At 56.6% G+C, this 57,447-nt stretch carries 46 protein-coding genes, 16 pseudogenes and 1 other annotated feature; of the genes and pseudogenes, 29 read left to right on the plus strand and 33 right to left on the minus strand.

Annotation, left to right across the window (positions count from 1 at the left end):
* The first annotated feature begins 240 nt into the window (after window positions 1–240).
* On the plus strand, window positions 241–1,353 hold the full coding sequence (tnpC, locus tag SIAM614_RS27300; RefSeq protein ID WP_324294006.1) for an IS66 family transposase: 1,113 nt from the start codon (window positions 241–243) through the stop codon (window positions 1,351–1,353).
* A 49-nt stretch (window positions 1,354–1,402) separates the two neighbouring features.
* On the opposite strand, the gene SIAM614_RS32275 is transcribed toward tnpC, so the two are convergent.
* Window positions 1,403–1,762 carry a hypothetical protein gene (locus SIAM614_RS32275; protein WP_157140127.1) on the minus strand — a complete coding sequence of 120 codons (360 nt, stop codon included), beginning with the start codon at window positions 1,760–1,762 and terminating at the stop codon, window positions 1,403–1,405.
* A 458-nt stretch (window positions 1,763–2,220) separates the two neighbouring features.
* A pseudogene (locus SIAM614_RS32280) lies at window positions 2,221–2,388 on the minus strand (IS21 family transposase); the annotation flags it as partial.
* Window positions 2,389–2,473: 85 nt separating this feature from the next.
* Between SIAM614_RS32280 and SIAM614_RS27310 the strand changes: the two are divergent.
* Window positions 2,474–3,226 (plus strand): IS6 family transposase, encoded by a 753-nt coding sequence (locus tag SIAM614_RS27310; RefSeq protein ID WP_006939578.1) that lies wholly within the window; start codon window positions 2,474–2,476, stop codon window positions 3,224–3,226.
* A gap of 304 nt (window positions 3,227–3,530) precedes the next feature.
* On the opposite strand, the gene SIAM614_RS27315 is transcribed toward SIAM614_RS27310, so the two are convergent.
* The 6 genes and pseudogenes from SIAM614_RS27315 to SIAM614_RS27340 form a co-directional block, all read right to left on the minus strand.
* A complete protein-coding gene (locus SIAM614_RS27315) occupies window positions 3,531–4,556 on the minus strand; it encodes an IS110 family RNA-guided transposase (protein ID WP_040440254.1) in 1,026 nt (341 codons plus the stop codon).
* Between the two features lie 120 nt (window positions 4,557–4,676).
* Window positions 4,677–4,835: pseudogene (locus tag SIAM614_RS31500) on the minus strand (transposase domain-containing protein); the annotation flags it as partial.
* Window positions 4,836–4,964: 129 nt separating this feature from the next.
* Entirely contained in the window at window positions 4,965–5,231 is a 267-nt protein-coding gene (locus tag SIAM614_RS27320; protein WP_006939580.1) for a hypothetical protein, read from the minus strand.
* Window positions 5,232–5,395: 164 nt separating this feature from the next.
* Window positions 5,396–5,899, minus strand: coding sequence for a GrpB family protein (locus SIAM614_RS27325; protein ID WP_006939581.1), 504 nt, complete (start codon window positions 5,897–5,899; stop codon window positions 5,396–5,398).
* Between the two features lie 718 nt (window positions 5,900–6,617).
* Window positions 6,618–8,282 (minus strand): type IV secretory system conjugative DNA transfer family protein, encoded by a 1,665-nt coding sequence (locus SIAM614_RS27330; RefSeq protein WP_006939584.1) that lies wholly within the window; start codon window positions 8,280–8,282, stop codon window positions 6,618–6,620.
* A gap of 550 nt (window positions 8,283–8,832) precedes the next feature.
* Entirely contained in the window at window positions 8,833–9,699 is an 867-nt protein-coding gene (locus tag SIAM614_RS27340) for a hypothetical protein (RefSeq protein ID WP_040441306.1), read from the minus strand.
* Between the two features lie 852 nt (window positions 9,700–10,551).
* Here SIAM614_RS27340 and SIAM614_RS27345 point away from each other — a divergent pair.
* From SIAM614_RS27345 to SIAM614_RS27360, 5 genes and pseudogenes are all read left to right on the plus strand, one after another.
* A complete protein-coding gene (locus SIAM614_RS27345) occupies window positions 10,552–11,001 on the plus strand; it encodes a hypothetical protein (RefSeq protein ID WP_006939593.1) in 450 nt (149 codons plus the stop codon).
* Between the two features lie 6 nt (window positions 11,002–11,007).
* Window positions 11,008–11,197 (plus strand): annotated as a pseudogene (locus tag SIAM614_RS31785) (DDE-type integrase/transposase/recombinase); the annotation flags it as partial.
* Between the two features lie 644 nt (window positions 11,198–11,841).
* Window positions 11,842–12,315, plus strand: coding sequence for a CesT family type III secretion system chaperone (locus SIAM614_RS27350; RefSeq protein WP_006939594.1), 474 nt, complete (start codon window positions 11,842–11,844; stop codon window positions 12,313–12,315).
* Window positions 12,312–13,859 carry a Rho GTPase-activating protein gene (locus SIAM614_RS27355; protein WP_006939595.1) on the plus strand — a complete coding sequence of 516 codons (1,548 nt, stop codon included), beginning with the start codon at window positions 12,312–12,314 and terminating at the stop codon, window positions 13,857–13,859. Before SIAM614_RS27350 ends, SIAM614_RS27355 begins: the two co-directional genes overlap by 4 nt.
* Before the next feature lie 269 nt (window positions 13,860–14,128).
* The gene (locus SIAM614_RS27360; protein WP_006939596.1) at window positions 14,129–14,839 is read left to right on the plus strand and encodes an IS6 family transposase; all 711 of its coding nucleotides are present in this window, start codon (window positions 14,129–14,131) and stop codon (window positions 14,837–14,839) included.
* A 49-nt stretch (window positions 14,840–14,888) separates the two neighbouring features.
* Here the strand turns inward: SIAM614_RS27360 and SIAM614_RS27365 are convergent, their stop codons facing one another.
* Window positions 14,889–15,323: a MucR family transcriptional regulator gene (locus SIAM614_RS27365; protein ID WP_006939597.1), complete on the minus strand. Its 435-nt coding sequence runs from the start codon at window positions 15,321–15,323 to the stop codon at window positions 14,889–14,891.
* A 650-nt stretch (window positions 15,324–15,973) separates the two neighbouring features.
* Between SIAM614_RS27365 and SIAM614_RS27370 the strand changes: the two genes are divergently transcribed.
* Window positions 15,974–16,288, plus strand: coding sequence for a helix-turn-helix transcriptional regulator (locus SIAM614_RS27370; protein ID WP_157140128.1), 315 nt, complete (start codon window positions 15,974–15,976; stop codon window positions 16,286–16,288).
* A gap of 363 nt (window positions 16,289–16,651) precedes the next feature.
* Complete coding sequence (locus tag SIAM614_RS27375; protein WP_040441309.1) at window positions 16,652–17,518, plus strand: delta-class carbonic anhydrase; 867 nt, start codon at window positions 16,652–16,654, stop codon at window positions 17,516–17,518.
* A 40-nt stretch (window positions 17,519–17,558) separates the two neighbouring features.
* On the opposite strand, the pseudogene SIAM614_RS27380 reads toward SIAM614_RS27375, so the two are convergent.
* A pseudogene (locus SIAM614_RS27380) lies at window positions 17,559–17,876 on the minus strand (integrase core domain-containing protein); the annotation flags it as partial.
* 302 nt (window positions 17,877–18,178) lie between these two features.
* On the opposite strand from SIAM614_RS27380, the gene SIAM614_RS33150 reads away from it, so the two are divergent.
* From SIAM614_RS33150 to SIAM614_RS27400, 5 genes are all read left to right on the plus strand, one after another.
* Window positions 18,179–18,331 (plus strand): transposase, encoded by a 153-nt coding sequence (locus SIAM614_RS33150; protein ID WP_229598010.1) that lies wholly within the window; start codon window positions 18,179–18,181, stop codon window positions 18,329–18,331.
* Between the two features lie 7 nt (window positions 18,332–18,338).
* The gene (locus SIAM614_RS33155; protein ID WP_229598022.1) at window positions 18,339–18,761 is read left to right on the plus strand and encodes a transposase; all 423 of its coding nucleotides are present in this window, start codon (window positions 18,339–18,341) and stop codon (window positions 18,759–18,761) included.
* Between the two features lie 521 nt (window positions 18,762–19,282).
* The gene (locus SIAM614_RS27390) at window positions 19,283–20,479 is read left to right on the plus strand and encodes a hypothetical protein (RefSeq protein ID WP_006939623.1); all 1,197 of its coding nucleotides are present in this window, start codon (window positions 19,283–19,285) and stop codon (window positions 20,477–20,479) included.
* A 605-nt stretch (window positions 20,480–21,084) separates the two neighbouring features.
* Window positions 21,085–22,554: a hypothetical protein gene (locus SIAM614_RS27395; RefSeq protein ID WP_040441310.1), complete on the plus strand. Its 1,470-nt coding sequence runs from the start codon at window positions 21,085–21,087 to the stop codon at window positions 22,552–22,554.
* Between the two features lie 323 nt (window positions 22,555–22,877).
* Window positions 22,878–23,420 (plus strand): DDE-type integrase/transposase/recombinase, encoded by a 543-nt coding sequence (locus SIAM614_RS27400; RefSeq protein WP_081455367.1) that lies wholly within the window; start codon window positions 22,878–22,880, stop codon window positions 23,418–23,420.
* 200 nt (window positions 23,421–23,620) lie between these two features.
* Here SIAM614_RS27400 and SIAM614_RS27405 read toward each other — a convergent pair.
* The 7 genes and pseudogenes from SIAM614_RS27405 to SIAM614_RS27425 form a co-directional block, all read right to left on the minus strand.
* Window positions 23,621–24,274: pseudogene (locus tag SIAM614_RS27405) on the minus strand (IS256 family transposase); the annotation flags it as partial.
* A gap of 182 nt (window positions 24,275–24,456) precedes the next feature.
* Window positions 24,457–25,038, minus strand: a complete 582-nt coding sequence (locus SIAM614_RS33160) for an IS5 family transposase (RefSeq protein ID WP_229598023.1) — start codon at window positions 25,036–25,038, stop codon at window positions 24,457–24,459.
* Between the two features lie 7 nt (window positions 25,039–25,045).
* Entirely contained in the window at window positions 25,046–25,198 is a 153-nt protein-coding gene (locus SIAM614_RS33165; RefSeq protein ID WP_229598010.1) for a transposase, read from the minus strand.
* Between the two features lie 286 nt (window positions 25,199–25,484).
* Complete coding sequence (locus tag SIAM614_RS30915; protein ID WP_267871955.1) at window positions 25,485–25,718, minus strand: helix-turn-helix domain-containing protein; 234 nt, start codon at window positions 25,716–25,718, stop codon at window positions 25,485–25,487.
* A gap of 18 nt (window positions 25,719–25,736) precedes the next feature.
* A complete protein-coding gene (locus tag SIAM614_RS30920) occupies window positions 25,737–26,051 on the minus strand; it encodes a helix-turn-helix domain-containing protein (RefSeq protein ID WP_006939634.1) in 315 nt (104 codons plus the stop codon).
* Between the two features lie 248 nt (window positions 26,052–26,299).
* A complete protein-coding gene (locus tag SIAM614_RS27420) occupies window positions 26,300–27,808 on the minus strand; it encodes an alanine/glycine:cation symporter family protein (RefSeq protein ID WP_006939635.1) in 1,509 nt (502 codons plus the stop codon).
* A 46-nt stretch (window positions 27,809–27,854) separates the two neighbouring features.
* A complete protein-coding gene (locus SIAM614_RS27425) occupies window positions 27,855–28,286 on the minus strand; it encodes a universal stress protein (RefSeq protein ID WP_006939641.1) in 432 nt (143 codons plus the stop codon).
* Between the two features lie 543 nt (window positions 28,287–28,829).
* Here SIAM614_RS27425 and SIAM614_RS33170 point away from each other — a divergent pair.
* The 5 genes from SIAM614_RS33170 to SIAM614_RS27445 all read left to right on the plus strand — a co-directional run bounded on the left by SIAM614_RS33170 (window position 28,830) and on the right by SIAM614_RS27445 (window position 33,543).
* Window positions 28,830–28,982: a transposase gene (locus SIAM614_RS33170; RefSeq protein ID WP_229598024.1), complete on the plus strand. Its 153-nt coding sequence runs from the start codon at window positions 28,830–28,832 to the stop codon at window positions 28,980–28,982.
* A gap of 7 nt (window positions 28,983–28,989) precedes the next feature.
* Window positions 28,990–29,412, plus strand: a complete 423-nt coding sequence (locus tag SIAM614_RS33175; protein ID WP_229598025.1) for a transposase — start codon at window positions 28,990–28,992, stop codon at window positions 29,410–29,412.
* Between the two features lie 566 nt (window positions 29,413–29,978).
* Complete coding sequence (locus SIAM614_RS27435; RefSeq protein WP_040441311.1) at window positions 29,979–30,416, plus strand: MucR family transcriptional regulator; 438 nt, start codon at window positions 29,979–29,981, stop codon at window positions 30,414–30,416.
* A gap of 598 nt (window positions 30,417–31,014) precedes the next feature.
* Entirely contained in the window at window positions 31,015–31,734 is a 720-nt protein-coding gene (locus tag SIAM614_RS27440) for a response regulator transcription factor (RefSeq protein ID WP_006939644.1), read from the plus strand.
* A gap of 417 nt (window positions 31,735–32,151) precedes the next feature.
* Complete coding sequence (locus tag SIAM614_RS27445) at window positions 32,152–33,543, plus strand: autotransporter outer membrane beta-barrel domain-containing protein (RefSeq protein WP_081455368.1); 1,392 nt, start codon at window positions 32,152–32,154, stop codon at window positions 33,541–33,543.
* Here SIAM614_RS27445 and SIAM614_RS32285 read toward each other — a convergent pair.
* Both SIAM614_RS32285 and SIAM614_RS33180 read right to left on the minus strand, forming a co-directional pair.
* Complete coding sequence (locus SIAM614_RS32285) at window positions 33,540–33,863, minus strand: hypothetical protein (protein ID WP_006939649.1); 324 nt, start codon at window positions 33,861–33,863, stop codon at window positions 33,540–33,542. The genes SIAM614_RS27445 and SIAM614_RS32285 overlap by 4 nt on opposite strands.
* A 73-nt stretch (window positions 33,864–33,936) precedes the next feature.
* Window positions 33,937–34,298 (minus strand): annotated as a pseudogene (locus tag SIAM614_RS33180) (IS256 family transposase); the annotation flags it as partial.
* A gap of 105 nt (window positions 34,299–34,403) precedes the next feature.
* On the opposite strand from SIAM614_RS33180, the pseudogene SIAM614_RS32290 reads away from it, so the two are divergent.
* Window positions 34,404–34,640, plus strand: a pseudogene (locus tag SIAM614_RS32290) (integrase core domain-containing protein); the annotation flags it as partial.
* Window positions 34,641–34,741: 101 nt separating this feature from the next.
* On the opposite strand, the gene SIAM614_RS30925 reads toward SIAM614_RS32290, so the two are convergent.
* On the minus strand, window positions 34,742–35,683 hold the full coding sequence (locus SIAM614_RS30925) for a pentapeptide repeat-containing protein (protein WP_006939658.1): 942 nt from the start codon (window positions 35,681–35,683) through the stop codon (window positions 34,742–34,744).
* Between the two features lie 218 nt (window positions 35,684–35,901).
* Between SIAM614_RS30925 and SIAM614_RS27470 the strand changes: the two are divergent.
* The 3 genes and pseudogenes from SIAM614_RS27470 to SIAM614_RS33610 form a co-directional block, all read left to right on the plus strand.
* Window positions 35,902–36,687: pseudogene (locus tag SIAM614_RS27470) on the plus strand (IS1380 family transposase); the annotation flags it as partial.
* 49 nt (window positions 36,688–36,736) lie between these two features.
* A pseudogene (locus SIAM614_RS31515) lies at window positions 36,737–37,350 on the plus strand (IS3 family transposase); the annotation flags it as partial.
* A gap of 432 nt (window positions 37,351–37,782) precedes the next feature.
* Window positions 37,783–37,932: an excalibur calcium-binding domain-containing protein gene (locus tag SIAM614_RS33610; protein ID WP_081455370.1), complete on the plus strand. Its 150-nt coding sequence runs from the start codon at window positions 37,783–37,785 to the stop codon at window positions 37,930–37,932.
* 225 nt (window positions 37,933–38,157) lie between these two features.
* On the opposite strand, the gene SIAM614_RS30930 is transcribed toward SIAM614_RS33610, so the two are convergent.
* Together SIAM614_RS30930 and SIAM614_RS33185 are read right to left on the minus strand one after the other, a co-directional pair.
* Window positions 38,158–38,364 carry a HigA family addiction module antitoxin gene (locus tag SIAM614_RS30930; RefSeq protein ID WP_006939663.1) on the minus strand — a complete coding sequence of 69 codons (207 nt, stop codon included), beginning with the start codon at window positions 38,362–38,364 and terminating at the stop codon, window positions 38,158–38,160.
* 14 nt (window positions 38,365–38,378) lie between these two features.
* Entirely contained in the window at window positions 38,379–38,489 is a 111-nt protein-coding gene (locus tag SIAM614_RS33185; RefSeq protein WP_324294007.1) for a hypothetical protein, read from the minus strand.
* 738 nt (window positions 38,490–39,227) lie between these two features.
* Here SIAM614_RS33185 and SIAM614_RS27485 point away from each other — a divergent pair.
* Window positions 39,228–42,764, plus strand: a complete 3,537-nt coding sequence (locus SIAM614_RS27485; RefSeq protein WP_198137419.1) for a pentapeptide repeat-containing protein — start codon at window positions 39,228–39,230, stop codon at window positions 42,762–42,764.
* A complete protein-coding gene (locus tag SIAM614_RS33615) occupies window positions 42,712–42,969 on the plus strand; it encodes a pentapeptide repeat-containing protein (protein WP_157140129.1) in 258 nt (85 codons plus the stop codon). Before SIAM614_RS27485 ends, SIAM614_RS33615 begins: the two co-directional genes overlap by 53 nt.
* Here SIAM614_RS33615 and SIAM614_RS31535 read toward each other — a convergent pair.
* The 4 genes and pseudogenes from SIAM614_RS31535 to SIAM614_RS27515 form a co-directional block, all read right to left on the minus strand.
* Window positions 42,857–43,825 (minus strand): annotated as a pseudogene (locus SIAM614_RS31535) (IS3 family transposase); the annotation flags it as partial. The gene SIAM614_RS33615 and the pseudogene SIAM614_RS31535 sit on opposite strands and share 113 nt — an antisense overlap.
* Window positions 43,390–43,499: a sequence feature (AL1L pseudoknot), on the minus strand. (Overlaps the previous pseudogene by 110 nt.)
* An 85-nt stretch (window positions 43,826–43,910) precedes the next feature.
* On the minus strand, window positions 43,911–44,399 hold the full coding sequence (locus SIAM614_RS27500) for a hypothetical protein (protein ID WP_006939669.1): 489 nt from the start codon (window positions 44,397–44,399) through the stop codon (window positions 43,911–43,913).
* A gap of 1,092 nt (window positions 44,400–45,491) precedes the next feature.
* Window positions 45,492–45,689: a hypothetical protein gene (locus SIAM614_RS27510; RefSeq protein WP_006939674.1), complete on the minus strand. Its 198-nt coding sequence runs from the start codon at window positions 45,687–45,689 to the stop codon at window positions 45,492–45,494.
* Between the two features lie 72 nt (window positions 45,690–45,761).
* Window positions 45,762–46,687, minus strand: a pseudogene (locus SIAM614_RS27515) (IS3 family transposase); the annotation flags it as partial.
* Window positions 46,688–46,718: 31 nt separating this feature from the next.
* On the opposite strand from SIAM614_RS27515, the gene SIAM614_RS27520 reads away from it, so the two are divergent.
* Window positions 46,719–47,045: a transposase gene (locus tag SIAM614_RS27520; RefSeq protein ID WP_006931134.1), complete on the plus strand. Its 327-nt coding sequence runs from the start codon at window positions 46,719–46,721 to the stop codon at window positions 47,043–47,045.
* 226 nt (window positions 47,046–47,271) lie between these two features.
* Here SIAM614_RS27520 and SIAM614_RS27525 read toward each other — a convergent pair whose 3' ends face one another.
* Window positions 47,272–48,384, minus strand: a complete 1,113-nt coding sequence (locus SIAM614_RS27525) for an IS110 family RNA-guided transposase (RefSeq protein WP_006931135.1) — start codon at window positions 48,382–48,384, stop codon at window positions 47,272–47,274.
* Window positions 48,385–48,474: 90 nt separating this feature from the next.
* Here SIAM614_RS27525 and SIAM614_RS27530 point away from each other — a divergent pair, with 90 nt between their 5' ends.
* Window positions 48,475–49,329 carry an IS3 family transposase gene (locus SIAM614_RS27530; RefSeq protein WP_006939681.1) on the plus strand — a complete coding sequence of 285 codons (855 nt, stop codon included), beginning with the start codon at window positions 48,475–48,477 and terminating at the stop codon, window positions 49,327–49,329.
* A 58-nt stretch (window positions 49,330–49,387) separates the two neighbouring features.
* Here the strand turns inward: SIAM614_RS27530 and SIAM614_RS27535 are convergent.
* Window positions 49,388–49,642: pseudogene (locus SIAM614_RS27535) on the minus strand (transposase); the annotation flags it as partial.
* Between the two features lie 1,303 nt (window positions 49,643–50,945).
* On the opposite strand from SIAM614_RS27535, the pseudogene SIAM614_RS27540 reads away from it, so the two are divergent.
* Window positions 50,946–51,286, plus strand: a pseudogene (locus SIAM614_RS27540) (hypothetical protein); the annotation flags it as partial.
* Here SIAM614_RS27540 and SIAM614_RS33190 read toward each other — a convergent pair.
* The 5 genes and pseudogenes from SIAM614_RS33190 to SIAM614_RS27565 form a co-directional block, all read right to left on the minus strand.
* Window positions 51,272–51,839: pseudogene (locus SIAM614_RS33190) on the minus strand (ATP-binding protein); the annotation flags it as partial. The pseudogenes SIAM614_RS27540 and SIAM614_RS33190 overlap by 15 nt on opposite strands.
* A pseudogene (gene istA, locus SIAM614_RS27550) lies at window positions 51,823–53,387 on the minus strand (IS21 family transposase). The pseudogenes SIAM614_RS33190 and istA, both read right to left, overlap by 17 nt.
* 104 nt (window positions 53,388–53,491) lie before the next feature.
* Window positions 53,492–53,728 (minus strand): annotated as a pseudogene (locus tag SIAM614_RS27555) (helix-turn-helix domain-containing protein); the annotation flags it as partial.
* A gap of 369 nt (window positions 53,729–54,097) precedes the next feature.
* Entirely contained in the window at window positions 54,098–55,279 is a 1,182-nt protein-coding gene (locus SIAM614_RS27560; protein WP_006938755.1) for an IS91 family transposase, read from the minus strand.
* 9 nt (window positions 55,280–55,288) lie between these two features.
* On the minus strand, window positions 55,289–56,152 hold the full coding sequence (locus SIAM614_RS27565) for a tyrosine-type recombinase/integrase (protein WP_006938653.1): 864 nt from the start codon (window positions 56,150–56,152) through the stop codon (window positions 55,289–55,291).
* A 308-nt stretch (window positions 56,153–56,460) separates the two neighbouring features.
* Here SIAM614_RS27565 and SIAM614_RS27570 point away from each other — a divergent pair, with 308 nt between their 5' ends.
* Window positions 56,461–57,087 (plus strand): outer membrane protein, encoded by a 627-nt coding sequence (locus SIAM614_RS27570; protein ID WP_006939702.1) that lies wholly within the window; start codon window positions 56,461–56,463, stop codon window positions 57,085–57,087.
* Window positions 57,088–57,447 lie beyond the last annotated feature (360 nt).

A 57,447-nucleotide genomic window follows, 5' to 3' on the forward strand; every position in this document is an offset into this window, starting at 1 on the left:
GCGCTGTTGTTGATCTGCCGGACACCGGGTTGCCGCCCGCGGACAAACCTGCGGCCAAGAAACGTGGACGCAAGCCGCTGCCGGAAAACCTGCCGCGCGAGCGCGTCGAATATGACCTTCCCGACGATCAGAAGGCCTGCCCCTGCTGTCATGGCCGGATGCATCGCATGGGCGAGACCGTTACCGAACAGCTTCACATTGAGGTGAAGGCGAAGGTCTTGCAGAATGTGCGGTTCAAATATGCTTGCCGTCATTGCGACCGCACCGGCATCAACACGCCGGTGCGTGACCGCACCGATGCCCGTGCAACCGTTGCCGGGCGGCATCGCCACGGCCTCGACGCTGGCCTTCGCCCTGGTTCACAAATATGTCGACGGCACGCCGCTCTACCGCTTGGCGCAAACATTCGAGCGCGCCGGCGTTCCCGTCAGCCGTGGCGCTCTGGGGCATTGGGTGATCGGCTCGAGCGAGAGGCATCTCGCCCGCATCTATGATGCGCTGAAGCTGCGGCTGAGATTACAGCCCCTCATCCATGGCAACGAGACGACGGTCCAGGTGCTGAAGGAAAAGGACAAGCAAGCCACCAGCACATCGTTTATGTGGGCTTATCGCAGCGGCGAGGACAGCGACGAGCCGATCATGCTGCTCGATTATCAGCCGGGCCGCGGCCAGATCTACCCGCAGGCCTTTCTCGGCGACTATCGCGGCCTGTTGATGAGCGATGGCTATTCCGCCTGGCGCACGCTGGAGGGCGCCACCCACTTTGGATGCATGGCCCATTCAAGACGGCGCTTTGTCAATGCGCTCAAGACGAGAAACAAACCCGGCGGGCCGCCCGAGCAGGCGCTCAAGTTCTTCGAGCAGCTCTACCGGGTTGAAGGCCAGGCGCGAAACGAAAAGCCGGACAAGGGTGAAACGCGAGATCACTGCATGCGCCGCTTTCGTCAGCAACACAGCGTCCCTGTCCTGAACGCCCTCAAGGAATGGCTCGACGCGATTGCCCCCAAGGTCTTGCCGGACAGCAAGCTCGGCGATGCCGTCTCCTATACCCTGAACCAATGGGAATATCTGACGCGCTACACCGAGGACGGCAGGATGCCGATAGACAACAACCTTCTCGAACGCGATATCAGAATCTTTGCCACCGGCCGGAAGAGTTGGCTGTTCAGCGACACTGTCGAGGGAGCCAGGGCCAGCGCCGTCGTCTACAGTCTGATGTTGACCTGCCGGGCTTGCGGCGTCGAGCCGTTGGCCTGGTTGCGCCATGTCCTCGCCGAATTACCGCAGCGCGCCGGTGACGCCGACAGCAACGATCTGCTGCCCTTCAACTTCCCGAAAACAACCACAGCCTGATCGAACCGGACGCTCTCCCATTCGAACACGTCCGGCCAAAGCGCTGGCGTCAACGTGCACGGAAATGAGCGCTTACCATTCTAAAGGCAATTTCCTGGTGCGTTGAGCTCCAACTCTCCCAATTAACAGGATCCAGCGCCTGCTTTTCGTCCAATTCGGATAGCGAAGCGGTATAAGCCAGACCATGGTGACGAGACAAAACTTCACAGAATGACTGGACAACCAAATGGTCATCTTTCAGCAATTTATTCCAATCGGCACCACTCGGAACCTTTTCGGGATTGTAGAGAACGCCCCTATAAAATCCGGCGAACCGATATCCAAGTTGGTCCATGGTTCCTAAACCATAGTAAACAACCTCTGCGCCCGGAATTTCTGGTTTATAGGATACCCTGGATTTCTCGGGCATGTTGCCGGGAGCATACCGAGATTCTCGGAGTACTGCTACGTTGTTTGGCATCTCTCTAACACGCCGGGGGCCTTGGTACAGGTAACTGAACATCCCCCTAAACAGTCTTTTGGAGATGTTTTGCACGGAACTACTGACACGACCAAGGCCATCGAATAGACAAGAAGGATAACTGACTATATTAACCATTTTGATACCTCGATATTTTCTTGCTATAAGTTTTTTACCGTGAAGGTTTGTGGCACGGTATGCAAATCAGTATAATTCATGAAGAGTAAATGGCCGTACTATTTGACATAGGGATGTCCCGATTGATGTTGAAACTTTGAGAGAGGGTGGTGTCAACGGCGACGGCAAGCGGGAACAAGCCAACTGTTAATTGAATTTTGCATGCCAAAAAGGCACTTTTTGTCCCATTTGACACAGGTAGTGCCGAAAGCTTTTGTCTCAGCCGTCGTCATCCGGTAATGGGCGCACAAGGCATCATAGCGCGTCGTGAGATCCGCCCGCGCGCCGCCATCGAGGTTGCCGAAAGCTGCAGACAGACTGTCACTGCGATGAGACGCCGGCGCTCCGCCCACCGACCAGAGCGCATTCTGAAGACCTTCGGCCAGGGCGGCAAAACTCGGGCGTGTCGCAAAGTTTTTCGCGTTAACCACGCCTTGAGACTTGGCTGTTGAAAGAGCGCTCCAGAAATTGGAGTGCCGCGTCATGATTCTGAGTGCCATCGTTGAAAAACTGAAACGCCAGTCGAAGGATGACTTCAAAGGCAGACAGTTCGAGGCCTGGCTGATCATCCAGGCAGTCTCCTGGTACTTGCGTTATCCGCTGAGCTATCGGGACTTGGAAGAAATGTTTCTGGAACGCGGCTTTGAAGTCGATCACAGCACCATCAACCGGTGGGTTCTGACCTACGCTCCTCTGATGGAGAAACGGTTGCGGCGTTTCCGCAGACCGCTTTGCGGCTCGGTCCGCGTAGATGAGACCTATGTCCGCATCAAGGGCCAATGGCGCTATCTGTATCGGGCCATCGACAAGCATGGAAATCCGGTCGATTTCTTGCTCACGGCAAAGCGCGATCTGAATGCGGCTAAGCGGTTCTTTCGAAAAATGTTGAAGGGTGCCCCGCTGCTGTCACCGGGCAAAATCGGCACAGATGGTGCCAGCACTTTTCCTCCGGCTATCGGGGATGCGGTTGACGGCGGCCTGCTTGCTCCGGATCCGGTGCACTATGTGACCAAGCATTTGCAACAGGGTATCGAGAGCGATCATTTCAGGGTGAAGAAGAACATGCCGAAGGTCGGTGGGTTCCGGTCGTTCAACTCAGCCAGAAAATCCATCGCCGGTTTTGAAGCCATGCTGTGGCTGAAGAAGGGCTTCGACTTTACCGGTCAGTGGAGCGTTCGCGAACAGAACGATCTGCTTGCGGTGCTCTTCGGATTTGAAAAAGTTAACGAAACCTGAAAATCGCTCCCGAAACGGGAGAAAGCTGCCCGTCGGCGAAAGTTGCGACATGTGTAGACGCCCGAATTGCAAGAGAAAATTTTGGATTTTTCTGGCACAGTCGGGTTCTGACATGTGTCCGGCCTGTAATGCGGCCTTTCAACTGCCGCTGGCCCGTATGGTGTTCGAAGGTCGAGTCCAAATCAAGCCCACGTGCTCAAAGGCACTGTGTCGCAAACTGGTTTCCCCGACCCCATCCCATGATTGTTGTGCCAAACTTCCAAAGACCTCTCTTGCGCCGCCGTCTCCGCAGTCGCTTGCTTTATTATGCTTGAGCGACCGGAGCCTGGTATGTCTGATTGCCTGACATGATCGCCCAGACAATACGTGCCATCTTGTTCGCCTGCGCCACTCTCACCAGCATGGCTGGCTTGCGCGCAAGCATCCCCTCAAGCCATGTTCCCGGCGCAGCTCCTTTCTTTGAGCGCCACATGACCACACTGTTTGCACCAATAATCAGGAGACGACGCAGGGAGCGCTCTCCCATCTTTGTCGTGGCCCCCAGCCTCTGTTTCCCACCTGTCGAATTTTGCCTCGGAGTCAGTCCTAACCAAGCTGCAAAGTCTCGTCCGCGCCGGAAAGTTTCTGGCGGAGGAGCCAGGGCCACCATGGCAACGGCAATCAAAGGGCCAATTCCAGGAATTGTCATCAACCGCCGCGCCGTTTCATTCGCCCTGGCGAGACCGGCAATCTCACGATCCAGTTCCCGCACCTGATCTTCCAATCGCAACAAGCTGTCTGTTAAATAACTCAGGGCTGCTCGTGCCACCTCGGGAAGAGAGATTTCAGGAGAGGCAATACGCTCAATCAACTTTGCAACATTGCTTGCGCCTTTTGGAACAATCACGCCAAACTCCGCCAAATGACCGCGCAATGCATTGATGGTCTGTGTGCGCTGTCGGATCAGTATTTCTCGCGTGCGTAACAAAACCGCAATGCCCTGACGTTCTTCACTCTTCACCGGCACAAAGCGCATTGTCGGGCGGTTGGCAGCTTCACAGATCGCTTCGGCATCCGCAGCATCGTTCTTTTGGCGCTTTACGAACGGCTTTACGTAGATTGGTGGTATCAACTTCACTTTATGGCCGAGCCGAGCAAGCTCACGCCCCCAGTAATGGGCGCTACCGCAAGCCTCCATCGCAACCAAACAGCGCGGCTGATCAGCGAAAAAAGCCAAAACCTGTTTCCGACGCAGTCGCTTGCGAAAAACAACCTCACCTGATCCATCAGCTCCGTGGGCCTGGAAAACAGACTTCGCAAGATCAAGACCGATTGTGTGAACTTCAGACATTGACGCCTCCTGTAGGATCGAGAAAATCCCACCTTCCCACATCAGAGCCAGCGGTGGGCGTCTACATCATCAAGCCCGGATTCGTATAGGTCAGCCCATCTGGGGTCGTGTTCGACAAGACTAAGGGTTGCCTCCCGGAGACCCAAGGCTGGGATCTCTGACGTCACTTGTCGTCTCTCTTATTTTCCACGGTAACAGATCACCAATTTGATTGATGGGATGATCGGCGATGCGGGTCAGCACGTCCCGCAAATAGGCTTCCGGATTGAGCCCGTTGAGCGTCACCGGACGCTTACGACCCGGTGCGTGCAGCACTTAGTTCAATGTCCATAGTGTCTCAAAATTAAGCAACGGCTTTGACCGGTTAGGGCCTACAGAGTTCAACGTCGCGCTGGCCACGAATGGCGGCTATCGACCTTTGGCGCTCGTCAGCTTTTGAGCTACGAGACAATAGCTCATCGGAATCTGTGCGGCGCGACCCTCGTAACAATCGTACTCCGGTTCACGAATGGTGTGCCCGTATTCCCTCAGTTCGACTACAGCAAGCCCTGCCTGGGCACATGCGGTAACGATGTCGCCGAGTGGATGAATGAACCAGTATCCCTTCTCGCCTTCACCGTGGTCCTTGCCGTCATAGGAGATAGCTTCGGTAACCTCTTGGGGGATTGAAGCCATATAGAACGCCTAGATTGAAGGATTTATCTTGCGATATCCCATATAGACCTTCCTCCGGTCAGGTTGAAGATCCGCTTCGGTGAGGGTTTTCCAACCCGGGCTGTGGCCCCACAAAGACGATCCCTCTCGCTCCGGCCCGCATCGGACAACCTTCACCATTGCGGTCATTTGCGACGGCAATAGCCAGCGAGTGCTTTTTCGATGAATGCGTCCTTGGCCCGCCGATATGTGGTCTTATCGCGACCGGCAAATTCCATTTTCAACTCGTTGTACGCTTGCAGAAGTTCGGGTGACATCTTGAGTGCCTCAGCGAATTGGTGGAAGAAATCGTGGGGGCCATCTATCGCAACCAGCTGCACGCCGAGATGCGGTGCCTTTGCCGAATCTTCGAAAGCAGAGAAGGTGGATGTTCTGATTGAACCAAAGTTTCGCGGGAACAAAAGACTCAACGCTTGATCAGCCTGTTCGAATTTATCAGCCAGCACGCGAACGACGATATCTAAATCTCCCTTGGTGAGGCAGCCTGGAACCGCAGTCGCTCCAATGTGACGAATGTCGGCGATCGGCACGGCGGCAGCGACCAGCAACCGCACCTCATTGAACAAACGCTCCGCTCTAAGACTCGCGTCTTGGGTATCGACCAGGTTGAATGCCGGTTCATCCTTCATCTGAGACAGCCAATTCCTGCATAAAATCCCCTCCTTGATGTACGCGGTTTACGTCCATTCGGTGCTACGCGAAGGACCGTTTTGTCCGCAATGCCGGCGTCGGGCGGCAACTCGTCTTCGCAGATGCGATGAGTCTGTCGCAAAGTGGTTTCGCGCGCGATTGGCTGGCGTCACCGTCGTTCCTGGATTGGTTTGTCGGAGAGTACTTTGAAGGGCCTTCAGTGCCGTGCTGAAGGCGGCGGCGCTCGCGTTTTGTTGAGAGCGCTCTCTGGCCACCGGTTGCAGGGGGGGCCGCGGGCAATGTGCGTCCCCTGCTTTGGATGGCCTGGCGGCCAGAGAGCTTACTGTCTTTGTTCACAGGGGTGGGTAATTGTGGGGTCCTGTGAAGACAGCACTCCCTAAACTTGGTGATGGTGTGTTATAGACACGCCGTGCGGGTACCAAGCTACGGTTGGTTACTCGTTAGGGGTGGGTGGTCGCTGCCGCAAAACAATGGCCACTCGCCCCGATAGCGAGTTTTTTGGTTGTATCAGCCAAAGTTGCGATCGCGAAGCCTCTTTTTTCCTTTTCCGACCAACTTGTTGTGGCTGCTCAGAGGATTGGCCCGATGCCGGCACGCTTGCCTGTCGCCGGGCAGGGAACAGACGCGCTGCCTCCAGCGTCGTCGTCAGATTTCGGATTGCCGGGATGCTCATGCCAGGCGGGGGCTCCATTGCCATCAGCCCTGGTCGAATTTGCCCTTGAACTCGGGGTCCGTGAAGTAGGCCAGCTTTGCGGCGATGACGGGCCTTTGGCCGGCCAGGAAGAGAAGCTCTGACTGGCCGGGCAGATTGCGGACCTCGTCGGGGGTAAGCAGGGGCCGCGCGACATGGTGCGTGGACCATGTGATGCCGGTTGCCTCTGCATCGAGGGCGCGGGCCATGGTCTGGAAGACAGCGGTCTCCTGTCCGAGCAGATCGGAGACGAGGCGGGCGCTGTCATGATCGTTGACACCAAAGACCTGAAGAACGCCGGCATTGGAGAGGAAGGTGCCGGCCTTTTGTCCGTAGGTCGCCCGCAGCTGGTGGATATCCTGAAGGATCGGCCAGAGCTGAACGCCATAGCCGGCCATGAGGCCCATGGCGCGCTCGATGGCGGCCAGGTGACCGAGGGCGGCGAACTCATCGAGCAGGTAGAGAATGGGGGAGGCGGGCTGTACCGGATTACGGACCATGTCGAGCAGGCTTTGTGTGATTATGAGGCGCAGCCAGCGGGAATAGGTTGACAGGCGATCGGGGGGCAGGACGAGGAAGACGGTTGCGTTTTTGCGCTTCAGATCCGTGAAGGAGAAGGAACTGTCATCGAGGACGCGATGCATGCGCGGTGAATCGAGAAAGTGGGTGTGGCGCTGCGCGGCGGACAGGACGCCGGCCGCTTCCCGGTCTGATTTGCCGAGATGTCGATTGGCGGCGCGGGCGACCAGTCCATTTGCCGCGGTTGAGGCCTGCATCTGTTTGAGAAGGGCGGCAAAGGCGTCCGGGGCGAGGGTGAGGTTCTCCCGGAGGGTCATGAGGGTGCGCCGGGTGGCGGGCTCATGGGAGACGATCTGGAGAATCAGGCCGGCGACCAGGGCTTTGGCCTCCTCGTTCCAGTGAGCGTCACCGCACATGCCCGGTTCGTCGAAGACGAGGGCATCGGCGAGCGTTCCGGCGTCCTCGGCAAGGTCGAGGCCATCCGGGTCAAGACTGTCCATGGGATTGAAGGTGGCGGTCCGGGTGTCGGTCGCGCCGAAGGGATCGAGCACATGGACTGGTCCGAACTGTTCTCGGGCGCGGCCGGCGATCTTTGCGTTTTCTCCCTTGGGATCGATACAGATGATGGAGCGATCGGCGGTCAGCAGATTTGGAATGAGGGTGCCGACGCCTTTTCCGGTCCTGGTCGGCGCCATAGTGATGAGGTGGGACGGGCCGTCATAGCGCAGGAGCCTTTTCGACTTGGGGTCCCGGCCGATGAGGAGGCCGGAAGACTTTTGCGAAAAGGGCGCCATCTCTTTCGTGGTCGCGAAGCGGGCGGAGCCGTGGGTTGCTCCACCGGTGGTTCCAAAATGATGGATCATGGGATTGGTGATGAGACGGAACGTGATGGTCAGCAGCAGGATGACTGACGCTATGTCGAGCAAGAGGACCGGAATGGTGCCGGCAGCAAAGCCCAATTTGCCCAACCCATAATGCCCGCCGCCAACAACGACGAGAGCAACGAGCGAGAGCAGGACAACCGCGTAGAAGAGTGGTTTGATCGCCCGAATGGGCGCAAGCACGATTGCGGTTACCGCCCATACGGGATCGCGTGCGGCCGCTCTTGCCATGTTCTTGAACGCGGCCCATGCCCTGATTGCTTGGCTCATGAATTCTCCGGTTTTGATTTTGTGTTCGAATGAACCGACCCGATCAGGAGCCTGCGGGACAAAGAGAAGTGGGGAGGGGGAGGGGCGCGCGCAATCATTTGGAGAATGCCGTGCATGGCTGTCGCCATATCCGGACATTTGCTGTCATGCAACACAACACGATCCGTCCTTGCGACAGCAGCGCGTCGATCCGCTATCCGGAGTGCCGATCCATTTGAAATGATGGCCGTCATAGCGAGAGCCGAAGGTGGCGTCGATCGCTTGGCCGGTGGCAAATGCGTGGGTTCCGGTCTGGACCGGAAGACAGACTATCGCCGGGACGGGGCTCAGGACATCAGATTCAGGACGCCTGGCCTGTTCGATGAAATGCTCCGGGACAAGCAGGGCCAAAAGAAAGGCGTCCACACGGGCCCTGTGAAGACCAGAGAACCGAGATGCAAGTCGGCATCTCGGTTCCGGGCAAGATGATTACCCGCACACGCCCCACGTTCGAGTGCATCGCATGATGCCTAAAGTTCGGAGAAGGGGCGACTGGGGGCAAAGACCGGATTTATGTACGGTCTTTATAGCGCTTATATTGACCGACAGCATACCAAGAGTTTCCCTCGCCGTCGCCACGAGATATTGTTCCACTTTTGATAAGTTTTACAAATTCGTCGACGCTGGCATTCTCAATCGTCGCGAATTCACCGCACGCATCATCATTGATTTCTGGGGTAGAAGAGGGGAACAATTTTTGCAATGCGGCTATCAGGCTGTTGTTTGCGTTATTGTTGCCCGCGGCAGGATCAAGTACCAGATCGTTGGTATTGTTGGCGTTATTGTTCTCACTGGCCTGCCGGATATGCTCAATGTAGCTCCTAACCGCCGTGACCATATTGGGTACGTCATCCGTCACGTTGTGTTCATTCAGATATTGAACAAAACCATCAACGCTTGCCAACGGCTCCTGGTTGATTTCCATCAACGTCAGATTGGCTGTAATTGTTTTGCCTACAAAGTCTGATTCTCGATCATCGAGGGATCCCCAAATTCGGGTTTGCTCAGTGATCAGCTCGTTCGGCACCTGTTCAGAATTCATGAGCTGCCGTGCTTCACCAGGGGAGAACCGCTGCCGACGAAGATTGTTTTCCACGGCTCCGTCAACATTCACCGCCGTGGGGTTTGTGCCGCCCGCGTTGTTCCGGTCGTCGCGTAAGTGCTCTATTCGCTGTTGTTGTTCATTAGGCGCGCCGTTAACTCGAGCAGGCGCATCTTGAGCAGGCGCGGGGTTGAAGCGGACATTTCGGTTACCCGGAGCAGGAGCCCTCTGAGCACCCACTTGGCCGTTATCAACCGCAGGCTGATTGTTATTGTTGTTGGCATTGATGGCATTGTTATTGCCGCCACCACCTAATCTTGGTTTGGGAATACTCATGATGTTACCTTATTCTTTGCATTAAGCCGTAAGGCTGGGAAGGTTTGCATTAAAGGAGGTATAGGCGCGCGCCAGGCACGTGGCAGTGCTAATTGGGACAGGGAGCCGCACAACAAACCGGGCGGGCGCTTACGGTTATGACCGCCCGGGCTTGCCCTTTGTGGCCCCTGACATGGGTCTGAATAGCAACCCCCTTGAAGGGTTTCGGGGTCCTTCCTGTGCCAGAAGCACTGTTCGATGAGTAGGATGGGTTCCCTTTCAATCCAGACGCACAATCGCTTCAGACGCGGCCACTACCCTCGGCCAAAGTTCAACCCCGCACAGCGCGCCGAAATTCCCCCCAGTCCTCGGCCAGTCCCCATCGGTTCGGTGCATTCGCCAAATCGAACTCCCTTTCCCGCTTGCCGACAAACCCGATGCTTGGCGTCAGACTTGTTGCGCATCTTGTCGCGATCGCGGCGGAGAAAAAAACGCCCGCTCACGAGGAACGGGCGCTCTAAGTTCAAACCAAGAGAGAACAGCAGCGGGACGGCCTTGGGAGGAAACTTTCGGCTCACACGAGCCTCGCCCCGCTGCTGATCCTCATATAGCGCGTCAGGATAGGAGCCACCTGTGACGAATGACACCGGGGAAGGTGATGGGGGCGCAAGAGCTGGCCTATGGACAGCTGGAAGCCCGTTTGTCGCGTGCCAGCGTGAAGGAAACGACGCTGGATTATTCCGCCGCTTTTGCAGAGCGTCGCGGCATAGCAAACTCCCTGGGTATAAACAGCGAGATTGAGATCAAGGGGCTAGGGGCGCGCTTGGGGGCCGGCTTGGGGCCTGAGATTGGGCCTGAGGCTGCTCGGGACCGGTGGAAACACCGCAGGTCGGCAAGCTGCGGCGCAGCATGTTCGACGGTCTCAAGCTCAATGCCCGGCCGCACCCTGAGCGCCCGCCGGAAACCCAGGATATCGGCCAGGACAGGCTTGCTGAGCGGCTGCGCCGGCACTCCCCGTTTGAAGCGGCTGTCGATCGTTATGCGCGGGCGTTTTGCGCCGGACAAAAGCAGCGTGAGCAGAGCTTGCCACTTCTGGAAAGTCAGAAACGGGAAATGCAGGAGGCCGGCCGTCAGCTCGACCAGGCGTGGCCCGGTTCCCTGGAGCTGATCAAATCGGCGGTGCAGCGCGATCCGCAGACCACGCGGGCGATAGGGGAGCGGTCCGGCCGGGGCCGTGTCGATCATCTTGTTGCCGGCATGGAGCGTGAGCGGGCGGCGGTTGCGGACCCGGCTGTTCGCGCCGATCGCTTTGTCGAGCGCTAGCAGGCGTTGAACAACATCATCGAACAGGACCACCGGTTTATCAAGAAGCTGACAAGGCCGATGATGGGCTTCAAGGCCTTTCATTCAGCAAGTGCGACGCTGGACGACGGCATTGAAACGGCGCACATGATCCGAAAGGGACAACTACAAGCCGGGTGTGCCTGCTTACCGCCAGTTCAGGCAACTCGCAGGATAACTGTGTCAAGACAAAGCCAGAGCTCCGACTACGACAAAAGTTTGCGACACTACCATCATGAAGAAGGTCCGGCGGCGTACGCGTGTCGCCTGCGCCTTTGCAGACGGTAGGCCATGCCTGAACACGGCTGCGACCAGGCTCAGGCATGAGGCATATCCCCGCTGGCAAACGGCTCAGCCGAAATTACATGAACATGACCCCGCCCCACGCGGAGCGGAACCAGACCCGCGGCGCCGCCGCCTGAAAACGAAAGCGCGAAAGACCTTTGACCGTACGGGCAAATTTGGCGATGCCGTGTCAATTGGTACAGCGTGAAGTCCGGAATTAGACTTTAATCGGAAAACTGAAGCTGGGCCGTGTGGTTGGATTGGCGCGGGGATTGGGCGATTGAGGCCCGGCCCATCGGGTGAGACAAGAAGCTTCGGCTTGGGCAAATGTCCAGGGCAACACAGCGCAAAAGGACACTGGGCGAATGTCGAGTTCAGCCGGTGCCCGCGCGGGAGCGTGTCGCGGTTACGCGGTTCAGGAGGCCGTCCGAGGCAGCGTTCGCATCGCGAATGTGTCGGGGCGATTTCCTCAATTCAATTTAACGCAACACGCTCCAATCTCGATTAGGTGAATGGATTCGGAGCTGCGGAGAAATTATGCGCGAAATACTTGATTCTCTTCTTCTTGAGATTGGCAAAAGGATAGGGTTTGACGGTCTTTGCCTGGATGAAGAAAACATCATCCTTCTGGACCTGGAAAATGAGCTCTACATGATGATGCGGTGGCGGGACGACACCCAGACTCTGCTCTTCAATGCCATCCTGTGCACGCGGCCTTGCGATGATTTGGAGCGGCTCAAGTCTCTCATGCATGCGAACGCTGAGCTTACGGATGGACATGGCATGAGCTTTAACATTGATGCCGAATCAAACCTTGTCAATCTGTCGCAGGTGGTGAGTATTGCCGACAATTCGTCTTTCGCGCTTCAAGAAAAAATAGAACTATTCATCAATATATCCACCCTTTGGCATGAGCGTTTGAATAGTTCAGAGACGCTTCATCTGAATTCACGTCACCCGGAGCCGGGTGACGTGGGTGTACCCAACGAATATTTGGAGATTAAATTATGACTGACAGCCCCTTGAAAAGTCTGAATACGGGCCCGTTACTCGATTTTACAAATGCGAGTCTTGCACGGAACCGCGGTGAGAAGACCTCCGGTGGCAAGCTCGTTTCTGGCAACGTTTATGTAAAAAAGGGCGAAGTTCTTGCTCAAATGCCGAAAGCAACTCTTGCCGGGCGGATTGTCCGCTGGATTAGAGACGTGTTCACGAATAACTCCAACATTAAAGCCCAAACAGCATTTCGTAAGGCTCTCGTTGATAAATTCGGCGATGCGGGTCGAGAGGCTTACAATGGTTCCTGCGCGTCGATGGGTCCACGTAAGCGTCTGACGGCTCAACAGATTAAGATAGGTATTTCCCAAGCAAGCAAAACCCGTCCAATTACACGTGAGGCTGCCATTGAGCAGAACAGGAAATTTTGCGAATTTATTCTGGCTAATCCAGAGATATTGGGAAAGAAAGGTATGTTCCGTATGCCTGGCCAAAAGGAACATGTGAGGCTTTTACAGGAATTTTCTGAAGTTGTTAAGTTCGACAAAATGGTGAAACGAGGATCGACAAGAAGTGAGGAAGTAAAAGACTATACTTTTGAAGGGCCTAATCTTAAAGGCGTGAACTTTCAAGACATTTCCAGCGCTTTCAAGGAGAACATAAGGCTTGGTGTTACTGTGGAGGAAAGCGAAAAGTATGCCAAAAATGTTGTTGATTTTGAATTAGGCAATCAAGAATTAATGAATGCACTTAAAAAGGAAGACGCTAAGGCTACAAAAGATAGAGCTAAAGGGGTGATTTCGAAAGTAAGTCCGGAGGAACGTCCGAAGGTACGTCCGGAGACGCTTCCGGCGATAAAAGAATTGCCGACGGCTTTTAGGGAGACTTTGGAAGTGATCTCACGCTTCCGCCAAGCTCAAGGAAACGCCGATTTAATACCAAGCAATAGTGTCGGAATGCTTTTCAGCCTTTCATGCGATGAGACAGGCGACTATTATGCTTCCGCGCTTAGTGCTGATGATCGGTTCTCGAATGAGGACAAGAAAAACGGCCCAGGCAATTTTCAGTTCGCTTCGGCAGCATTTGTGAATGCTATGCTGGATAAATACGACGAGGAGAAGGCGGGCGCGGGATCTTCTGGGGGCAAGTCCGAAGTTAACCTTGCCATCCTCCCTGCCAAGCAAGTTGATGTTGAAACTGGGACGAAGAGATGGGCTGCTCCGCGCGGTAAGTTTGCAAGTCCGGTCGCTGTTTCCCCGAAGAAAAGTGAACAATTAGACCTGGACAACGACGTTAGTAGATGGGCCGCTCCGCGCGGTAAGTTTGCAAGTCCGGTCGCTGTTTCTTCGAAGAAAAGTGAACAATCAGACCTGGACAACGACGCAGGTCGCTCATCGGGAGCGGGATCTTCTGTGGGCGTGCCCAACCATGTTTTTAACGTTCTCACTTCGAAAGCATATCGTGATGAACGTGAAGAACAATTAGAGATAGCAAAGGAATCACCGCTGCTGAAGGTCGTTGACGAACCGTCGCGGACCGGAACGACATCGGACGTGTGAATCCGGAATGTGAACGGGGCTGTCCCTTTCCCGGTATTGGGCGTCATGAGATACGCCCGGATGCGGGAATGTCCGAGGGACGTCATCTTGTTGAGAACCGGGGCCCCGATTGGGCCCCGGTTTTCTGGTTTTCCAGGGGGGGGCAGCCTGTCCCCCATGGCGTGTCGCGTTCATGGGTAGTGTCACAAATTTTTTGTCGAGGTCAGAGCGATGTCTAGGACTGGCCTCGCCAACTTGTTGATTGGGTTTTGGTTTGGTAGGTCACCGTGATGTTTCAGAATTCAGATTTGCCGCGCCTGAAGGGCTTCCGTTTTCCCAGGTCGATCATTTCTTATGCGGTTTGGGCCTATCATCGGTTTGCGCTGAGTACGGCAGACGTTGAAGATCTCCTCGCGGAGCGGGGTATTGGTGTCAGCCGGGAAACGATCCGCCAATGGGTGAACCGATTTGGCCGACATTATGCGCGTTGCCTTCGCCGGGACCGACCAAAGCCCAACAACAAATGGCATCTGGATGAAGCCGTGATCGTCATTGGCGGTGTGAAACACTGGCTCTGGCGGGCAATTGACGGCGATGGAGATGTGCTCGACATCCTGGTCCAATCTCGCCGAAATGCCAAGGCGGCCAAGCGTTTCTTCGGTGCGCTGGTCGCGCAATACGGCGAGCCCAGGGTCGTGGTGACTGACAAACTGCGCAGCTACATCAAACCGGTTCAGGCTCTTGCTCCGGATGCCGATCATCGTGCTCACAAGGGGTTGAACAACAGGATTGAGAATTCCCATCGCCCGACACACAAGCGGGAGAAAATCATGGGCGGGTTCAAATCGCCCCGCCAAGCTCAACGCTTCTTGTCCGCGCACGATCAGATCAACAGCATCTTCCGGCCGCGTCGATACAAACTGTCCGCAGCCTCATACCAGCATGCAAGGAAAGATGCGTTCGGCCTATGGAACAATTACACCAGCGAGATGAACGCCTGAAATCCGACCAATAAAGGGCACCCTGCTCGCTGGGAAAGATACCGTTCCATCATGTCCGCGTTTGTGGGTGCTTTAAGCGCTTGTACTTGCGACCCAGGCCTAATTCTATCGCGAGTTCCGAACGAGCGGCCGCATAGTTGGGCGCAACCATCGGGTAGTCCTCCTTTAGCCCCCACTTGCCCCGGTATTCCTCTGGAGTCAGGTTATAGGCGGCACGCAGATGGCGCTTGAGGGATTTGAACCTTTTGCCGTCTTCCAGGCAGACGATATAATCCGGCTGCACGGATTTTTTGATCGGAACGGCCGGAATCAGTCTTTCCTCTTCCGGCTCCTCTGCCACAGCAGCTGCTGCATGCAACGCCTGATGAACGGAGCCGATCAAATCCGTCAGTTCGGTCGTTGTGACCATGTTGTTGCTGACATAGGCGGTCACAATGTCTGAGGTTAGATTGATAAGGCTGGTCTCGACCGGACTGTCGCTCATGAAGGTTCCCGTATTTCTGCCGAAGAGTGGAGAGAGTGCGTCGACAAGACACGCCCATAAGTAGAACGCTCTTAACCTTCCACGTTCAGCCGAGCAACCTATTGAGGCAAAAAAGAAAGGCCGGCAGTGTCAAATGACACTGCCGGCCTGTTAGCAATCGAAGCGGGGGGAGGTGGGAACTACTCCACTTCGATCGCAACCGATTTTCAGAAACAAATAATTGAGCAGGATTTGCTCTTCAAACCAGGTTTCGTCGGCCGACTTCCTGTCAGCAAAAAGAGTATGATTGATATTGACCGTGAATACCTGTGCCGTTCGGCACAGGGGGTTACGGAAATTAGTTATTTTCGAGGTGATTGCCGATATCGAAAGTTTTGTGTTTCTTCTTGCTATTTCTGGCAGGGCTTCTCCCGTGGCGTGAGACCCAATTGCATTGCGAGATTTCAGAACCACACAGTCCAGTCAGGCATTGGCGACACGAAGAACATACCCGCGGCGCTGCTTGCGAGCGGCAATCCTCACAAAAGCCTTCAGGTCAGGGACACAGGCTGTTCCGATTATGTGCCTTGCTGAGTGTTAATTGTCACAGGTCAAGGCAGCATCTGTCCTTTAGATATCGGTCATCGGCAACATATCGTGGCGAGGGCAAGATGAACCACCCAGTGAAACTCCACCAGCGAATCAAGGCAGCGTCGGATGCATTTGCCATGATGCTGGAAACCCATTTCACAGCCTGGAACCTGACGGATGAAGAAAGCGCAATCGCACGGCTCGGCCTGCAGGGCTATGACGTTCATGACTGTGCCGACATTCTTCAGATCCGTCCGGAGAGTGCCGAACTCCTTCAGAACAACGCCTTCTCGAAGGTCGGCGTTTCCCGTTGGTCCGACCTGATGCGCTTTTTGACAGACCAGCTTTACAGCAGCGCGAAACGCGAGATCCCATGCCCCTTCGTGTGGAACTGAACACTCGAACGGATTACCCCAAGCGCAAGCCAATCGACGATACCGACATAAGATTCCTGTCGCCGACTGGGTTGGGGATCGTCGCAGCAAGTGAATTTGCTCCGTCGCATGCCCGTCCGGCATCGCGCCACGCCGCATTTGCACTTGCTGGTGGGATCGTGCGGTTAAGCCGAGCCAGATGATCTTCGCTCTGTTGCTACCGGCACGACAATACCGCATTGCCGGTTGCCGCGGCGGTGAGGCATTTATCGATGACATCGGTAGGGCTTGAGCCAGCCGGCTGGTTGTGCCTATGAGCGCGCGCGCTGGCAGGATTATTGGCGCTCATCATGGCGAAGAGAACCAAATTGAACGAGGACCAAGATGCGCCGGAATTTCATAGCGTTCTCAACTTTCCTGTTGGTTGCGGGCGCCCTCGACTTTTACCTGGAAGCAGCCCCCGAAAACGGCGCGGCCGTTGCGGACGAAACAATCCTCAAGCAACGCACCGTTCTGGCGGCCACGACCGTCGGGAGAGGGTTCGGTCCGCAATCGCCGCGCGACATTGACAACCGCTGGGGCAACAATCGTCGCGTTTTCAGCACGGTGCCGGACAGAAGCCGCATGACGCTTTGCGACATTCATTTCCACAAGAACGCGGAACACAGGGGTGGAGACTTTACTACTTTCGCCGGCAACGGCGACGGTCGCGGCTACGGCACCGGTTTTCTTTATGACGGGCGTCTGAGCGCGGCGGAGCTGGCACCGAGGCAACGCCCTGTCGGTTCAAACACGGGGGATGAATTGATTCCCGGCGACACCATCGAGATCCATTTCGTCTTTTCTACCATCAAGGCAACGCTTGGCAACGGACTTGGCACCTGCCTCAGCGAAACGATCGGCAATCCACAGCTGCGTGTCGAGGCGGTGGTGGCCGTTTTGGTCAACGATCCTGGCGCTGCAGACCTAGTTAAAATGGCACGGGTCGAAAATCACGGCGGCCTGAACCAAGTGCCAAACCTGCCCATGGATCTCGGCGTGCCGGTCGTTTATGCCGGGTCAACGACGGGGCCGGCCTATAACGAAAAGGGCTCGCCCTTCCAAGTCACCTGGAGCGTTCGCCCGCGGGTCGTGAAGCTGGACATTGCCTCACTCGATGCCTGGCTCGCGAACAATCCGTTCAAGGAGACACGTGCCCATGGCGTACGCAACTTGGTGAGGAACCCGGACCTCTTATCCGAAATCGACTAACTGAACCGCGCCGGGTTTGCCGGAGGCTATTTGGTTTAAGTTATACAGCCACAGCCGTTTGATCCAGTGTGGCGCAACATTGTTCCTCCGCTTCAGCCGGAGGGATGTTTCCAATGGGCTCCAGCAAGCGGCGGTGATTGAACCAGTCGCCCCATTCGAGTGTCGCGAACTCGAAAGCTTCGCAGCTTCGCCACGGCCCGCGCCGATGAATGACCTCGACCTTGAAGAGACCGTTGATCGTTTCGGCGAGGGCATTGTTATAAGAGTCACCTGCGCTCCCGACAGACGGTTCGATGCCTGCTTCTGGCAGCCGCTCCGAATAGCGAATGGACACGTATTGAACGCCACTGGCGGAGTGACCTTATCGCATTAATCGGGTTCCGTGCTTACCTGCTCGGCGTTTCCTTGCTTCTGAAGTTTTGTGAATGCCGTTCAAACACCACGCATCTCGTCGCCACAAGTTTGCGAAATCCAAGCATCGTGTAACGAACTGTCCCGAGTATAATGAAAGCCTGCGACGGCGTAGGGACATCACGGTCTGGGTTGATGAAAGCGTGGCGCATCACTGGGGTGTTGTGCGCACCGGAAAGCGTGGTCGGTCGGGGGTAATACACTGATCTTGCCGTCACGGTTTGCCCGGAGATCCGGACCGTTTTCCATTTGGCCCTGCGGCAAACCCAAGGGTTTCTTCGTTCGGTGTTCCAGCTGATAAAGCTGGAACTGTCCGTTCCTGACTTTTTCACACTCTCGCGCCGAGCCGGCGGGCTTGAGCCTTTGCCGCGGGAACGATCCGAGGCGCCCGGGTTCCCTTGAGCTTGTGGTGAACAGCACCGGCCTGAAGGTCTTTGGGGCCGGAGAATGGCAGGAAACCAAACACGGCAAGGCGTCCAGGCGCCGCTCGTGGCGCAAGCTCCACTTGGGGCTGGATCTGGAGACAGGTCAGATCGAATGCAGTGAACTGACGACAGACGACATCGGCGATCCGTCGGCCGTGCCGGGTCTTTTGGACCAGACTGAAGAACCCGTGCGCCGCTTTCTTGCAGACGGTGCCTATGATGGCACCGCCACCCGGAACGAAATCACGCAGCGCTTTGCCGATGTGGAGATCATCATCCGGCCGCCGAAGACGGCTGTTGCCGGCCCTGAGGCCGAGATCAACCCCACCGCGCGGGATCTGGATGTTCTGGCGATCAAGGCCCATGGCCGCATGGCCTGGCAAAAGAGCACCGGATATGACCAGTAAGCGCGAGTGGAAACGCTCATGGGCCGCTGGAAGTCGGTCATCGGGGAAAGGCTGAAATCACGTACCCTGGACAATCAGAGAACCGAGAGCCGGATCGGCGTCTCGGTCCTCAACAAGATGACTTCCCTCGGACACCCCACGTTCAAGCGTATCTCATGGTGCCAAAATCCGGGTAAGAGACCACTGCGGCCCGGCTCGTGATTTGCGCAACACGGTGGAGACGCTGCACGAAAGCGGCGGACAACTTCCTTGACAAATACCGGTAACCGGAAAGTCCCTCCATGTTTTAGCGCCAAGTCGAGTTTTCGGTAGATGGCCCGATCCGGTGAGAGTGAAGTGTCACCGACGGGTGATGCGGTTCACGACTTCAGGGAATACCGCCCAACCCGAAAAATCAAAAAATCTCCAAAGTGTCGAATATGCGTATCAAATAGCACAATCAAAGGAGGCAGAGCACGGTTGAATACACTCCTACCGAAACTTGTTCAGTCCACACGGACCGGAAAATTGGGAAAAGTAAGATGCTTACAGAAGCCGCAGTCCTTAATAGGCTCACGTCTGAGTTCTTGGACCCAGCAAACGATCAAAATAAGTTGAAAGAAAATCTTAAAAATAGTGTCTTCAAAACATTCGATAAAATTGAAGTAATAGAAAATGATCCCAGCAACAATGATGTTAGGCATCAGGCACTCATTACGAAGCAGATAGCCGTGAATAAATACATTAGTGATACAAACGAATGTATTGAGGCGGAACTTGACAATCTCGACAATTTTAGGGCGGTGTGGGAAAGTCTTAGTGCCGAAGAAAAAACGAAGGTTGTCCCGGAATTTGGGGCCGCCCTCGCAAAGGTTTTTGAAAAATTCGATGCGTGGCGCGAGCAAAATGAGATAAATAGGCAGGAATGGGAAGGCCTACTATCAGCTGGCAAAGCAAGCCTGTATGATTTCGACAAAGCGCAAACTGAGTTGATCAAAAAATACGCGGAATATCAAGCCGCTATTAATGCACTGAAATTGGTAATTAACGGTCAGCCCGCGGCCAAAGGCTCTGAGGCGGATGACCGGACTGCCGAAACAAATAAACAGCCTGAGCTGCATCTGGTTGATAAACAGCCTGAGCCGCAGCTGGTTGATAAACAGCCTGAGCCGCAGCTGGTTGATAAACAGCCTGAGCCGCAGCTGGTTGATAAACAGCCTGAGCCGCAGCTGGTTGATAAACAGCCTGAGCCGCAGCTGGTTGATAAACAGCCTGAGCCGCAGCTGGTTGATAAACAGCCTGAGCCGCAGCTGGCTGATAAACAGCCTGAGCCGCAGCTGGCTGATAAACAGCCTGAGCCGAAGCTGGCTGATAAACAGCCTGAGACGAAGTATGCTGGTGTGGATTGGCTTCGCGACTCGAAAAAATCGACTGTTGAAATGCTTGAGCCGGTTCATAAGCAGGCTGATGTAGAAGCTGAGCCCGAACAAGTGGTCGGCACTTTGGATCAGCTAAAGCAGGCGATTGAGTTGCTTGGTAAAGACCAGCCTGTCTCTCGGGGCATACCCAAAGCGGTGCGAAGAGACAATGCAGATTTACAAAAAAGTCTCGAAGACGATGAGAATTCAGATGCAGGCAGTAGCGAATTTAGCGAAATGAATGGTCCAGTCGAAATGGGCATGTATGTTAAGCCCAACAAGACCCGTTGGTTCCCCTCTTTTGGACGGAAGAATGGCTGAAAATTGAGCAGGATCAGCTTGCACGGAAATTCCATATGCGCAAGCGACGTGCCGTAGCGTCTTGGACGTTCATTAATTCGGTTACGGTCGCGGGTGTAAAAGTGCAGGCTTGGTTCGGAAGTCTGGAGGGGGTCAGGCGCGCTGGCATTCAGGTCGCGAGACACTGGTAACGATTGGTCAGTTGCTTCTGATTTCCCTCCGGTCTTTGCTGTTTTTATCCCCTCTATTGATGGCACGGTAGGCGCCTTGAAGGCGCCGCCACCCGGGGCTTTGATCCCTGATACAATCACAGTCGGCGACTTTTCGGAATCGGCAGCAAGGCGGTGATGGAATGAAACGCTTTGCTCAGGGGTGGGGTCAACATGGCGGCGGGATCTGGAATTGGGGGGGCGGGTCTGGTGTCATGATAAGACAAGGCAAGGCAAGAAAGATCAGCCAGGCGAGACGAGAGCGGACCGCGCGGCGCGAGACAGGATCTCGAGCCTTGAGATCCTGTCTCGCATTAAGTGCCTTGCCCGGTATGGCTGATTCCGATCACCCCGTCGGTATGACCTGGTGGGAACGATTGTGAGGTTTCCGGAAACTTAAGGTTCGGGTGGACAATCATGAGCAAAGTTGAACAGAGTGTTGTTTCCTCGGACGGTGGCTCTGGATATCAATGGGTCCGAATGTCCTGTGGTCAGAACATCACAATCTTCAGCAAATTCAAGGTTTGCAAACTGGCGGACTATGAGATCAGTAACGATCGATCATACAAAGAACAAGTGGCTTGCGACAACGGACCAAACGACGCATCCGAATATAATCGGTTGCTTAAACGCAGAATATCGAAAATTAACAAGATAGTTGAAAACAAGAATGAAAAGATATCTTCTTATGAAGAACGTATTCAAGAGCTTGGAAAGCAATTACCCGATTTAAACATTTCCGAAGAGGCCGGACATCCGATGGGAGAAGGATCCGATCTCGCTGTTAGCTTTGATAAAGTGATAGAGACATTCAATGACTATTTCGAATTGACAAAGAATAATCTTGCTGACTGGTGCGAGCTGTTTGAAGAGAAAACATTTTACAGATACGAGCCCTCCAGAGATTCTTCTCCTCTGAAGAGTAAATTCAAGAAATTCGAAGAAAGCTTCGAAGAACTTGAAGAAAAAATTGTATCACTTTCTCGAAATGGACCCGAAGCCGAAGAAGAAGTCGGTCCGGTTTATTTGGCAGGTCCCATGCGCGGAAATCGCATTCCGAACAAATCTGGTAACTCTGCTGCGACAGAGACGAATTCTAGTATCGAAAATAAACTGAAGGGATTTCTTCATCAATACCCGGAGTCAATAGAGAGTCTTGAAAAACACTACGGACCACAATATCGAAACGACCCCGAACATATTGAGCGGGAAAGAACCACTCATTTAAGTTTAATACAGCAGAATCAAGTGAGGAGATCTGGCAGTAGATATCTCCAGGTAAATGCGGTTAAGACAGAAAGATTAAAGGCTGCCCTTCTGCATAACCTTCTTCAAGACTCAATTATGTTCATTGTCAGCGGTGTTGTGGAGAAAGCAAACAAGCACAATCGCGATCTTATCGACAATAACTTAAAGATCCCTACGGAGTTCGATCTGGAGGAAGTCGGAGATTGCTCGCAACAAGATCTAAAGGACTTAAGCTTATTGCTGAATCTTAAACTTTATGATCAAATTAAAAAGAAGATTCTTGAGAAAAAAAATGATGTTATATTCGACGATATTATAGACGAGATGTCAGAAAACATATGCAACGTAATAAGCGGCGCCGCAGATTGCATAGTAAAAAATCCGCAATTATTTCTTTACAATAATATACATGGGCTGAATAAGCAGTTGATTTATCTGTATATCCAACATTTCGCAGATAGCGAGACAAACAATAAACAAGATCGAACCGAATTTGTGAAAAAAATCAAAGAGGATTGTATCGAATGGTTGACAGAGGGCGGAAAAGATCACCGTAGAGAGAAGCTTACATTTACAGACGACACTTTTGATGAAGTTAAAAGTGAAGATGATAAGTTTGATTATCAAATGTTATTCTAAATTCTGGTTCTGATGACTGATGCCAGCCTCAACAAATAAGAACCTGATTGACTGTACTGAAACAATATTGACCTGACAGTCGCCGCTCGTTGGGGCGGGTTGCGCAGTTGGGCACCTCGAAAAACCTGCTCAATTGGCTGATTTCGTGATTCACACGCCGTACTGATTTGCGCGGAGGCGCTGAATGCGGGGACAGGGTTCTGTCGCAAAACCGTGCGCAAATATCTGGAGCGCGGTCTTGAAGGGCCCAGTTATGGTCCGCGCGCACCGCGGCCGCGCTTGCTCGAGGCCTATGAGGGTTATCTAACGGAGCGCGTCGTGGCCTGTTCCAGCCTTTCCAGCCGCCGACTTCTGCGGGAGGTTCGCGCCCTTGGGTTTTCCGGTGGCTATACTATCTTGACGGATTTTCTGCCACCCTCCGGCCGCGTCCGCCCCGTCCGTTCGAACGGCGTTTTGAGACAGCTCCGGGAGAACAGGCACAGGTGGACTTTGCGGAATTTGTGACCGAATTCACTGACGAGCCTAGTGTTTACCGGAAGGTGTGGCTGTTCTCCTTTGTCCTGGGCAACAGCCGGTGGCTTTGGGGCTGGTTCTGTTCAAACCAGAGCCTGGAGAGGGTGCTGCGTTGCCATGTGATGGTCTTTGATGCCTGTGGCGGCACCACGCAGCAAAACCTTTTTGATCGGATGAAGACGGCTGTTCTGGGCGACGCCGAAGATGGCACAGTCACCTGCAATCCCGCTCTCGTGGCCGTTCTGGACCATTACGGGTCGGCTCCGGAAGCCGTAACAGGTCAGCGTCTCCCCGACGCGCCCTTCAATCAGTATAAAGGGATCCGTCTCAAGCAGAAATATGCGAAAGGGTGACGTCCCATGTTGTGGTGTAGCTCTTTTCAGGCCTCGGTCTTTTAGCGGGCCGAGCTGATCAGTCGCTCTGGGCTGCAGGCAAGCTGAAGGTGAGATCATCGCAGACCGGGGCAAGCGTTTCCAGTGTCATGTATCGGCCGCGCTGCACGGTCCATTCCTCGGTTTGTTCCTTCAGGATCGCGCCGACTGGTCGGCGGATTGAGGCCCCGGCGCATGAGATCTCGCAGAAACTTGGTCCAGAAGGGCTCAGCCTCAGAGGCGCCGATCGCCATGCCCAGCACCTCGCGGCGCCCGTCCGTGTTCACCCCCACCGCCAGTGTGACTGCGACGCTCACGATGCGCCCTCCCTGGCGGACCTTCAGGTAGGTGGCGTCGATCCACAGGTAGGGCCAGTCGCCCTCGATGGGTCAGGTCAGGAAAGCATCAACACGTTCATCGATGTCTTCGCACAAACGGCTGACCTGGCTTTTCGAGATCCCGGTCCCGCCCATTGCCTGCACCAGATCGTCCATCGATCGCGTAGACACGCCATGAACATAGGCCTCCTGGATCACAGCCGTCAGGGCCTTCTCCACGGATCGCCTCGGCTCAAGGAAAGACGGGAAGTAGGACCCCGTGCGAAGCCGGGGAATGCGCAACTCAACGCTGCCCGCACGGGTCTGCCAGTCCCGGTCACGGTATCCGTTGCGCTGCGCCTGACGGTCTGTGCTCTTCTCGCCATAATCAGCACCGGTCCTGGCGCCGACTTCGAGCTCCATAAGCCGCTCCGCCGCAAATCCGATCTTTTCTCGAAGCAGGTCAGCATCGGCGATCTTTTCCACGAGCGCGCGCAGGGCCATCATGGGGTTGGTCATCGGGTGTCGTACCTGGGGAAGGTTGGTGGTCGCAACCCGACCTTACCGAAAAAACCGATGACCACCCAAAGCTAAACCACGTCCGGGGACGTCACCGAAAATACCTCTTGCGCATGGGGCGGTTACACATGTTGCGCAAATCACGAGCCGGGCCGCAGTGGTCTCTTACCCGGATTTTGGCATCATGAGATACGCTCGAACGTAGGGTGTCCGAGGGAAGTCATCTTGTTGAGGACCGAGACGCCGATCCGGCTCTCGGTTCTCTGATTGTCCAGGGTACGTGATTTCAGCCTTTCCCCGATGACCGACTTCCAGCAGCCCATCTGCGTTTCCACTCGCGCTCTCTGGTCATATCCGGTGCTCTTTTGCCAGGCCATGCGGCCATGGGCCTTGATCGCCAGAACATCCAGATCCCGCGCGGTGGGGTTGATCTCGGCCTCAGGGCCGGCAACAGCCGTCTTCGGCGGCCGGATGATGATCTCCACATCGGCAAAGCGCTGCGTGATTTCGTTCCGGGTGGCGGTGCCATCATAGGCACCGTCTGCAAGAAAGCGGCGCACGGGTTCTTCAGTCTGGTCCAAAAGACCCGGCACGGCCGACGGATCGCCGATGTCGTCTGTCGTCAGTTCACTGCATTCGATCTGACCTGTCTCCAGATCCAGCCCCAAGTGGAGCTTGCGCCACGAGCGGCGCCTGGACGCCTTGCCGTGTTTGGTTTCCTGCCATTCTCCGGCCCCAAAGACCTTCAGGCCGGTGCTGTTCACCACAAGCTCAAGGGAACCCGGGCGCCTCGGATCGTTCCCGCGGCAAAGGCTCAAGCCCGCCGGCTCGGCGCGAGAGTGTGAAAAAGTCAGGAACGGACAGTTCCAGCTTTATCAGCTGGAACACCGAACGAAGAAACCCTTGGGTTTGCCGCAGGGCCAAATGGAAAACGGTCCGGATCTCCGGGCAAACCGTGACGGCAAGATCAGTGTATTACCCCCGACCGACCACGCTTTCCGGTGCGCACAACACCCCAGTGATGCGCCACGCTTTCATCAACCCAGACCGTGATGTCCCTACGCCGTCGCAGGCTTTCATTATACTCGGGACAGTTCGTTACACGATGCTTGGATTTCGCAAACTTGTGGCGACGGGATGCGTGGTGTTTGAACGGCATTCACAAAACTTCAGAAGCAAGGAACGCCGAGCAGGTAGGCACGGAACTGCGTTAATGCGATAAGGTCCAGACGGGTTCTGAGAGCTTCGAGATCTGCGGGGAAGTTTTTTTAAAAGCCTCCAGCGCATGCTCGATCTGCCCGTGATGGGCGCGGCGGGCGCTCAGCTTGATAAAGCCCATGTCCTTCAAAGCTCCGCTTACCGTGTTCTCGTAAACGCTGACGCCAAACGCTTCATGTAGCCAGGCAACCATATCCTTGACCCGCCAGCGGACGTCGCCATGCACAGCAGGAATTGGCCCAGCCTAGACGATCCGTGCCAGAGCTGCGCGGTGGTCTGCCGTCAGCTTGAGCACGGCGCCGGGGGCTTTGCGGTCAACCAGACCCTCCGGGCCTTCAGCGTTGAAGCGCAGCACCCAGTCCCGAACAATTTGCTGGGTCACACCGCCGATCCGGGCCGCTTCAAGGCGCTTGCCGCCATCATAGATTGACGCAAGTGCTAGCAACCGCCGCGTTTGATCGGCATCGCCTGACTGTTTCGCAAGACACCGCAGCGTCCCTGCATCAAAATCATCGCGAAGTGAAATCCGGCCACCCATGGCAGCCCCTCTGTTTGCCATCGTGAATCATGATTTGCCCCGAATTGGGAAGCCCAAATATGGGTCACCCATAAATACGCGTGGTATTACCCGATGCTTCGACTTCGGGATCTGGTAACGGCGGGCAGCGTGGTATTTGAACGGCATTCAGGAAACGTCAAGGCCGCGAAAAGCCAAGCCCTCAAGCCTGAAAGCCGATCTGTGGAACAACACCACTTAAACAAGATCCAGTCCGGGCGCCTGAGCGCCCGGACTGGTCTTTGCGGAGCTTAAGCGGTTGCCGCCACTTTCCGGATCTCACCGGATTTCAGTTTGGCAAAATACCGTTCCACCTCCTGTTTCACCACCGGCATCAGGATGTAGAGGCCAACGATGTTGGCGAGCGCCATTGCGAAGATCATGGCGTCGGAGAAATCAATCACCGGACCAAGGTTCATGGAAGCGCCTATGACGACGAAGATGCAGAAGATCAGCTTGAACAGGTTTGCAGCCACCTGTCCTTCACCAAACATATAGCTCCACGCTTTCAGGCCATAGTACGACCATGACAACATGGTGGAAAAGGCAAAGAGCAGGACTGCCAGTGCCAGGATGTAAGGAAAGAAAGAAACCTGGGCGCCGAATGCGGCGGAGGTCAGTTCCACACCTGTGAGGCCATTGTCTAGCACGCCAGTGAAAATGATAACCAACGCGGTCATGGTGCAGATGACAACCGTATCGATAAAGGGTTCAAGGAGGGAAACGACACCCTCGGTCGTGGGTTCGTTTGTGATGACTGCCGAATGAGCGATGGCTGCGGAGCCAACGCCGGCTTCATTGGAAAAGGCGGCGCGTTTGAAACCCTGAATCAGCGCACCGACAGCGCCACCTGCAATTCCTTCCGGAGAAAATGCCCCGCCGATGATCTGGCCGAAGGCCCAGCCGATATTGCTGAAATTCTGCGCGATAATGAAAAAGGCAATGCCAACATAGAGAATGGCCATGAAGGGCACGATCTTTTCCGTCACCCGGGCGATGGACTTGATGCCGCCGATGATAACGAACCCGACCAGCATCGCCATAACAAGCCCAAAGAGCCAGCCGAAGCCCGTAAGCGGGCTCGCATCTCCACCGGTCACATTGACAACTTGCTGAAAGGCCTGGTTGGCTTGGAACATGTTGCCGCCGCCGAGCGCGCCCCCGACACAGCAAATCGAGAAGAAAAGTGCCAGGAACTGGCCGAGACGGGCCTTGCCTTTTTCCGCCAGACCTATGGAAAGATAGTACATCGGACCGCCGGAGATTGTTCCGTCAGGCAACTCCTTGCGGTATTTTACCCCTAAGGTGCATTCGATGAATTTGGAAGCCATACCGAGCAGGCCTGCAAGGATCATCCATAAGGTGGCTCCGGCTCCGCCGATGGAGAGGGCAACCGCGACGCCGGCAATATTGCCGAGGCCGACCGTTCCCGAAAGGGCCGTCGCGAGAGCCTGGAAATGAGATACCTCTCCGGCATCCTCCGGGTGGGAATAGTCGCCCTTGACCAGCGATATCGCGTGACCGAAGGCCCGGAACTGGATGAAACCGAAATAGACTGTGAAAATGGCGGCCGCTCCCACCAGCCAGCCGACAATCAGCGGAAACTGCGTGCCAGCAATGGGCACCGAATAGAAGATGGCGGAAGCAACGGCATTGGAAAAAGGCGCAATGGCGTTATTGATGGTATCGTCGATGCCGGCAAAGGCAGGAGCGGGTGTGAACGGCAAGCCCAAGGCTGCCGCGCAGAGCATTTTTTTCATGGATTGGTACCTTTTCGGGGAATTGTTTTGAAGCGGAGAAATCCCCTTAAGGCACAACCGTTACCGGTACGGGGGAGACCTGAACCAGCGTGATCGCCAGTCCGCCCAAAAGTCGTTCCGCCAATGTCCGTGAGCCTTTGCGGCCGATGAAGATCTGGCAGTTGCCAAGCTTTTCCGCGATTTCACAGAAGATCTCTCCCGCGTGCCCGTAACGGATTTCGCTTGTCGCCTGAACGCCGTTGGCGGCAAGCGCCTCCGCAACGGGGGCCACGACGCTCTCCGCCCTTTTTAATTCCTCTTCACGCCGTTTGTGGCGCTCAGCAAGTTCATCTTGCGTCAGGAAGCTGTAGGCGGACCATTCCAGGACATGCACGAGATGGACGCGTGCCCCCGTGGTTCTCGCCAAGCCGGCGGCAAGCGTAGCTGCTCGGTGCGAGGCGTCGGTCTCGTCAAAACCGACAATGTAAGTATCAGACATTCAAATTATCCCTCTGTCGCCGGATGCGCTCGAGCGGAAGGTTTCACGCCGAAATCGCCGTCGTTCGGGGTGACAGCTATTTTGGCTGGATTCGCCTCAAGTATTGGTCCTTCCGCCCACAGCAGTATTCTTCTTGGGAAGATGCTTCAAAATTGGTTATTCAAGGCGATACTATGGCCTAATCACGCATGTATGAATGCCCCCGAATGTGCCAAATGCTTTATTAATTGCGCAAGAAAGTAGCCTTATCGCATTAATCGGGTTTCGTGCTTACCTGCTCGGCGTTCCTTGCTTCTGAAGTTTTGTGAATGCCGTTCAAACACCACGCATCCCGTCGCCACAAGTTTGCGAAATCCAAGCATCGTGTAACGAACTGTCCCGAGTATAATGAAAGCCTGCGACGGCGTAGGGACATCACGGTCTGGGTTGATGAAAGCGTGGCGCATCACTGGGGTGTTGTGCGCACCGGAAAGCGTGGTCGGTCGGGGGTAATACACTGATCTTGCCGTCACGGTTTGCCCGGAGATCCGGACCGTTTTCCATTTGGCCCTGCGGCAAACCCAAGGGTTTCTTCGTTCGGTGTTCCAGCTGATAAAGCTGGAACTGGCCGTTCCTGACTTTTTCACACTCTCGCGCCGAGCTGGCGGGCTTGAGCCTTTGCCGCGGGAACGATCCGAGGCGCCCGGGTTCCCTTGAGCTTGTGGTGAACAGCACCGGCCTGAAGGTCTTTGGGGCCGGAGAATGGCAGGAAACCAAACACGGCAAGGCGTCCAGGCGCCGCTCGTGGCGCAAGCTCCACTTGGGGCTGGATCTGGAGACAGGTCAGATCGAATGCAGTGAACTGACGACAGACGACATCGGCGATCCGTCGGCCGTGCCGGGTCTTTTGGACCAGACTGAAGAACCCGTGCGCAGCTTTCTTGCAGACGGTGCCTATGATGGCACCGCCACCCGGAACGAAATCACGCAGCGCTTTGCCGATGTGGAGATCCTCATCCGGCCGCCGAAGACGGCTGTTGCCGGCCCTGAGGCCGAGATCAACCCCACCGCGCGGGATCTGGATGTTCTGGCGATCAAGGCCCATGGCCGCATGGCCTGGCAAAAGAGCACCGGATATGACCAGTAAGCGCGAGTGGAAACGCTCATGGGCCGCTGGAAGTCGGTCATCGGGGAAAGGTTGAAATCACGTACCCTGGACAATCAGAGAACCGAGAGCCGGATCGGCGTCTCGGTCCTCAACAAGATGACTTCCCTCGGACACCCCACGTTCAAGCGTATCTCATGGTGCCAAAATCCGGGTAAGAGACCACTGCGGCCCGGCTCGTGATTTGCGCAACACGGTGGAGCTGCCCCCCGAACCAATCCGCTATGAGCGGGCGGCTCTGACCAGTTGAGCTACAGGCCGATACCGGTGCGGACCGTAAACAGGTCCGGTTCGCTACGCCTGACAGAACGCTTTCGCGCAGTTTACCTGATATCGCAGACAACTGACTGTAACAAAGAATACATTAAAGATGTTTTGTGTGGGAACTGGTTGAAAAGTTCCGTAAAGCTCGTCCGTTTTTGGTCTGTTCATTTTAATCCCAAATTGTTGGCGTTAAAGAAGGACGTTCCGGCAAGTATTTACTTGACGTCAAGGCCGGTTCTGAAATATTACCGTCAAATTGTTCCGAAATATACATGAAGAGAGCCATGAATCAAACTGCACCGGACGCTACCGCTCCCGAAACCATCCTGGTGGACCTAACGGCCGAAGTCGTCTCCGCCTATGTGAGCAACAACACCGTTGTATCGAGTGACCTGCCTGATCTGATCAAGGGTGTGCACGCAGCGTTGTCGTCGATCAATCAACTGTCGCAGGAGCCGGAAGTCGAAGAACTGGTTCCCGCCGTTCCGGTCAGGAAATCCGTGACGGGCGACTTCCTGATCTGTCTTGAGGACGGCAAAAAGTTCAAATCCCTCAAGCGGCACCTGCGCACGCACTACGATCTGACGCCCGAGGAATACCGGGCTAAATGGGGGTTGCCGTCGGACTACCCGATGGTCGCACCGAACTATGCGGCCGCGCGATCGCAACTTGCCAAGGATATGGGCCTCGGGCAGACGCGGACGAAAAAACGCAAGAAATAGGGTCGGGAGACCCACGCTTTTCGCGGCTTCGCCGGTGCTGGCGCGAAGCGCTCCGGCATACTCTCGCGAACCACGCGAGGCCGGGACACGGCACCTTGTTCTGGTGGTCCATACCGCTCCACGGCTCATTTGCCGCGGAGCTGTCCCGACGCTCTTCGGGATAAGTTTTTTCCGGTCGTTCCGGCGTCCCGGGCACGCTGATTGCCGCGGCCCGCGGGCAACCGCTTGCCGGTGGCGGTCCGGCTCCTCACGCCGCGGCGGTTTCACCGCGCGTCCTTCGCTTTCCCTTCCGGGCCGCATCGCGCGAATCGCTGTGCCGAGCGTCACAGCTCCCGCCAGGAAATCCACCCTATATCAAAGCCGGTACCCGGGACGGGGTTGCGAACAGCCCGGTGCTGTCGCAACAAGGTACCGCGTACGCGCCGCGATTTCATCCAGGCGCCGGGACACGCCTGGGGACGTTGTCATCTATTGCCGGGTTTGGGTATGTCACAGTCGATGGATCCCGCGGGCTCGCGGCGCCCGTTCCCGGATCGATGCAAGGATCGGGAAACGCCGCATTTTCGAATTCAAGAAATCAGGGCGAACGGAAATCGATATGGACAATGAAAAGCATACAATCCTGATCGTTGACGACGATCCGGAAATCCGAAGACTCGTCGGCGACGTCCTGCGCAAGGAAGGGTTCGGCATCGAGCAGGCCATGAGCGGGCGCGATATGGATGCGGTTCTGGAAAGGGTGAAACCCGATGCCGTCGTGCTGGATCTGATGCTGCCCGGAGAAGACGGCTTGTCGATCTGTCGGCGCTTGCGGGCGGACGACACTCTCCCGATCCTGTTTCTGTCGGCCAGGGGCGACGAGGTGGATCGTGTCGTCGGGCTGGAGATCGGCGCCGATGACTATATCGTCAAGCCGTTCGCCCCACGCGAGTTCGTGGCGCGCGTCCGGGCGCTCCTGAGACGTTCCGGGCAGGGGCGTCAGCCCGTCTATTCGCGCCGGTTCTCGTTTGAAGGTTTCTTGGCCGATCTCGATGCCCGTCAGCTCTACACGGACGACGATCAGGTCGTTGCGCTCACCAGCGCAGAATTCGACCTGTTCTCCTGTTTCATTCTGCGTCCCCGGCGGGTGCTTTCAAGAGAGCAGATACTGGATTGGACGAACCGCGATGCCGCCAATCCCCTGCAGGATCGCAGAGTTGACATTCTGATCGGCCGCCTGCGAAAAAAGCTCGCGGCGGCGCACCCTCAAGGAAACTTCATCACCACAGTGCGCAACAGTGGCTATCTGTTCACGGCACGGGTCAAGCAGATCAGCTAAACCCTTTTGCATTTCATGTGAGCCTTCTGATGGCTTGAACTGGCTCATTCGGCCCGGAGCACACCGCGTTCTGGCGAATGCGGTGTGCTCTTAAACCTCGTTGCCGGCGCATGTCGAGCGGCGGGACGCCGCGGGAATGTCAGTCTTTCATGACGCACCGAACACTTGCCCAGGCGCGCGCGTCTTCCAGGACCTCGTTCGCAACGGGTTCAAACCGGAACATTCCGGTTGCGGATGCGCCGAATCGTGCCCGCCGCCCCATCTCCGCGAATGTCAATTCAGGCCGTTGTTTTACGCCTGTGTGCAGATCCGTCCGACCCCGGGGCTGAATTTAGTACTGGTTAACAAACATGGTTAACCGATGCATTCAGACGTGAAGCGCGGTCGAGGACGGCGCCAGGGATCAGGAGGCGTCAGATGAAACGTAATCAAAGACTTTCCACATGCGGCGAGGGCCGGAAAAGCAGGAACCGACGTCGTGCCCTTCCGGGCGGACGAATACATGCCGGGCAACGAGGCACCATGCGCTTGGGCGCGGTCATCGCGTCCTTGGTCATCGCCGTTTCCTCACCGGCGATGACCAGGGCAGACAATCTCGACTTCGACACGGATTTCTGCGGATCGGTCGCGGTCGTGGACTGCGGGAGCGGAACCGCGCAGCGCGACAGCACGGGTTTTGCCAGCCTGTCGCGGACCGCGAACCGAAGGGCGACGGCCGGAGTCAGGGAATCGCTCGCGCGGCGCAATACGTTCCACAATAGTTTCGCGGCGCCGCGGGCCTTCGAGGCTGGCAATGTCTTTGCCTACCTGGATCAGCTGCCCGGCGAGGTCCATGCGTCCGTTCAGGGGGTGATTCTGCGCGACGCGGGTCATGTCCGCGACATCATCAGCCAGCACGCGGCCGGTCTTTCCGAGGCCCCTGACGGCCGGCAGCGCTCTGGGGCCTCGGGCAACAGAAAGCCGATGACGCTCGCTCCGGGCTGGAGGGTCTGGACGAGGGGGTACGGCTCCCTGGTGCGGGTGGACGGCGACGGGAACGGCGCTTCGCTCGAAACGCGCGGCGGCGGGGTGCTGACCGGGACGGAAGCCTATACGCCCGGCGGCGTCCTGGCCGGCATTCTGGCGGGCTACGAGCTGGCTGGCGTTGCGATCGATGAACATCGTTCCGACACGGATATCGAGAGTTTCCTGGTCGGCACCTATATCAGCCGGACGTTCGGTCCCGTGCAGGTGATGGCCGGGAGCGTCCTTGCAAAAAATGAAATCGGCACGACGCGCGAAGTCGCCTTCAACGGTTTCTCCGATACGCTGACGGCGGATTACAGGTCCTCGACGTTCCAGCTTTTCGGTGAAGCGGGATATGCAGTGGAGTCCGGCTTCGTCCAGCTCACTCCCTATGCCGGACTGGCCCTGGCGTATCTCGACACGGACGCCTTTGGCGAACAGGGGGGCGATGCGGCGCTTGATGTGGCGGCCTCGTCTCAGGCCCTGGGCGTCAGCACCCTCGGGCTGCGGGCACGTCGGTACATCGCGGGCCCGTGGCTGGGAGAGGCGGGGCTCACCCTGGACGGCACCGTTGCGTGGCGGCACAGCTTCGGAGATGTCACACCCGGGGTGACGTCTTCCTTCGCCGGCGGCGATCCGTTCGACATCCAGGGCGCGCCACTGGACGAGAACACTCTGCTCCTGCATGCCGGCGCCATATTCGATCTGTCCGGCCGGCTTGCCGTCTCGGCGACCTATCACGGGGAATTCGGCGCCGCCACGTCCGGCAATGCCTTTCAAGCCGGACTTAACCTGAAATTTTAGAGCGCGTCGCGGTTGATCGGATTCGGGATTAAACGAAGCCGCTGACGCGGGCATTTGGTGTGAGCGTTGGGGATGGTGCCCTGTCTGCAAGGATTACGTTTGTTGAAGCCAGATCCTTGAGACAGGAGCACCCCGATGACCGACTTCCAGCGGCCCATCTGCGTTTCCACTCGCGCTCTCTGGTCATATCCGGTGATCTTTTGCCAGGCCATGCGGCCATGGGCCTTGATCGCCAGAACATCCAGATCCCGTGCGGTGGGGTTGATCTCGGCCTCAGGGCCGGCAACGGCCGTCTTCGGCGGCCGGATGAGGATCTCCACACCGGCAAAGCGCTGCGTGATTTCGTTCCGGGTGGCGGTGCCATCATAGGCACCGTCCGCGATAAACAGCCTAGAGGACCGGCAACAGGGCGTCGAGGCTCTTAGTGCGCCGTGCCCATTTCGGCACGATCGCCGAGGTGAACGTGATGCGGTCCTGGCCGGAAGCTTCCAGCCCTCGATCGCGCAGCTTGGCGCGCTTGACCGGCACCGGATCTATCCCGGTCTGGATCATGCGCTCCGGCCCATGGCCGTGGCGCACCACTCGGACACGCCCATCGGTCAGGCGCTCCTCGGCCATGCGGCTAGAAACGCCTCGGCTTCCGCTTCGACTGCCTGCGCCAGAGGCCGCCGCGCGCCTTCGCGCAGAACCGATGTCAGGGGATCACCGAAAGCGTCGGGATGCGCAAAGGGCACAACGGTGGTATCTGTCTTCATGGCGTATCGCTCTTTCGTGAGGGTCTGGCAGGCTTCCTAACCCGCCTCGATACGCCGCCTTCTTCAATCCGTCATCACCCAAGTTCCGCCATAGCTCGGTGTTATGGGCCGGAGTTCGTTGCTCATGCCGTGCGGAACTGGATCACGGCCGTCGGCGCCAGGACGGCCTACATCGAGCCAGGCTCCCCTTGGGAGAATGGATACTGCGAAAGCTTCAACGCCAGGTTCCGCGACGAACTGCTCGACGGGGAAATCTTCTACGGGCTGCGTGAAGCGCAAATCCTGATCGAACAATGGAGGAAGCATTACAACACCAAGAGACCGCACAGCGCATTGGGCTAGCGTCCACCGGCTCCCGAAACCAGCATCCAGATGGACCAGAGGCCGGTCATGCACTAACAATCAAACTGGACCACTCAGGTGGGGCGGTTCAGTAGATCGAATCAAAGCATTGGAGATGTATTTTCAATATCAACACTAGCTAATTGACGAATTTGAGGGGCTTTAGGGCTTTGACGTGATCCACCGACGTCAGAGTATTCACGATCACTTGTTTTTTCGGAAAAATCTGTTTGAATGAAACTATCACTGTCACCTGACTTACGCGTACCAAAGCTCATTTGGTCATCGCTGTTACGTTTCGCTTTGTGCTCATGTTCATAATTGCCTCTCTCACGTTTGGGCTGCACTCTTGGAACATAGACATCGTTCAGAAGGTTCTTTAGAAAAGCTTCATCATCTGGATTCATTATTGCTCCTTCAAAGGCATTTCGGAAATTGCCAAATACATAGATATTTTCAATATTAGCTCCTTCGATGTTAAATCCTTTCATGTAACCATCACCAATCTCGGTGCCATCAAAGTTTGCATCACGTGCGTCGGCCTTACCAAGGTCAGCCTCTCTGAAAGTAGCCTTGGAAAAATTCGTGCGCTGCATTTTTGCTTTGGTAAAATCGGAGTTGCGGAAATCGCCTTCAGACAGATCCGCATCGTTCATTTTAGCCTCAATGAACGATGCTCCAATGGCAGTCACTTCCTTGAAGCTGGCCCCTTCCAAGAGAGCCCCATCGAACATTGCATCTGTTAGATCGCAGTTATCGAAGATGGCTCCTCTAAGGTCTTTCCCTCTGTAATCCGCTCCCTGAAGATCTTTACCACTGAAATCTTCTGATTTTTTATATGAGATTTTTGACAACTCTACTTTCCGAAAAGCGATTTTGTTGCCGCTAGAAGCCCTAATATCTTCTATTGCTTTCGACGCACTACTGCTACTCGGACGAGTTTTATCGGTCTTATCAACCGTCTTGGTCAAATTTGCCTTATTTTCGATTTGATCAATAAAGTGCTGAACGCTGAATTCGGCATCTGTGGCGTGTATTTTCATGTCATATTACCTATCTGTTTTACTATATCACCAGTACAGATAGAAGTAGGCAGACCTCGTGCTATTTAGCACTCGTTTCGGTTGGAACCATTGACTGGCTCGGAGTATTAACCCGGAAAATTCATGGCGGTTTGGTGGATGTGGCACAAGCCGTTGTACTGACGTAGGATTTGGTTGCCAAGGCCGATCCGCGCCGGTTCCCGGAGACCACACCCGTCATGAATGATCCTACTGTGCCGCTGAGCGGTTTGTCATCTGTTTGCGACAAGGCCGTCGTCGCCCGTTTCGACGGCGGCATGCTGTCGTCCAATGGTGGTGTTCTGGCTCTGGGGGAGGTGGAGAAGCGGCTGCGTGTGGCTGATCGTCTGGCGGCGTGCATCGGCGACCTGCGCCGCGCGGATCAGGTCGTCCACAGTGTGGCTGACATGATCGGTTTCCGCATGAAGATGATCGCCGCCGGCAACGAGGATGGCACCGACGCCACCCGGCTGCGTTCCGATCCGGCCTTCAAGATGGCCCAGGACGCTCTGCCTTCGGATCGCGATCTGGCGTCGCAGTCAACGATGTACCGATTGGAGAACCTGCCCGGCGCGCGGGAGCTGGTGGCGATGGGCCGGGCTTTGGTCGAGCTCTACTGCGCCTCCTTGCGTCAGGTTCCCAAGCGGATCGTGCTCGACATCGATGACACCTTCGACGCCTTGCATGGCGGCCAGCAGCTTCGTCTCTTCAATGCCCCTCATGACGAATACGGCTTTCAGCCGATTGTCGTGTTCGACGGCGTGGGCCGGTTTGTCGGTGCGGTTCTGCGTCCGGCCAAGCGGCCGAGCGGGACTGAAATCCACGCCCACCTGCGCCGCCTGGTGCGGGCGATCCGGAGCAATTGGCCCAACTCCAGGATCCTGATCCGCGCCGACAGCCACTATTGCAGCTAGAAGGTCATCGACTGGTGCCGTACCAACGATATCGACTTCATATTCGGCGCGGCCCCAACTACGATGATCCTCCCCCAATGAAGTGGTCCGCCGTTATGTTTAGGAAAACGGAGGATCATAGATGGGAAACAAGCGACACAAGCCGGAAGAGATTGTCACGAAGCTGCGGCAGGTTGAGGTTCTTGTCGGCCAGGGAATGGCGCGGATTGATGCGATCCGGGAAGTTCGCATAACCGAGCAGACCTACTACCGCTGGCGCAAGCAGTATGGCGGCATGGGAACCGACCAACTGAAAGAGCTCAAACGGCTTCAAAAGGAAAATGAGCGTCTCCGCAAGGCGGTCTCCGATCTGACACTGGACAAGCTGATCCTTGCCGAGGCCGCACGGGGAAACTTCTGAGCCCCGCCCGTCGGCGTGCCTGCATCGATCATGTGCGCAGCCAAATGAAGCTCTCCGAGCGTCGTGTCTGCCTTGTGTTGGGCCGGCATCGCTCTACCCAGAGGCGGCGACCACGAGGGCGTGCCGATGAAGAGCGCCTGGTCGAGGATATGATCGCGCTTGCCCGACAGTATGGCCGCTATGGCTATCGCCGGATTGCGGCTCTGTTGAGGGATGCTGGCTGGCAGGTGAACGACAAGCGTGTCGAACGGCTATGGCGGCGGGAGGGGCTGAAGGTGCCGGCGAAACAGCCGAAGAAGGGACGGCTCTGGTTGAACGACAGATCATGTGTCCGTCAGTTCGCAAGTGCAGGGCTGCTACGAACTGACCGTGGTTGCCAGTCCGAAAACAGCTCCCCTTGCAGAAAGGCTTTTCCAAAAAAGACGGGCCGTCGGCACCTATCGACACTGACGGCCCGTACGCGATCGATGACACCTCGGGGAGGAGGACGTTTCCACATCGGCCGCAACTTATTTTCAGAAACAAATAGAGAGCAAAGGCTGCCAAAAGGTATTTTTGTTCATCAATTGAACCGGCCAATCTCTTGCCGGCAGAAACAAACTAACAAGTATAGATTGCCAATACATGTGACGGGAGACACACGCGCGAAACGTGCCTCGCCCGAATAACTCACGATAAGTTGGTCGATGTGCAAAAGGTGTTGAACTGACGTAGGATTTGGCTTCTCAGGCTGATCCTGCCGTTTCCGAAAATCCGATCCCCTATGAATGAACCCACGCCACCGCTTAACAGAGGCGGTCTCGGGTTTTCGGACCAGTTGCAAAGCTGTAGCGACTGCCGATCGCGGCGAACCTGGGTATTGGTCAAAGCTTGATGCGGATCGCGATGGGATAGCTTGTGAGCCTTTTCCACGTTAGCCCGCATCGCCTCCATCAAGGCGCGCGCAGCTCAATCGCACGAATAACGAACGGAAAAGAATAGCTCGGAAATTTCCCGAGCTCCCATGTCATTGGTAACATAGATTGAAAGCCTTATGCCGCGACAGCGTTTTCCATGTCGATAGGCTCGATCTTATCAAGCTCGTTCTGTTTCTTGGAGTCCTTGGTGAACTCCTGTAGATCCCAAGCTATCTGCATGTCCATCTAATACTGCGGAGTCGTGCTGAAGGCGCGCCCCAGACGGTTCGTAGTGTCTACTGTCATGGAGGTCTCGCCCTTTACCAGGCGCTGGATTCGCTGCCGGTCCAGACCAAGAATCTTTGCCAACCGGCCCGGCGTGTAGCCGAGAGGTTTCATGTAGAATTCAGCCAGGATCTCTCCCGGGTGGAAAGCAGGTACTTTAACGCTCATACTGAGCCTCCTACTTAGTGATAGTCAACGATCTCCACTTCGTCGGTCCACTTGAAGCAGATTCGCCACTTGTCATTGAACCAGACAGATTGCTGCCCTTCGCGCAACCCTTTTAAGGCGTGCAATTTATTACCGGGGCGGCATATTCAGGTCTCTTAGGATCTTTGCGTTGTTCAAGAAGAACAGCATCTTCTGGGCTCGTTTGACGAGGCTCGTAGTTAACCCTTCTTAACGCTGCCATCAGCAATCTGTTCCGTTAACTCGTTCTTGAAGCCTTTGATCATCGGCGGCGTTCATATTGTGTATCATTTGGAGATACACCCCCTGTTGAAAATAGTAAATTACGCTTGTGGTCGGGTTTGGTGGGTATATGGTACGCGTTCTTGTCTGCACCCTAGCCTGCCTTTCGTAGTTCCCTCAAGATGTTAGTCTGTTGACGTGCTCCCCGTCTTGGGATCGCACCGGGCTGGAATTTCCGGGGTGTCGGGCTCAGGAGGCGAATGCCGCCGATGAGCCTTCATGAGCGATATCTCGGCTTGTAGCCGATGGCCAGTTAGAGAAATGACCCCCTAGTTGCGTTTAGAATTTCTGATCGAATTCCAAACTTTATGGTGCCGGTGATAGACCCGCTCACCTTCGCTGCTGCTTGCAAAAAACCATCCGATCACAAAACCAATCGAGCCGAAAATACGTGTCAACCAGTGCTGCCCATGATCCCGGGAATCACTGCCTACGATCAACTGAAATCAGTGCCCGCGATCATGCGAAACGCGCGCTCCCTGTTACAATCAACACACCAGAAGCACGGGATTGATTTTACTGCTGGGCAGAACTCAACGAACTCTCATCGAAGAAGTCCAGCCGTGAACAAGCCCATCAAATCGACCAACCGGTCGCAGCAAACTCTGCCTGATATCCGCTTTAACCAAGAAAGGGCGGCAGATGAAGCCAATAACACGGCCGTCGCTCCCCGCGCTTTTCAGGGAAGGGCCGTCAGGCGAAGCCAAGGCCCACTGACTGGAGGGGGAGGCGACCAAGGCGACAGGACTGCAGGCGGCCGCATTCGTTCATCAATTTTGATCGACGGCTTTTTGAATGACCGGCCCCAGGCAATCGAGCCGGGGGCTGCCCGTGAGGCGGTCTTGGAGAAAATTCGTCAGTACACAAAATTGTCAGATGAAGGTATGATCGAAGAGGCCCGCGAGCAGTTGCGGACCTGTTTGATTCCCCAACGAGTGGTGAGCCGCGATGAACTCGAGCGCGAAATTGCGGAGAAGCAAACGCTACTGATAAATCAAGCAAAGAAGGGCTGGTACGAGCAGGAGCAAGCTGCTGATGATGAAGGCTTTGGTGATTGGTGCACTCAAGTGGACGTGACCGAACGTCCTCCTTGTGAGAGCACAGCAGCAGACTGCGGTGAAGCCAACGGCTGGAGGCTCATTGCCAATTCCAATATTGACTTCAGCAAGTTTGATCTCTCCGGCACAGACCTCTCGAACTTGGATCTTCGTGGAGCCGTTCTATGCGGTTGTTTCCAGCCATTAAGTGAGAAATTGTCAGGGCAGGAGAAGGAGAATCTAAAGGGAGTAAAGTTATCGGGGGCCAGGCTCGATCGGGCTGGGCTCGAGCGACTGATCGCGGCGCGCAAGGCGGCAACGCCCGAGGGGGAATTGGTCGATCTGACGAACCTGGACCTGTCCTATGAAGACCTGAGGGGTATCGATTTCAGCCATTGTGATCTGACGGGAACGGACTTCAGCGCGTCCAAACTCGATCGCGCTGGCCTCGAGCGACTGATCGCAGTGCGCAAGGCGGTGGCACACGAGGGGGAATTGGTCGATCTGACTAACCTGGACCTGTCCGATCAAGACCTGAGCGATATCGATTTCAGCAATTGCGATCTGCGGGGAACGGACTTCACAGGCGCGACCATCGAAAAAGCGATCTTCACGAAAGCCAGGCTCGATCGGGCCGGGCTCGAGCAACTGATCGCGGCGCGCAAGGCGGCAACGCCCGAGGGGGAATTGGTCGATCTGACGAACCTGGACCTGTCCTATCAAGACCTGAGCGATATCGATTTCAGCCATTGCGATCTGTGGGGAACGGACTTCACCGCGGCCAAGCTCAATTGGGCCGCGCTCGAACGACTGATCGCTGCGCTCAAGGCAACGACGCGCGAGGGGGAATTAGTCGATCTGGGGGGCCTGAATCTGTCCGGTCAAGACCTGGGGAATATTGATTTCAGCCATTGCGATCTGACGGGAACGGACTTCACAGGCGCGATCATCGACAAAGCCAACTTCACGAAAGCCAGGCTCGATCGGGCTGGGCTCGAGCGACTGATCGCGGCGCGCAAGGCGGCAACGCCCGAGGGGGAATTGGTCGATCTGACGAACCTGGACCTGTCCTATGAAGACCTGAGGGGTATCGATTTCAGCCATTGTGATCTGACGGGAACGGACTTCAGCGCGTCCAAACTCGATCGCGCTGGCCTCGAGCGACTGATCGCAGTGCGCAAGGCGGTGGCACACGAGGGGGAATTGGTCGATCTGACTAACCTGGACCTGTCCGATCAAGACCTGAGCGATATCGATTTCAGCAATTGCGATCTGACGGGAACGGACTTCACAGGCGCGATCATCGACAAAGCCAACTTCACGAAAGCCAACTTCACGAAAGCCAGGCTCGATCGGGCTGGGCTCGAGCGACTGATCGCGGCGCGCAAGGCGGTGGCGCAAGAGGGGGAATTGGTCGATCTGACGAATCTGGACCTGTCCTATGAAGACCTGAGGGGTATCGATTTCAGCCATTGTGATCTGACGGGAACGGACTTCAGCGAGTCCAAACTCGATCGGGCTGGCCTCGAGCGACTGATCGCAGCGCGCAAGGCGGCAACGCCCGAGGGGGAATTGGTCGATCTGACGAACCTGAACCTGTCCTATGAAGACCTGAGCGATATCGATTTCAGCAATTGCGATCTGCGGGGAACGGACTTCACAGGCGCGACCATCGAAAAAGCGATCTTCACGAAAGCCAGGCTCGATCGGGCCGGGCTCGAGCAACTGATCGCGGCGCGCAAGGCGGCAACGCCCGAGGGGGAATTGGTCGATCTGACGAACCTGGACCTGTCCTATCAAGACCTGAGCGATATCGATTTCAGCCATTGCGATCTGTGGGGAACGGACTTCACCGCGGCCAAGCTCAATTGGGCCGCGCTCGAACGACTGATCGCTGCGCTCAAGGCAACGACGCGCGAGGGGGAATTAGTCGATCTGACGAACCTGAACCTGTCCGATCAAGACCTGGGGGATATCGATTTCAGCCATTGCGATCTGACGGGAACGAATTTCACAGGCGCGACCATCGACAAAGCCAACTTCACGAAAGCCAGGCTCGATCGGGTCGGGCTTGAACGACTGATCGCGGCGCGCAAGGCGGCAACGCCCGAGGGGGAATTGGTCGATCTGACGAACCTGGACCTGTCCTATGAAGACCTGAGGGGTATCGATTTCAGCCATTGTGATCTGACGGGAACGGACTTCAGCGAGTCCAAACTCGATCGCGCTGGCCTCGAGCGACTGATCGCAGCGCGCAAGGCGGTGGCACACGAGGGGGAATTGGTCGATCTGACGAACCTGGACCTGTCCGATCAAGACCTGAGCGATATCGATTTCAGCAATTGCGATCTGCGGGGAACGGACTTCACCGCGGCCAAGCTCAATTGGGCCGCGCTCGAACGAATGATCGCTGCGCTCAAGGCAACGACGCGCGAGGGGGAATTAGTCGATCTGACGAACCTGAACCTGTCCGATCAAGACCTGGGGGATATCGATTTCAGCCATTGCGATCTGCGGGGAACGAACTTCACAGGCGCGACCATCGAAAAAGCCAACTTCACGAAAGCCAGGCTCGATCGGGCTGGGCTCGAGCGACTGATCGCGGCGCGCAAGGCGGTGGCGCAAGAGGGGGAATTGGTCGATCTGAGGAACCTGAACCTGTCCTATGAAGACCTGAGCGATATCGATTTCAGCCATTGCGATCTGAGGGGAACGAACTTCACAGGCGCGACCATCGACAAAGCGATCTTCACGAAAGCCAGGCTCGATCGGGCCGGGCTCGAGCAACTGATCGCGGCGCGCAAGGCGACGACGCGCCGGCGCGCATTGGTTGATCTGATGGACCTGGACCTGTCCGATCAAGACCTAGGGGGTATCAATTTCAGCCATTGCGATCTGAGGAGAACGAACTTCACAGGTGTGACCATCGACAAAGCGATCTTCACGAAAGCCAAGCTCTATCCGGCTGGGCTCAAGCAACTGATCGCGGCGGGCAAGGCGACGACGCGCATTGGTCGATCTAAGGGGCCTGAATCTGTCCGGTCAAGACCTGGGGAATATTGATTTCAGCCATTGCGATCTGCGGGGAACGGACTTTACAGGCACGACCATCGACAAAGCGATCTTCACGAAAGCCAAGCTTGATCGGGCCGGGCTTGGACGCCCCTGTCCGAGTGGTGCACGAGGCCACCGCCATGAACGGGACGCCGATCATGAAGCGCCTGCTCCAGAGCATCGAGAACGAAGGGCGCATGCGCCGTCCGGCTGACACGCCAGCCGACGATACGCCGGGCAAATGCGTCGATACTGAAAGGGACATAGACAAAACCCTGCCAGGTGACCACGTACGTGAAATCCGAACCCCAGAGCCTGTTCGGCGCCGGTGCCTTGAACTGACGGTTGACGCGGTCGAGCGGACTGGGTTCTGACTTGTCCGGAAAGGTCATTTTCACAGGTTTGCCACGGATGATCCCCTGAAGCCCATGGACCTCATGAGCCGGGACACGGGGCAACGGGCGATATCGAAGCCCGCCCGCTGCAATTGTCGCCAGATCTTGCGCACGCCATAGACCCGGAAGTTCTCCTCGAAGACACGGCGTATCTCGATCTTCAGAGTAGTATCGCGGCGGGCGCGGACTGAAAGCCTGTCCACGTCCTCACGCTTGGCGATGTTCTCGTAGTAGGTCGATGGGGCAATCGGCAGCAGTCTGCAAATCGGCTCGACCCCAAAAACACCTCGGTGTTCTTCGATGAAGGCAATCATCGCTTCAGTGGGCGGTCGAGCTCCGCCTCACTGCCCGGCAGGCGTTTGCTTGCAAACGCAGAGAGGGGGCGAAATATGCAGACGCCTTGCGCAAGATTTCGTTGGCCTGACGAAGCTCACGGTTCTCCCGCTCAAGAGCTTTCATCTTCTCGGCCACATCGCTCGGTAGGCTGGCTCGTTTGCCGCTGTCAACCTCTGACTTCTTGACTCACTCATGCAACGTCGCCGGTGCGCAGCCGATCTTAGCTGCGATAGAGGACACTGCGGCCCAACGGGACGGATGTTCAGCTTCATGGTCGAGCACCATGCGGACGGCACGTTCACGGACTTCAACTGAAAACTTGTTTGTTGTCTTGCTCATATCGGCTCCACTGTCTCAGAAGTTGGAGCCTCCGGCAAACCCGGCGCGGTTCAAACCGGCTGTGTGCTGGCCAGTCCAGTTCTGGCTAGTCAGGGGCAGCGTCTGCCTTTGCTTGTTCCAGCTGCTCAATGTTGTGCCGGTCACGTTCCTCGTTCTCAGTCCGCTGTCTTTCGGCTATCTCGGCGCTTTCCTGCTCCCGGAGTGCGGCAATCAATCGGTCCTGTTTCTCGCGCAACAGCTTTAGCATCAGAGCCAATTCAGAGTCTTCCAGATGAGCCATTGTATAACCCATCGGGTTTTGGTCCACTTGCTCGATGCGTTCGTGCAGCCACTTGTAGCAAGTGGTCGTGAACTCGATCGCTATTTCATCCGAAAAGTCCAAATAAAAGCGCACAGCGTCATCTGAGATGAGATCAAGGCACTCAATCATGTGAGAACTGATCGACGTGATACCCATCTCTTCACGATCACCAAACAGCTTGAGCAGCTGCTCTTCTGTTGCATTTGGAAGGCCCGGATTACACGCCGCGAGCACCGCACTTGTCGCAATAGCGGCCAGAGATTTCTTTAACAATTTCGCCTCCTGACTTTAGATCGATGATTGATTACCGCGGTGCTCTCGCGTTGGCCTGTGCTATTTGACACATCTGCTCCACACGCCGCGAATTGACACCGATCTGCCCGTCTTTTTCCTCAAAACGCGCGGCTATCTTGTTCAGCGTCACACGCGCGGGTCAGACAGTCTCTGGCAAATCAAGTGTTGACAACGTTTCCGGATTAGTTGTCGGAGAGTGTTTTCAATAGCATTCAGTGTCATGCTCGAGCCGTCTTTGCCCCCATTTTGTTGAGAGCGCTCTCTGGCCACCGGGTGCAGGGGAGACACGGGGCAGTGTGCGTCCTTGCCTTGGATGGCCAAGTGGCCAGAGAGCTGACTGTCTTTGTTCACAGGGGTGGGTAATTGTGGGGTCCTGTGAAGACAGCACTCCCGAAACTTGGCGATGGTGTGCTTTAGACACGCCATGCGGGTAGCAAACTACGGCTGGTTACGGGATCGCGTGCGGCGGCTCTTGCTATGTTCTTGAACGCGGTCCATGCCATGATTGCCTGGTTCATGAATTTTCCGGTTTTGATTTTGTTTCCGATTGAACCAGCCCGGTCAGGAGCCGGCGGGACAAAGAGAGGTGGGGATGGAGGCGCGTAATCATTTAGATTGTGCCGTGCATGGCTCTCGTGATGGCCGGACACTGGCTGTCATGCAACACGACTGGCCCTAGCGACAGCGGCGCGTCGATCCGCTTATCCGGAGTGCCGATCCATTTGAAATGATCGCCGTCATAGCGAGAGCCGAACGTGGCGTCGATCGCTTGGCCGGTGGCAAATGCGTGGGCTCAGGTCTGGACCGGAAAGCAGATCATCGCCGGGACGGGATTCAGGACATCAGCTTCAGGACGCTTGGCCAGTTCGATGAAATGCTCCGGAACAAACAGGCCCAAAAGGAAGGCGTCCAAACGGGCACTCGGGCCTGTGTGGACGCCTTGTAGAACGAAGGGTGAGGAAATCCTTTAAGCGGAAGACCTTTGTCCGTCGGCAAGAGTGTCGATGAACCCTTCCCTGTCACTGGTTCGGCGTTAAGGCCAAGGGAGTGACACTCATTCTGATCAGGCCCTCAGCCCTTGGGGGACTTAGTGTCAACGCGACGGTCTTCTCTGCCAGCGACAACGATCTTTGCGTCGTCATTCGCTTTCACCGAAGCGGTTTGTGCAGTTGGTTTGACCTGCATTTCCGGATGAGTTGCGGCATTAACCGTGGTGGACACGGCAAAGGCGGTAAAAAGCATAACTGAGGCAATCGTAGTGCGGAACATGGCTGTCACTCAGAGGTGGCTCGGTTTGTCTGAACAGTTCGGGGCGTTTTGCTAAGTGGATTTCCGCCTCGATTATGCCGCCGCCATCATCGGCGTCAGCGCGTTGAAGTAGGCCTGATCCGGCGTCTGCCGGTCAAGGGATGAATGTGGGCGTCGGGTGTTGTAAAAGGTCAGATAGCGGCCGATGCCAGCGCGGGCCTCGGACACGGTCTTGTAAGCGTGGAGGTAGACTTCCTCGTATTTGATAGACCTCCAAAGCCGCTCGACGAAGACATTGTCCCGCCAAGCGCCCTTGCCGTCCATCGAGATGGCGATCTCAGCTTTCTTCAGCACCGCCGTAAAGTCGATGGAAGTGAACTGCGATCCCTGGTCAGTGTTGAATATTTCTGGCTTGCCATAGCGAGCCAGTGCCTCCTCGACTGCCTCGATGCAGAAGGCTGCCTCCATCGTGATCGACAGCCTCCACGACAGAACCCTCCGGCTGAACCAGTCCACGACGGCGCAGAGATAAACGAACCCCCGCGCCATAGGAATGTACGTCAGGTCCATCGCCCAGACCTGATTGGGTCTGGTGACCGCCAGCTTGCGCAGGAGATAGGGATAGATTTTGTGACCTGGCGCTGGTTTCGACGTATTGGGGCGGCGATAGATCGCCTCGATGCCCATCTTCTTCATCAGCGTGGCGACGTGAAGCCGCCCGACACTCAGACCTTCTCCCTTCAAGAGCCCTTGCAACATCCGGCTTCCGGCAAACGGGTAGTCGAGATGCAACTCATCGATCCGGCGCATCAAAGCCAGATCGCCGTCCGACACCGGACGCGGCGAATAATAGACGCTGCCACGGCTGAAGCCGAGAAGCTTCGCCTGGCGCACGACCGACAGTTTGTGCGCGCGGTCGATCATTTCTTTCCGCCCAGCAATCCCGCCTTGCCGAGCGCTCCGGCCAAAAAATCATTCTCCAGCTGAAGTGGTCCCGGAAATCCGGACAGGTTGCTAAGGTGTATCCCATTAATTTGAAGGGATACGAGAATGGCGAAACGCCGGAATTTTTCGGACGCGTTTAAAGCGAAGGTCGCGCTTGAGGCATTGCGGGGTGACAAGACGATCCAGGAGATCGCAGCCAAGTATCAGGTACATCCGAACCAGGTGAGCACGTGGAAACGTCAGGCTGTCGAAGGCATGGCGGATGTGTTCGCCCGTGGAGGCAAATCCGAGGGGCCGACGGAAGCGGAGGTCAAGGAATTGCACGCCAAGATCGGGAGGCTGAGCGTCGAGAACGATTTATATGAGGCCGTTTCTGTCAATAGGGTTGCAAAGCACCATCACCCGCAGAGCGCGAGTGCTAATACGTTATAGTTCGGACGGTTCGATCGTTGCGCGACGGTCATGCGGATATGCCCGCATCAACTTATATCCGGTAGCTCCATGACGGCTGACCACAATCTTGCATTCACGCGGACGGATCGGGGACGGGTTCACACTTTTTGCCGGCGCTCCGAGGGTGCGCCAATCGTTGACACGACGCCCGTCATCCCGCCCTCAGACCTCTGGCCGGAGGTCTGAAGCTCTTTCGTTCTTCAGTTTATGCCATGGTTGGTGACAGTCGTGCCCTCTCTGGCAGAACGCCTGTTTCCACGTAGCGCCACAGCACAATGGCAAGCTTGCGGGCCAGTGCGATCAGCATAATCCGGCGCATGCGGCCGCCCTGGCCTTGTGTTCGAGTCAGATACCAGCGCGAAAGGGGACTGTCTGGCTGATATTTGATCCAGAGCCAGGCGATCTCAATCAGAATGCGCCGTGCCCACGCGTTGCCAGCCTTGGAAATGCCTTGGCATTTGGTCACAGTTCCGCTGTCGTATGCGCTCGGTGTCAGGCCAAGATACGACGCCAAATGGCGGCGCGATGCGAACGTTCGTGCAAAGACTTCGCGGGCAAGAATGGCGGAGGCTGTTCCGCCGATACCATGAAGCTGCTCAAGATCCAGTCGCTTCTGTTCGACTGCTGGGGACTGCGCATCGGCTGTGTCGCGCTCCTTCTCGACCTCACGCAGTTGATCTTCGACCATGATCAGGCGGGCATATTCGCGCTTTAATTCCGCGAGAAGACGTCGTGGGAGCCTGTGTCCCTCCGCTGTCTGGAGTTGGGTGAAGTCAATGCGGTTTCGGCGCTGCCTTGGTTCAACGTCACGAATGCCCTGGGCAAAGAGCAGCCCCTTGATCCGGTTGACGTGGGCTGTGCGCTCATGGATGAGCCTGTCCCGCTCGCGATGTGACCTGCGTGCGTCTTCTTCTTCGACGCTCAATATGCGCACTTGCGCGCAGACATGACGTTCCCCGCGATCAAGTGCTGCCAGCGCCCTGAGCATTGCCAAAGCATCGATACGATCCGTCTTGACCCGTCGCGCCCGGCGATTGACCTGCAGGCTTGCTGGATCGAGCACGCGAACATCAAAGCCTTGGGCGATCAGAAAGCGGGCAAGCCAGAAACCGTCATGCCCGGCCTCAAAGCAAATGATCATACGCCCACTGCTGTGTGTAGCGGCCAGTCGTCGAAGAAGCCCCTTCGTGTCACCACCAGAAAGTCGATGTATCGACGGCTTGTCGCGGTCCGGATGGGCGATGCCGACGATCCAGCTGCGCTTGCTGAGCTCAATCGCTACGTAGGCCGTCGAGTTTGCGTCGTGATACTGATCCATAGTGTGCCTCCCGTATCAAATTAACGCGGTCAGCCTATCCGAGAGCCAGAGCCGCTCTCATAGGATCTTTTTAGCGCAAGGGCTCAAGAAGTGAGCCCGGCAAAGAAGAAGGCGATGATCCGCCGGGACCATCCGGATCTGAGCATCAGTCAGCAATGCAAATTGGTGAAGTTGAGCCGTGCGGCGTTCTACTACATGCCAGTCGGGGTCAGCGGGGCAACGCTGGAATTGATGAAGGCCATCGACCGGGCCTTCACCAAATATCCGTTTTTTGGAAGCCGACAGATTGCTGCCTATCTGCGCCGCGACGGTATCGTGGTCGGCCGCCATCGGGTTCGCCGTCTGATGGCGAAGATGGGACTGGAAGCGATCTACAAACGGCCGAGAACCAGCCAACCGCATCCGCAGCACAAGGTTTATCCCTATCTGCTGCGGGGCATGACGATCGGCCGGCCGAACCAGGTCTGGTGTTCGGACATCACGTTCATCCCCGTGAAGCACGGTTTTCTGTATCTGGTTGCGATTATGGATTGGGCGACACGGAAAGTTCTGAGCTGGCAGCTGTCGAATACGATGCACGCCGACTTCTGCGTCGAAGCCTTGAACGAGGCTATCGCCCGGTTCGGACCGCCGGAGATCATGAATACCGATCAGGGATCTCAGTTCACTGGATCGGCCTGGATCACCACGTTGACCGAAGCTGGCATACGCATCTCGATGGACGGGCGTGGCCGGTGCATGGACAACATCTTCATCGAACGGCTGTGGCGATCCTTGAAGCAGGAAGCGGTTTATCTCGAAGACCTGACCGACGGCTTCAAGGCGCACGGTGTCATTCGTAACTGGATGAAATTTTACAACACCGAACGGCCTCATTCAGCCCTTGAGCACAAAACCCCGAGGGAGGCATATTGGGCTGACAGAAACCTGAAATTGGCGGCATGAAAACCAACCTGGATACACCTTAAACAAGCCGCTGACCTGTCCGGAAAACCAGGACCACTTCAAGCGTCAGCTCCCCGATCTTGGCATGCAGCGTTTTGACATCGACGGTCGGCCCTGCCGGTACCGCCTTCGCTTCATCACCTAAAACGCCGGTCGCCCCCTCAAGAAGCTGGTCTTTCCATTGCTTGATCTGGTTGGCGTGCACGTCAAACTGCTGGGATAGCTCCACCAGGGTTTGCTCACCTCTGATCGCGGCGAGCGCCACTTTTGCCTTGAAAGCCGGGCTGTGGTTCCGGCGAGGTCGTCTGGTCATGGTATCTCCTGTTCCCGGCATCTATGCCGAAGTCAGGCGGAAATTCCACTTATCCTAGATGTGCAGATTTCCCGAGCCACCTCTCTCCTGGTTGAGGTGAACTGGGTTGCTTCTGTCATGAAGGTAAGCACTTTTTCAGCCATGGCATGTGACGCTCGTCACAGCCGATGAAAGTCAAATGCCCTTTCCGGCTTGCCGCAGGGCCAAATGGAAAACGGTCCGGATCTACAGACAAGCCGTGATCGCCATATCGGAGTATGTCCCCGGCCGGCCTCGCTTGCCGGTGTGCACCACGCCCCCTAATGCGCCACGCTTTCATCAACCCAAACCGTGATGTCCCCTCGCCGTCGCAGGCTTTCCGTATACTCGGGCCAGTTCGTCACACGATGCTTGGACTTCGCAATCTTGTGGCGGCGGGATGCGTGGTGTTTGAACGGCATTCACAAAACTTCAGAAGTGAGACAACGCCGAGCAGGTAGGCGCGGAAACGCATTATTGCAACAACGCCCCTGTGACAGCTGTCACATCAAAATGAGCGGGCAGTCTCTACTTGTAACATGCGTGAAATCGCAATCCACAAAAGGAAGCTACATGTTCAAAAAATATATGCTTTTCGCAATAGGCGCTTTTTTCATGATCCATTCGTCTTACGCGAATGCGGCGGTGAAAGATATCCACGCGGAACTTTCGAAAATCGCCAGCCAACAATCTGTTTTTTCCGATAACAAGCAATTGTCTCGGAACAAGAACGGCACACAAGAAGAATTGGCACAAAGTATACCTCCTTACCCCGGGTGTTGCCGTACTACTCCGGCGCCGAAATAAAGAAAATTTGTAGTTGTTGTCTTGCCCGATAACCCGGTTGTCTGGGATGGCCGTGATGATGTAACCGCCCTCCGACGCCTTTGATGTGCGAAGGTGGGTCTTTGAAGATCCAGATAGGAGGACGGTTATGTCTCAGATTGTCACGGTCGCTCTCGACTTTGCGAAGAATGTGTTCCAGGTCCACGGGGCCTTGAGCGATATTTGAAGTGCGACTTCTGCGGTTTGCAAGGATAGGGGGCGTCCTCTTATTTCGCCAGCATCTTTGAATAGATGGAGTGGTTGCCGCTCTACCCACCCGACGCGTTCTATTGGAGGATCGCCGGGTTAAGTCCAATGGGTGGAGAGGAAGGCAAGCATGACCAAAGAGACGATGATCGGGATCGATCTGGCCAAGAGTGTTTTTCAGGTCCACGGAGCTTCCATGTCCGGACAGAGCAAATTCCGGCGGAAGCTGACGCGGCAGCACTTTCGCAGGTTCATGGCTGACCAGGTCCCGGCGATGGTCGTGATGGAGGCTTGCGGCAGTGCCCATTACTGGGCGCGCGAGATGGCCAAGCTGGGTCACGAAGTCAGACTGATCGCCCCTCAGTACGTGCGCCCATTCGTGAAGCGGAAGAAGAACGATGCAGCAGATGCCGAGGCGATCGTCATCGCGGCTCAACGACCGGAGATCCGGCAATTGAAGCGGGGACTGGCACGGGTCACCGAGGAACGTGACATCTTAAAAAAAGCGGCTGCGTACTTCGCCAAGGATGCAAAGTGAGGTACGCGTTCGTCGCCGAGCATCGCTCGGTATTTTCGGTGCGGGCATTCGCCAAATACCGGGTTGGTGGTGACGATGATCGATGTGCGTTCATAGAGTTTGCTGATCAGATGGAACAGGAGCTGTCCATCTGTCTGGGCGAATGGCAGGTAGCCCAGTTCTTTGAGAATCAGGAAATCGAGACGGGAGATCAAATCGGCGGTCCGGCCCTGCCGGTCGGTGCGCGCCTCGGCATCCAGCTTGTTGACCAGATTGACAACATTGAAGAACCGTCCCCTGGCTCCGTTGCGGATACAAGACCGGACGATACTAACGGCCAGATGGGTTTTGCCGGTTCCGGTGCCGCCGATCAGGACCAGATTGCGCTGATGATCCAGGAAGTCTCACCACCGGCCAGATCTCGGACGAGGGTTTCGTTGATGGGTGTCGGTTCGAAGTTGAACTCGTCCAATTCCTTGGCCAACGGCAGCTTGGCGATCGTCATCTGGTATTTGATCGAACGGCTTGCTTCTCGCTGATCTCGGCATTCAGCAGGTCGCCGATGACCTGCTGAGGGTCGTGCTCACGCTTGACCGCTGTGGCCATGACCTCATCATAGGCCGCCTCCATCCCGTAGAGCTTTAGCTGTCACATTGCGTTCAGCACATGAGATCGTTCCATTCGTCTGTCTCCTCAAGCTGTCATACAGGTCGCAATTTGCGGCAGGCTCGCAGTTGAGCCGCAAGGCATCCGGTGTCGTGATTGTCACAGGGGCTTCCGGTTCCTGGCGCCGGGCCAGGATGTTCAAGACGACGCCGGCAAAGTGGACACCGTTCGACAGCGCCTCGGCCCAGGCCGCGTCCACGGCGTCCAAAACGTCTGTCAGAACGGCACCAAGAATATCGACCATCTGGCGATCACCGCCGGCTTGCCGTTCCAATTTGCGCTGAACTCGCCGCAAGGCCGGAGGCAACTCCCATTCCTTGAACGGCGCCCCATTGCGCAAAGCTCCGGGCTTGCGTGCCAAAACAGGAATGTAATGCAGGGGATCGTAGACCGTATTGTCGCGCCCGAATGCACGCACATGTTTGCCGACAATGCTTCCGTCCTGCCGCCTTCCAGCCGGTCGGCATAGGCCCCGATCTCGACGGGCCGCCCGACGGCGCGAGCCTCTACCGAGTAACGGTTCTTGTCGAACCGGACGAGACATGTCTTTGACACCGAGGCCGGCACGGCATGGAACCCGTCAAAAGGGCCTGCATAGGGAACAAGGTTGGAGCGTTCCGTCTCGAAGACCTCCCAGATCGTCTTGTCCCGGATCTCCGGATGCTGATGGGCATTGGCCCAGGCGACGCAGCGATCCAGTAGCCAGGCGTTGAGCTCGGCATAGCTCTTGAACTTAGGTCGGGGAACGAAGAAGCGCCGGCGGAGTACGCCCACCTGGTTCTCCACTTGCCTTTTCTCCCAGCCCGATGCCGGCGTACACGCCACGGGGTCGACCAGATAATGTCCGCACATCTGAAGGAAGCGGCGGTTGTAGCCACGATCCTTTCCGACGAAGATCGCATCCACCGCTGTCTTCATATTGTCGTAGATGCCCCGCGCGCAGGCGCCGCCGAAAAAGGTGAACGCCTTGTCATGAGCGTCGAACACCATCTCCTGCGTCTCGCGGGGATACGCCTGGATGAACGGCATCCGGCTGTGACACAGGCGAACGTGGGCCACCTTGATCGTTGTCGTGATCCCGTCGATGAACGCAATTTCGTGGCTCCAATCGAACTGGTACGCTTCACCGGGGTCGAAGCTGAGCGGCACATAGGCATCCGCGGAAGCTTCCCGTATCGACTTGGACCAGCGCGCGGCATACCGGCGGACGGCATCATATTCACCGTCACAGCCGCGCCCGCGCAATTCCTCATAAATCCGCACGAGTGTCAGACGTTCCCGCTTGGGACGGTTTGCGTTCTCGCCGAGCATGTCATCGAGATAGGATTGCCAGGGGCCGATCTTCGGGCGTGGCTGCACGGACCGGTCATAGCTGAATTCTGTCGACCCGGATCAGATGACCTTCCTCACCGTGTTCCGGGAGACCCGAAGATCGCGGCAAATCTGTTTGATCGACTTGCCTTCTTTAAAATATGCCCGACGGATCTTCGCAATCGTCTCCACAGCCAACATCCTTAAAATGCTCCCTGAAAAATCAGGGACGCATAAAAGCAAATTTGGCAGGGGTCAGTTTTGGACGCCGATAACCCCTAAAACAGGGTCAATATTGCAGGCCGTTTCACACGCAGAAGTCCGTCGACGCCTTCGCGCATGGAGCGCTCCTGCCAGCACCAGACGCAGGTCTTCGACTTGCCTGTCGCTTCCATAATCGCCGAGGTGCCAAGACCCTCGTCGCTCAACAATATAAAACGGGCGCGCCAGACATGCTTCTGCAGGCTGCAGGGCGCTGCCGCAATGTCACGCAGGCGTTGACGGTCAGCGGCTGAAAGGGTGAAAGTGATTCCGGTACGCATCCCTCTGAAATCTGGAGGGTTCAGTGAGGTCTGCGGGCAAAACGGCAGTGTTGCGCAGCGGCGCGGGGCGGACCTCATTGAAGCCGGATTGAGCGAAGCCGCGGGCGAATTGGGTCTATGGGGATTGTGGCGGCTGCGTCGGTGTGGCGTGGTGCAAGCAAGGCCGCATGTGGGGATGCATCACACCGGAAAGCCGCTTAGCGGGGTCGATGCTTTCTGCGCACTGCCGAAGATCCGATCCTGTTTGGCAGCCGGCGGCCTCGCTGAAGGGCAGCAGAGGGCACGACTGGGTCGTTTGCCCGCAGGCAAGCGGGCCGGTTCTCGTGGAGGCCAGCCGCCTATAGGGGGCTCGTGATCTGCCATACGCACTCATGAGCTGTCGTTCCAGGCTGAGCGCGGGGGTGGCGCTTGCCCATGATGCCACACGGCGAGTGTGATCATCGGGCTGCCGCAACAGGGGCACGGGTGCGTGAGAGACGGCAGGTCCGTCACCGGCTCGGCACGGAAGGCAGTCTCCGGCGCCCGGACGGCGAGCAGCTGTCTGCACGACGCGAGCCGTGCGACGCGCCGGCCGTTGGCGAGGAACCCGTAGTGGCGGATGCGATGGAAGCCGTCCGGCAGGGTGTGCAAGAGGAAGCGCCGGATGAACTCGTCGGCCTTGAGCGTCATCAGCTTTGTCTTGCGGCCATGGCGGTAGTCGCGCCAACGGAACGTCACCTTGCCGTCGGCCAGGCTGACCAGGCGGGAATTGGCGATGGCGACGCGATGCGTGTAGCGGCCCAGATAAGCCAGCACCTGTTCTGGCCCGCCGAAGGGCGGCTTGGCATAGACGACCCAGTCGCGGCGACGCGCCGCGGCCAGGAGACGGGCAAAGGCAGCCGGGCCGGCCAAGTCGGCGATGCTGCCGAAGAATTGCAGCCCTCCGGCCTCGAAGGCGACGCGCAGCGCCTCCAGAAACAGCCGGCGGAACAGGCGCGACAACACCCGGACGGCCAGAAAGAAACCGGGGCGGCAAGAGATCCAGCGGCTGCCATCGGGTGACGGGCCGCCGCCCGGCACGATGCAATGGAGGTGCGGATGATAGGTCAGGGTCTGGCCCCAGCTATGGAGCACCGCGATGAGGCCGATCTCGGCGCCGAGATGTCTGGGATCGGCGGCGATCGTGCGCAGCGTCTCGGCGGCTGTCCTGAACAGGATGGTGTAGACGACCGCCTTGTTTTGGAAGGCAACCGCCGCGATCTCGGCGGGCAGCGTGAACACCACGTGGAAATAGGGCACCGGCAGGAGTTCGCTCGCACGCGCGGCCAGCCAGTCCCGCGCCACGGCAGTCTGGCACTTCGGGCAGTGCCGGTTGCGGCAGGAATTGTAGGCCACACGCACCGCTCCGCAGGCCCGGCACTCCTCGATATGGCCGCCGAGCGCGGCGGTGCGGCACAGCTCGATCGCGCTCATCACGCGCCGCTCAACGCGGCCCAGATGACCGTGATGGGCTTGCCGATAGGCTTCGCCATGACGGCGGAAGATATCCGCCACCTCCAGTCTCGCCGACATGGGACCGCGTCAGTTCGGCGGCACCACCTCGATGTTGAGCCGGTCAAGTGGGCTTTGCGTGCGCCGGATGAGCCTGCTGGAAACCTTGGTGTAGCGCGCCGTGCTCGACAGGTTGTTGTGACCAAGCAGAACCTGGATGATGCGGATGTCTGTGCCGTTCTCCAGCAAATGTGTTGCGAAGGAGTGCCTGAGCGTGTGCACCGTCACGCGCTTGTCGATGCCGGCGGCGGCCCGCGCCGAGCGGCAGGCGGCATGAAGAACCGTAATGCTGATCGGGCCGGATCCGTTGCGGCGGGGAAACAGCCAATCGGGAGGCCGCGCCAGCCGCCAGTAGGTCCGCAGGATATGCAGGAGCTGCGCGGACAGCATCACGTAGCGGTCCTTGCCGCCCTTGCCGTGGCGGATCCGGATGACACCGCGCTGGCTGTCGATGTCGGCCACCTTGAGCCCGACAACCTCGGAAACACGCAGACCCGCCGCATAGGCCGCGGTTAGTGCCGTGCGCGTCTTCAGGCTCGGTACGGCCTCGAGAAAGCGCACGACCTCGTCGGCAGAAAGCACTTCCGGCAGCTTGCGCGGCGCGCGCGCATAGGCAATGCGCTCCGGGATCTCGGCCTGGCCGAGCGTCACGCCGTAGAAGAACCGCAGCGCACAGACCGTCTGGTTCAGCGCCGGCCAGGAAATGCCGGTTGCCACCAGATGCACCTGAAAGGCACGGACATCCTCAAGACCGAGCCGATCCGGCGAACGGCCGAAATAGCGGCTGAACTTCGACACCGCATGCAGGTAAGATCGCTGCGTCGCCGGCGAGAGATTGCGGACCGTCATGTCCTCGATCATGCGGCGGCGCAAAGGGCTGATGGCTTTGCTCATCGGGGTGCTCCTGACTGAGTGGATAGGGCTTCAACAACCGCAATCCTCGCAGACAGGGCACCTTCTCCCAACTGCCACACCAAATGCCGCGTTAGCGGCTTCGTTCAATCCCTATTCGGACTCTTTCGATCCGGTCATTCCTTTAGAAAACGCTGGGCTATTCATTTGCCGCTAAAAAGCGCATTGTACAAAAGAAGCGATTTTTATAAATCTTAGTAACATTGGCTCGTAATGACGAATCAACGTCCATCCTGAAGTTTACGGAAACGCGGATGGCTTGATCCTCCGTGAATAGTTGGATATACAATATGAAAATTAAACACCTCCTCTTTGCTGGCGCCACGTCCCTTTTGGCATCGAACGCCCACGCGGCGGACCTCGAAGTGGAGCCGGTCGCTATTCAGACCTATGACTGGCAGGGGGTCTATGGGGGCGGTCAGTTCGGCTTCGGCTGGTTTGAAGGAAGGGACAATCTTGGTTCTCCTCCGGAGAACCTTGCTTCCCCGGTCGGCGGCGTCCACGTTGGATATAACCACATGTTAGGCCAGTTTGTGCTCGGTATCGAGGGGGAGGCTAACCTCGCCAACTTCTCGGATACCACATCGGCGAACCTTGATGTAGACATCAACTGGATGATCGCCGCTCGCCTGCGCGCGGGGTATGCGTTCGATCGGTTCCTCGCATTTGCGACTACCGGGGTCAGCTTTTCGGAAGTGACATTCGAGATTCCCGGAACGGGCATCTCCGATTCCAACACACACACCGGATTTCTTTTCGGGGGCGGGGTGGAAGGCTACGTGACGGAGCACATTTCCGTTAGGGCCGAATATCAGCATCACTGGTTTGGCAACGAAAGTTACAATGTCGGGGCTGGCGCATTTGACATTGAGGGCGACTTGGATCTCCTGCGAGCCGGTGTGTCCTACCACTTTTGATCTGTCCTTGCCCCCTGATCCCGGACCAATATTTTTTTCAGTTTGACCAGGCTGCGGTCTTGAGTGCACCGGGGAAACTCTCCATCGGGGCGTTGTCCAGGCAAATACCTTCGCGGCTCATGTAGGCGGTGATGCCATGCGGCCGAGCAACTTGCGATATTCCTCGCATGCGTCCTGGGCGGGTTCAACCGGACGTGGCGACACTTCATACCTGGAGGTGTTTCTGGCGACAGGAAGACGGAAATCGGAACGCTCCGCCCGGCGTCGGGCGCGGTGACGGCGAAGTTCCTGTCCGGTAGGTTTGACGCGATGCCGTAATCATGGCGGCTGTCAGTCGTCATCGGCATGCGCCGGGGTTGT

It is taken from the genome of Roseibium aggregatum IAM 12614 (genome assembly GCF_000168975.1).
GTDB classification, from domain to species: Bacteria; Pseudomonadota; Alphaproteobacteria; order Rhizobiales; family Stappiaceae; genus Roseibium; species Roseibium aggregatum.

What these genes read in the sequence shown, in the direction of transcription:
- tnpC (WP_324294006.1), top strand. Translation starts at nt 241, where the DNA reads ATGCTTGCCGTCATTGCGACCGCACCGGCATCAACACGCCGGTGCGTG.
- SIAM614_RS32275 (WP_157140127.1), bottom strand. Translation starts at nt 1,762, where the DNA reads ATGCCCGAGAAATCCAGGGTATCCTATAAACCAGAAATTCCGGGCGCA.
- SIAM614_RS27310 (WP_006939578.1), top strand. Translation starts at nt 2,474, where the DNA reads ATGATTCTGAGTGCCATCGTTGAAAAACTGAAACGCCAGTCGAAGGAT.
- SIAM614_RS27315 (WP_040440254.1), bottom strand. Translation starts at nt 4,556, where the DNA reads ATGTCTGAAGTTCACACAATCGGTCTTGATCTTGCGAAGTCTGTTTTC.
- SIAM614_RS27320 (WP_006939580.1), bottom strand. Translation starts at nt 5,231, where the DNA reads ATGGCTTCAATCCCCCAAGAGGTTACCGAAGCTATCTCCTATGACGGC.
- SIAM614_RS27325 (WP_006939581.1), bottom strand. Translation starts at nt 5,899, where the DNA reads ATGAAGGATGAACCGGCATTCAACCTGGTCGATACCCAAGACGCGAGT.
- SIAM614_RS27330 (WP_006939584.1), bottom strand. Translation starts at nt 8,282, where the DNA reads ATGAGCCAAGCAATCAGGGCATGGGCCGCGTTCAAGAACATGGCAAGA.
- SIAM614_RS27340 (WP_040441306.1), bottom strand. Translation starts at nt 9,699, where the DNA reads ATGAGTATTCCCAAACCAAGATTAGGTGGTGGCGGCAATAACAATGCC.
- SIAM614_RS27350 (WP_006939594.1), top strand. Translation starts at nt 11,842, where the DNA reads ATGCGCGAAATACTTGATTCTCTTCTTCTTGAGATTGGCAAAAGGATA.
- SIAM614_RS27355 (WP_006939595.1), top strand. Translation starts at nt 12,312, where the DNA reads ATGACTGACAGCCCCTTGAAAAGTCTGAATACGGGCCCGTTACTCGAT.
- SIAM614_RS27360 (WP_006939596.1), top strand. Translation starts at nt 14,129, where the DNA reads ATGTTTCAGAATTCAGATTTGCCGCGCCTGAAGGGCTTCCGTTTTCCC.
- SIAM614_RS27365 (WP_006939597.1), bottom strand. Translation starts at nt 15,323, where the DNA reads ATGAGCGACAGTCCGGTCGAGACCAGCCTTATCAATCTAACCTCAGAC.
- SIAM614_RS27370 (WP_157140128.1), top strand. Translation starts at nt 15,974, where the DNA reads ATGAACCACCCAGTGAAACTCCACCAGCGAATCAAGGCAGCGTCGGAT.
- SIAM614_RS27375 (WP_040441309.1), top strand. Translation starts at nt 16,652, where the DNA reads ATGCGCCGGAATTTCATAGCGTTCTCAACTTTCCTGTTGGTTGCGGGC.
- SIAM614_RS27390 (WP_006939623.1), top strand. Translation starts at nt 19,283, where the DNA reads ATGCTTACAGAAGCCGCAGTCCTTAATAGGCTCACGTCTGAGTTCTTG.
- SIAM614_RS27395 (WP_040441310.1), top strand. Translation starts at nt 21,085, where the DNA reads ATGAGCAAAGTTGAACAGAGTGTTGTTTCCTCGGACGGTGGCTCTGGA.
- SIAM614_RS30920 (WP_006939634.1), bottom strand. Translation starts at nt 26,051, where the DNA reads ATGGCAAACAGAGGGGCTGCCATGGGTGGCCGGATTTCACTTCGCGAT.
- SIAM614_RS27420 (WP_006939635.1), bottom strand. Translation starts at nt 27,808, where the DNA reads ATGAAAAAAATGCTCTGCGCGGCAGCCTTGGGCTTGCCGTTCACACCC.
- SIAM614_RS27425 (WP_006939641.1), bottom strand. Translation starts at nt 28,286, where the DNA reads ATGTCTGATACTTACATTGTCGGTTTTGACGAGACCGACGCCTCGCAC.
- SIAM614_RS27435 (WP_040441311.1), top strand. Translation starts at nt 29,979, where the DNA reads ATGAATCAAACTGCACCGGACGCTACCGCTCCCGAAACCATCCTGGTG.
- SIAM614_RS27440 (WP_006939644.1), top strand. Translation starts at nt 31,015, where the DNA reads ATGGACAATGAAAAGCATACAATCCTGATCGTTGACGACGATCCGGAA.
- SIAM614_RS27445 (WP_081455368.1), top strand. Translation starts at nt 32,152, where the DNA reads ATGAAACGTAATCAAAGACTTTCCACATGCGGCGAGGGCCGGAAAAGC.
- SIAM614_RS30925 (WP_006939658.1), bottom strand. Translation starts at nt 35,683, where the DNA reads ATGAAAATACACGCCACAGATGCCGAATTCAGCGTTCAGCACTTTATT.
- SIAM614_RS33610 (WP_081455370.1), top strand. Translation starts at nt 37,783, where the DNA reads ATGAACCCACGCCACCGCTTAACAGAGGCGGTCTCGGGTTTTCGGACC.
- SIAM614_RS30930 (WP_006939663.1), bottom strand. Translation starts at nt 38,364, where the DNA reads ATGAGCGTTAAAGTACCTGCTTTCCACCCGGGAGAGATCCTGGCTGAA.
- SIAM614_RS27510 (WP_006939674.1), bottom strand. Translation starts at nt 45,689, where the DNA reads ATGTTCCGCACTACGATTGCCTCAGTTATGCTTTTTACCGCCTTTGCC.
- SIAM614_RS27520 (WP_006931134.1), top strand. Translation starts at nt 46,719, where the DNA reads ATGGCGAAACGCCGGAATTTTTCGGACGCGTTTAAAGCGAAGGTCGCG.
- SIAM614_RS27525 (WP_006931135.1), bottom strand. Translation starts at nt 48,384, where the DNA reads ATGGATCAGTATCACGACGCAAACTCGACGGCCTACGTAGCGATTGAG.
- SIAM614_RS27560 (WP_006938755.1), bottom strand. Translation starts at nt 55,279, where the DNA reads ATGTCGGCGAGACTGGAGGTGGCGGATATCTTCCGCCGTCATGGCGAA.
- SIAM614_RS27565 (WP_006938653.1), bottom strand. Translation starts at nt 56,152, where the DNA reads ATGAGCAAAGCCATCAGCCCTTTGCGCCGCCGCATGATCGAGGACATG.
- SIAM614_RS27570 (WP_006939702.1), top strand. Translation starts at nt 56,461, where the DNA reads ATGAAAATTAAACACCTCCTCTTTGCTGGCGCCACGTCCCTTTTGGCA.